Source organism: Frankia sp. AgB32 (genome assembly GCF_023243045.1).
Taxonomy (GTDB): Bacteria; Actinomycetota; Actinomycetes; order Frankiales; family Frankiaceae; genus Frankia.
The window spans coordinates 1-53647 of the sequence record NZ_JALKFX010000041.1; the positions used below are offsets into that span (position 1 = coordinate 1).

General features: G+C 71.2%; 63 protein-coding genes (1 of these 63 cut by a window edge). 33 read left to right on the top strand and 30 right to left on the bottom strand.

Features of this window, described 5'->3' with window-relative positions; genetic code table 11:
• Positions 1-166 precede the first annotated feature (166 nt).
• Both MXD60_RS14375 and MXD60_RS14380 read left to right on the top strand, forming a co-directional pair.
• A complete protein-coding gene (locus MXD60_RS14375; protein WP_248819622.1) occupies positions 167-1315 on the top strand; it encodes an MGDG synthase family glycosyltransferase in 1149 nt (382 codons plus the stop codon).
• Between the two features lie 198 nt (positions 1316-1513).
• Positions 1514-2611, top strand: a complete 1098-nt coding sequence (locus MXD60_RS14380) for a DMT family transporter (protein WP_248819564.1) — start codon at positions 1514-1516, stop codon at positions 2609-2611.
• A 280-nt stretch (positions 2612-2891) separates the two neighbouring features.
• On the opposite strand, the gene MXD60_RS14385 is transcribed toward MXD60_RS14380, so the two are convergent.
• Positions 2892-3677 (bottom strand): NUDIX hydrolase, encoded by a 786-nt coding sequence (locus MXD60_RS14385; RefSeq protein WP_248819565.1) that lies wholly within the window; start codon positions 3675-3677, stop codon positions 2892-2894.
• A gap of 79 nt (positions 3678-3756) precedes the next feature.
• Between MXD60_RS14385 and MXD60_RS14390 the strand changes: the two genes are divergently transcribed.
• Both MXD60_RS14390 and MXD60_RS14395 read left to right on the top strand, forming a co-directional pair.
• Positions 3757-4803, top strand: a complete 1047-nt coding sequence (locus MXD60_RS14390) for an SPFH domain-containing protein (protein ID WP_248819566.1) — start codon at positions 3757-3759, stop codon at positions 4801-4803.
• Entirely contained in the window at positions 4800-5786 is a 987-nt protein-coding gene (locus tag MXD60_RS14395; RefSeq protein ID WP_248819567.1) for a hypothetical protein, read from the top strand. The genes MXD60_RS14390 and MXD60_RS14395 overlap by 4 nt, the downstream gene beginning before the upstream one ends.
• A 176-nt stretch (positions 5787-5962) precedes the next feature.
• Here the strand turns inward: MXD60_RS14395 and MXD60_RS14400 are convergent, their stop codons facing one another.
• The 5 genes from MXD60_RS14400 to MXD60_RS14420 all read right to left on the bottom strand — a co-directional run bounded on the left by MXD60_RS14400 (position 5963) and on the right by MXD60_RS14420 (position 10325).
• Positions 5963-6121: a hypothetical protein gene (locus MXD60_RS14400; RefSeq protein ID WP_248819568.1), complete on the bottom strand. Its 159-nt coding sequence runs from the start codon at positions 6119-6121 to the stop codon at positions 5963-5965.
• Between the two features lie 851 nt (positions 6122-6972).
• The gene (locus tag MXD60_RS14405) at positions 6973-7215 is read right to left on the bottom strand and encodes a DUF397 domain-containing protein (protein WP_248819569.1); all 243 of its coding nucleotides are present in this window, start codon (positions 7213-7215) and stop codon (positions 6973-6975) included.
• Positions 7212-8072 (bottom strand): helix-turn-helix domain-containing protein, encoded by an 861-nt coding sequence (locus MXD60_RS14410; RefSeq protein WP_248819570.1) that lies wholly within the window; start codon positions 8070-8072, stop codon positions 7212-7214. The genes MXD60_RS14405 and MXD60_RS14410 overlap by 4 nt, the downstream gene beginning before the upstream one ends.
• Positions 8073-8918: 846 nt before the next feature.
• A complete protein-coding gene (locus MXD60_RS14415) occupies positions 8919-10070 on the bottom strand; it encodes an SPFH domain-containing protein (protein ID WP_248819571.1) in 1152 nt (383 codons plus the stop codon).
• Positions 10071-10085: 15 nt separating this feature from the next.
• Positions 10086-10325 carry an NfeD C-terminal domain-containing protein gene (locus MXD60_RS14420; protein ID WP_248819572.1) on the bottom strand — a complete coding sequence of 80 codons (240 nt, stop codon included), beginning with the start codon at positions 10323-10325 and terminating at the stop codon, positions 10086-10088.
• Positions 10326-10528: 203 nt separating this feature from the next.
• Between MXD60_RS14420 and MXD60_RS14425 the strand changes: the two genes are divergently transcribed.
• Together MXD60_RS14425 and MXD60_RS14430 are read left to right on the top strand one after the other, a co-directional pair.
• Positions 10529-11053, top strand: a complete 525-nt coding sequence (locus MXD60_RS14425) for a cupin domain-containing protein (RefSeq protein ID WP_248819573.1) — start codon at positions 10529-10531, stop codon at positions 11051-11053.
• Positions 11054-11351: 298 nt separating this feature from the next.
• Positions 11352-12221 carry a putative protein N(5)-glutamine methyltransferase gene (locus tag MXD60_RS14430; protein WP_248819574.1) on the top strand — a complete coding sequence of 290 codons (870 nt, stop codon included), beginning with the start codon at positions 11352-11354 and terminating at the stop codon, positions 12219-12221.
• A 50-nt stretch (positions 12222-12271) separates the two neighbouring features.
• Here MXD60_RS14430 and MXD60_RS14435 read toward each other — a convergent pair whose 3' ends face one another.
• From MXD60_RS14435 to MXD60_RS14445, 3 genes are all read right to left on the bottom strand, one after another.
• Positions 12272-13495 (bottom strand): FAD-dependent monooxygenase, encoded by a 1224-nt coding sequence (locus MXD60_RS14435; protein WP_248819575.1) that lies wholly within the window; start codon positions 13493-13495, stop codon positions 12272-12274.
• A gap of 123 nt (positions 13496-13618) precedes the next feature.
• Entirely contained in the window at positions 13619-14629 is a 1011-nt protein-coding gene (locus MXD60_RS14440) for a tyrosinase family protein (protein WP_248819576.1), read from the bottom strand.
• 1 nt (position 14630) lies between these two features.
• Positions 14631-15065 (bottom strand): hypothetical protein, encoded by a 435-nt coding sequence (locus MXD60_RS14445; protein WP_248819577.1) that lies wholly within the window; start codon positions 15063-15065, stop codon positions 14631-14633.
• Between the two features lie 214 nt (positions 15066-15279).
• On the opposite strand from MXD60_RS14445, the gene MXD60_RS14450 reads away from it, so the two are divergent.
• Positions 15280-15663: a DUF427 domain-containing protein gene (locus tag MXD60_RS14450; protein WP_248819578.1), complete on the top strand. Its 384-nt coding sequence runs from the start codon at positions 15280-15282 to the stop codon at positions 15661-15663.
• A 33-nt stretch (positions 15664-15696) separates the two neighbouring features.
• On the opposite strand, the gene pip is transcribed toward MXD60_RS14450, so the two are convergent.
• From pip to MXD60_RS14465, 3 genes are all read right to left on the bottom strand, one after another.
• A complete protein-coding gene (gene pip, locus MXD60_RS14455; protein WP_308222479.1) occupies positions 15697-16656 on the bottom strand; it encodes a prolyl aminopeptidase in 960 nt (319 codons plus the stop codon).
• A 49-nt stretch (positions 16657-16705) separates the two neighbouring features.
• Positions 16706-17464: an SDR family NAD(P)-dependent oxidoreductase gene (locus tag MXD60_RS14460; RefSeq protein ID WP_248819579.1), complete on the bottom strand. Its 759-nt coding sequence runs from the start codon at positions 17462-17464 to the stop codon at positions 16706-16708.
• A 77-nt stretch (positions 17465-17541) separates the two neighbouring features.
• Positions 17542-18138: a TetR/AcrR family transcriptional regulator gene (locus tag MXD60_RS14465; RefSeq protein WP_248819580.1), complete on the bottom strand. Its 597-nt coding sequence runs from the start codon at positions 18136-18138 to the stop codon at positions 17542-17544.
• A gap of 25 nt (positions 18139-18163) precedes the next feature.
• Here MXD60_RS14465 and MXD60_RS14470 point away from each other — a divergent pair, with 25 nt between their 5' ends.
• Positions 18164-19120 (top strand): NADP-dependent oxidoreductase, encoded by a 957-nt coding sequence (locus MXD60_RS14470; RefSeq protein WP_248819581.1) that lies wholly within the window; start codon positions 18164-18166, stop codon positions 19118-19120.
• A gap of 49 nt (positions 19121-19169) precedes the next feature.
• On the opposite strand, the gene MXD60_RS14475 is transcribed toward MXD60_RS14470, so the two are convergent.
• Positions 19170-19595, bottom strand: coding sequence for a PPOX class F420-dependent oxidoreductase (locus tag MXD60_RS14475; protein ID WP_248819582.1), 426 nt, complete (start codon positions 19593-19595; stop codon positions 19170-19172).
• A 22-nt stretch (positions 19596-19617) separates the two neighbouring features.
• Positions 19618-20373: an NADP-dependent oxidoreductase gene (locus MXD60_RS14480; protein WP_248819583.1), complete on the bottom strand. Its 756-nt coding sequence runs from the start codon at positions 20371-20373 to the stop codon at positions 19618-19620.
• Positions 20374-20575: 202 nt separating this feature from the next.
• On the opposite strand from MXD60_RS14480, the gene MXD60_RS14485 reads away from it, so the two are divergent.
• Complete coding sequence (locus tag MXD60_RS14485) at positions 20576-21571, top strand: GlxA family transcriptional regulator (RefSeq protein ID WP_248819584.1); 996 nt, start codon at positions 20576-20578, stop codon at positions 21569-21571.
• Here MXD60_RS14485 and MXD60_RS28800 read toward each other — a convergent pair.
• Both MXD60_RS28800 and MXD60_RS14490 read right to left on the bottom strand, forming a co-directional pair.
• Positions 21547-21681: a hypothetical protein gene (locus tag MXD60_RS28800; RefSeq protein WP_283098363.1), complete on the bottom strand. Its 135-nt coding sequence runs from the start codon at positions 21679-21681 to the stop codon at positions 21547-21549. The two genes, MXD60_RS14485 and MXD60_RS28800, sit on opposite strands and share 25 nt — an antisense overlap.
• A 34-nt stretch (positions 21682-21715) precedes the next feature.
• The gene (locus MXD60_RS14490) at positions 21716-22363 is read right to left on the bottom strand and encodes a dihydrofolate reductase family protein (RefSeq protein WP_248819585.1); all 648 of its coding nucleotides are present in this window, start codon (positions 22361-22363) and stop codon (positions 21716-21718) included.
• 321 nt (positions 22364-22684) lie between these two features.
• On the opposite strand from MXD60_RS14490, the gene MXD60_RS14495 reads away from it, so the two are divergent.
• Together MXD60_RS14495 and MXD60_RS14500 are read left to right on the top strand one after the other, a co-directional pair.
• A complete protein-coding gene (locus tag MXD60_RS14495; RefSeq protein ID WP_248819586.1) occupies positions 22685-23125 on the top strand; it encodes a hypothetical protein in 441 nt (146 codons plus the stop codon).
• Positions 23122-24345: a radical SAM/SPASM domain-containing protein gene (locus MXD60_RS14500; RefSeq protein WP_248819587.1), complete on the top strand. Its 1224-nt coding sequence runs from the start codon at positions 23122-23124 to the stop codon at positions 24343-24345. Before MXD60_RS14495 ends, MXD60_RS14500 begins: the two co-directional genes overlap by 4 nt.
• Positions 24346-24371: 26 nt before the next feature.
• On the opposite strand, the gene MXD60_RS14505 is transcribed toward MXD60_RS14500, so the two are convergent.
• Positions 24372-24818 (bottom strand): hypothetical protein, encoded by a 447-nt coding sequence (locus MXD60_RS14505; protein ID WP_248819588.1) that lies wholly within the window; start codon positions 24816-24818, stop codon positions 24372-24374.
• Positions 24819-25135: 317 nt separating this feature from the next.
• Between MXD60_RS14505 and MXD60_RS14510 the strand changes: the two genes are divergently transcribed.
• Both MXD60_RS14510 and MXD60_RS14515 read left to right on the top strand, forming a co-directional pair.
• Positions 25136-25534 (top strand): VOC family protein, encoded by a 399-nt coding sequence (locus MXD60_RS14510; RefSeq protein WP_248819589.1) that lies wholly within the window; start codon positions 25136-25138, stop codon positions 25532-25534.
• Positions 25535-25581: 47 nt separating this feature from the next.
• Positions 25582-25881, top strand: coding sequence for a YciI family protein (locus MXD60_RS14515; protein ID WP_248819590.1), 300 nt, complete (start codon positions 25582-25584; stop codon positions 25879-25881).
• Here the strand turns inward: MXD60_RS14515 and MXD60_RS14520 are convergent, their stop codons facing one another.
• Entirely contained in the window at positions 25882-26301 is a 420-nt protein-coding gene (locus MXD60_RS14520; RefSeq protein ID WP_248819591.1) for a nuclear transport factor 2 family protein, read from the bottom strand.
• Between the two features lie 85 nt (positions 26302-26386).
• Between MXD60_RS14520 and MXD60_RS14525 the strand changes: the two genes are divergently transcribed.
• Entirely contained in the window at positions 26387-26989 is a 603-nt protein-coding gene (locus MXD60_RS14525) for a TetR/AcrR family transcriptional regulator (RefSeq protein ID WP_248819592.1), read from the top strand.
• Here the strand turns inward: MXD60_RS14525 and MXD60_RS14530 are convergent.
• Positions 26950-27471, bottom strand: a complete 522-nt coding sequence (locus tag MXD60_RS14530; protein WP_248819593.1) for a winged helix-turn-helix transcriptional regulator — start codon at positions 27469-27471, stop codon at positions 26950-26952. The two genes, MXD60_RS14525 and MXD60_RS14530, sit on opposite strands and share 40 nt — an antisense overlap.
• 92 nt (positions 27472-27563) lie before the next feature.
• On the opposite strand from MXD60_RS14530, the gene MXD60_RS14535 reads away from it, so the two are divergent.
• Both MXD60_RS14535 and MXD60_RS14540 read left to right on the top strand, forming a co-directional pair.
• Positions 27564-28223, top strand: a complete 660-nt coding sequence (locus MXD60_RS14535) for a DUF899 domain-containing protein (protein WP_248819594.1) — start codon at positions 27564-27566, stop codon at positions 28221-28223.
• A 23-nt stretch (positions 28224-28246) separates the two neighbouring features.
• A complete protein-coding gene (locus tag MXD60_RS14540; protein ID WP_248819595.1) occupies positions 28247-28834 on the top strand; it encodes a DJ-1/PfpI family protein in 588 nt (195 codons plus the stop codon).
• 57 nt (positions 28835-28891) lie between these two features.
• Here MXD60_RS14540 and MXD60_RS14545 read toward each other — a convergent pair whose 3' ends face one another.
• Together MXD60_RS14545 and MXD60_RS14550 are read right to left on the bottom strand one after the other, a co-directional pair.
• Positions 28892-30034 carry a TFIIB-type zinc ribbon-containing protein gene (locus MXD60_RS14545; protein ID WP_248819596.1) on the bottom strand — a complete coding sequence of 381 codons (1143 nt, stop codon included), beginning with the start codon at positions 30032-30034 and terminating at the stop codon, positions 28892-28894.
• A 27-nt stretch (positions 30035-30061) separates the two neighbouring features.
• On the bottom strand, positions 30062-31276 hold the full coding sequence (locus MXD60_RS14550) for an SPFH domain-containing protein (protein ID WP_248819597.1): 1215 nt from the start codon (positions 31274-31276) through the stop codon (positions 30062-30064).
• Positions 31277-31432: 156 nt separating this feature from the next.
• Here MXD60_RS14550 and MXD60_RS14555 point away from each other — a divergent pair, with 156 nt between their 5' ends.
• From MXD60_RS14555 to MXD60_RS14565, 3 genes are all read left to right on the top strand, one after another.
• Positions 31433-31810 carry a MerR family transcriptional regulator gene (locus MXD60_RS14555; protein WP_248819598.1) on the top strand — a complete coding sequence of 126 codons (378 nt, stop codon included), beginning with the start codon at positions 31433-31435 and terminating at the stop codon, positions 31808-31810.
• 2 nt (positions 31811-31812) lie between these two features.
• Positions 31813-32766 (top strand): aldo/keto reductase, encoded by a 954-nt coding sequence (locus MXD60_RS14560; RefSeq protein ID WP_248819599.1) that lies wholly within the window; start codon positions 31813-31815, stop codon positions 32764-32766.
• A 234-nt stretch (positions 32767-33000) separates the two neighbouring features.
• Positions 33001-33183 carry a DUF4143 domain-containing protein gene (locus tag MXD60_RS14565; RefSeq protein WP_248819600.1) on the top strand — a complete coding sequence of 61 codons (183 nt, stop codon included), beginning with the start codon at positions 33001-33003 and terminating at the stop codon, positions 33181-33183.
• Here MXD60_RS14565 and MXD60_RS14570 read toward each other — a convergent pair.
• Positions 33129-33890: a TetR/AcrR family transcriptional regulator C-terminal domain-containing protein gene (locus tag MXD60_RS14570; RefSeq protein WP_248819601.1), complete on the bottom strand. Its 762-nt coding sequence runs from the start codon at positions 33888-33890 to the stop codon at positions 33129-33131. The two genes, MXD60_RS14565 and MXD60_RS14570, sit on opposite strands and share 55 nt — an antisense overlap.
• A 123-nt stretch (positions 33891-34013) precedes the next feature.
• Between MXD60_RS14570 and MXD60_RS14575 the strand changes: the two genes are divergently transcribed.
• Positions 34014-34628 carry a nitroreductase family protein gene (locus MXD60_RS14575; RefSeq protein ID WP_248819602.1) on the top strand — a complete coding sequence of 205 codons (615 nt, stop codon included), beginning with the start codon at positions 34014-34016 and terminating at the stop codon, positions 34626-34628.
• 101 nt (positions 34629-34729) lie between these two features.
• Positions 34730-35104: an SdpI family protein gene (locus MXD60_RS14580; RefSeq protein WP_248819603.1), complete on the top strand. Its 375-nt coding sequence runs from the start codon at positions 34730-34732 to the stop codon at positions 35102-35104.
• Between the two features lie 38 nt (positions 35105-35142).
• Here MXD60_RS14580 and MXD60_RS14585 read toward each other — a convergent pair whose 3' ends face one another.
• Complete coding sequence (locus tag MXD60_RS14585; protein WP_248819604.1) at positions 35143-35805, bottom strand: NADPH-dependent F420 reductase; 663 nt, start codon at positions 35803-35805, stop codon at positions 35143-35145.
• 93 nt (positions 35806-35898) lie between these two features.
• On the opposite strand from MXD60_RS14585, the gene MXD60_RS14590 reads away from it, so the two are divergent.
• Positions 35899-36300, top strand: a complete 402-nt coding sequence (locus MXD60_RS14590) for a winged helix-turn-helix transcriptional regulator (protein WP_248819605.1) — start codon at positions 35899-35901, stop codon at positions 36298-36300.
• Positions 36301-36344: 44 nt separating this feature from the next.
• On the opposite strand, the gene MXD60_RS14595 is transcribed toward MXD60_RS14590, so the two are convergent.
• Complete coding sequence (locus MXD60_RS14595) at positions 36345-37457, bottom strand: alpha/beta hydrolase family protein (protein WP_248819606.1); 1113 nt, start codon at positions 37455-37457, stop codon at positions 36345-36347.
• Positions 37458-37860: 403 nt separating this feature from the next.
• Between MXD60_RS14595 and MXD60_RS30330 the strand changes: the two genes are divergently transcribed.
• The gene (locus MXD60_RS30330) at positions 37861-38481 is read left to right on the top strand and encodes a cupin domain-containing protein (RefSeq protein WP_248819607.1); all 621 of its coding nucleotides are present in this window, start codon (positions 37861-37863) and stop codon (positions 38479-38481) included.
• Entirely contained in the window at positions 38457-38537 is an 81-nt protein-coding gene (locus tag MXD60_RS30335; RefSeq protein ID WP_248819624.1) for a hypothetical protein, read from the top strand. The genes MXD60_RS30330 and MXD60_RS30335 overlap by 25 nt, the downstream gene beginning before the upstream one ends.
• On the opposite strand, the gene MXD60_RS14610 is transcribed toward MXD60_RS30335, so the two are convergent.
• Positions 38527-39654 carry a glycoside hydrolase family 53 protein gene (locus tag MXD60_RS14610; RefSeq protein WP_248819608.1) on the bottom strand — a complete coding sequence of 376 codons (1128 nt, stop codon included), beginning with the start codon at positions 39652-39654 and terminating at the stop codon, positions 38527-38529. The two genes, MXD60_RS30335 and MXD60_RS14610, sit on opposite strands and share 11 nt — an antisense overlap.
• A 751-nt stretch (positions 39655-40405) precedes the next feature.
• On the opposite strand from MXD60_RS14610, the gene MXD60_RS14615 reads away from it, so the two are divergent.
• Both MXD60_RS14615 and MXD60_RS14625 read left to right on the top strand, forming a co-directional pair.
• Positions 40406-42106 (top strand): glycosyltransferase family 2 protein, encoded by a 1701-nt coding sequence (locus tag MXD60_RS14615; RefSeq protein WP_248819609.1) that lies wholly within the window; start codon positions 40406-40408, stop codon positions 42104-42106.
• A 225-nt stretch (positions 42107-42331) separates the two neighbouring features.
• A complete protein-coding gene (locus MXD60_RS14625; RefSeq protein ID WP_283098380.1) occupies positions 42332-43144 on the top strand; it encodes an alpha/beta fold hydrolase in 813 nt (270 codons plus the stop codon).
• 247 nt (positions 43145-43391) lie between these two features.
• Here MXD60_RS14625 and MXD60_RS14630 read toward each other — a convergent pair whose 3' ends face one another.
• Entirely contained in the window at positions 43392-44033 is a 642-nt protein-coding gene (locus MXD60_RS14630; RefSeq protein WP_283098366.1) for a TetR/AcrR family transcriptional regulator, read from the bottom strand.
• A gap of 374 nt (positions 44034-44407) precedes the next feature.
• On the opposite strand from MXD60_RS14630, the gene MXD60_RS14635 reads away from it, so the two are divergent.
• Positions 44408-44575 (top strand): hypothetical protein, encoded by a 168-nt coding sequence (locus tag MXD60_RS14635; protein ID WP_248819611.1) that lies wholly within the window; start codon positions 44408-44410, stop codon positions 44573-44575.
• Here the strand turns inward: MXD60_RS14635 and MXD60_RS14640 are convergent.
• The gene (locus MXD60_RS14640) at positions 44538-45335 is read right to left on the bottom strand and encodes a phytanoyl-CoA dioxygenase family protein (RefSeq protein WP_248819626.1); all 798 of its coding nucleotides are present in this window, start codon (positions 45333-45335) and stop codon (positions 44538-44540) included. The two genes, MXD60_RS14635 and MXD60_RS14640, sit on opposite strands and share 38 nt — an antisense overlap.
• A gap of 92 nt (positions 45336-45427) precedes the next feature.
• The gene (locus tag MXD60_RS14645; protein ID WP_248819612.1) at positions 45428-46267 is read right to left on the bottom strand and encodes a hypothetical protein; all 840 of its coding nucleotides are present in this window, start codon (positions 46265-46267) and stop codon (positions 45428-45430) included.
• Positions 46268-46619: 352 nt separating this feature from the next.
• On the opposite strand from MXD60_RS14645, the gene MXD60_RS14650 reads away from it, so the two are divergent.
• Both MXD60_RS14650 and MXD60_RS14655 read left to right on the top strand, forming a co-directional pair.
• Positions 46620-47141: a dienelactone hydrolase family protein gene (locus tag MXD60_RS14650; RefSeq protein ID WP_248819613.1), complete on the top strand. Its 522-nt coding sequence runs from the start codon at positions 46620-46622 to the stop codon at positions 47139-47141.
• 18 nt (positions 47142-47159) lie between these two features.
• Positions 47160-47576 carry a PPOX class F420-dependent oxidoreductase gene (locus tag MXD60_RS14655; RefSeq protein ID WP_248819614.1) on the top strand — a complete coding sequence of 139 codons (417 nt, stop codon included), beginning with the start codon at positions 47160-47162 and terminating at the stop codon, positions 47574-47576.
• 55 nt (positions 47577-47631) lie between these two features.
• On the opposite strand, the gene MXD60_RS14660 is transcribed toward MXD60_RS14655, so the two are convergent.
• Positions 47632-48348 (bottom strand): TetR/AcrR family transcriptional regulator, encoded by a 717-nt coding sequence (locus tag MXD60_RS14660; RefSeq protein WP_248819615.1) that lies wholly within the window; start codon positions 48346-48348, stop codon positions 47632-47634.
• Between the two features lie 147 nt (positions 48349-48495).
• Between MXD60_RS14660 and MXD60_RS14665 the strand changes: the two genes are divergently transcribed.
• From MXD60_RS14665 to MXD60_RS14675, 3 genes are all read left to right on the top strand, one after another.
• Entirely contained in the window at positions 48496-49482 is a 987-nt protein-coding gene (locus MXD60_RS14665) for a quinone oxidoreductase family protein (protein WP_248819616.1), read from the top strand.
• 187 nt (positions 49483-49669) lie between these two features.
• A complete protein-coding gene (locus tag MXD60_RS14670) occupies positions 49670-51973 on the top strand; it encodes a DUF6777 domain-containing protein (protein WP_248819617.1) in 2304 nt (767 codons plus the stop codon).
• 15 nt (positions 51974-51988) lie between these two features.
• The gene (locus MXD60_RS14675; protein WP_248819618.1) at positions 51989-52228 is read left to right on the top strand and encodes an SbtR family transcriptional regulator; all 240 of its coding nucleotides are present in this window, start codon (positions 51989-51991) and stop codon (positions 52226-52228) included.
• Here MXD60_RS14675 and MXD60_RS14680 read toward each other — a convergent pair.
• The gene (locus tag MXD60_RS14680) at positions 52221-53183 is read right to left on the bottom strand and encodes an AraC family transcriptional regulator (RefSeq protein WP_248819619.1); all 963 of its coding nucleotides are present in this window, start codon (positions 53181-53183) and stop codon (positions 52221-52223) included. The genes MXD60_RS14675 and MXD60_RS14680 overlap by 8 nt on opposite strands.
• A 136-nt stretch (positions 53184-53319) precedes the next feature.
• On the opposite strand from MXD60_RS14680, the gene MXD60_RS14685 reads away from it, so the two are divergent.
• On the top strand, positions 53320-53647 hold the 5' portion of the coding sequence (locus MXD60_RS14685) for an SDR family NAD(P)-dependent oxidoreductase (protein WP_248819620.1). The gene runs 473 nt beyond the window's last position; 328 of the gene's 801 nt are visible here — the first part of the coding sequence; it begins with the start codon at positions 53320-53322; the stop codon falls past the right edge of the window.

Here is a 53647-nt window from a genome sequence, read left to right on the forward strand (position 1 = left end):
CCCCGGGGGGGGGCGGCCGGCCGGGGGGGCCCAGCCCCCCCGGGGGGGGGGCCCCCCCTGGGCCGGCCCCCCCGCGGGGGGGGGGGGCGCCGTCAGCACCGGGAACGTCAGCACCGGGAACGTCAGCACCGGGAACGTCAGCACCGGGAACACCGGCGGCGCGGAGATCGGCGGCGGCGTCGCCGACGTGGGGCCGGCGGCGCGGACGCCCGCCCGGCGCAGGTCCGCGCTGCTGCTGTCCGGCTCGCTCGGCATGGGCCACGATGTGATGGCCGAGGCCTGCGCCACGTCGCTCACGCAGCGCGGTTTCGCCGCCCGCACCGGCGACAGCCTGCGCATGCTCGGCGGTCGCAACGGCGCCCGCGGGGAGAAGGTCTTCCGCGGCATGCTCGCGGTGCCTGGCCTCTACGACGCGGTGCACTTCTCCCAGATGCGCACCGGCGGTCCGCTGGCCCGGCTGATCGAGCGGACGTCGAGCCGCTACGTCGTCCCGGCGCTGCGCGAGGAACTCGCCACCCAGCCGACCGACCTGGTCATCTCGATCTTCGCGACCGGGGCGGCGGCGACCAGCCGGGTCAAGCCCGAGTTCCCCGGCCTGGTCACCGCGGTCTTCTCCACCGACTGCTGCGTGCACCGGCTGTGGGTGCACGACAACACCGACCTGTACCTGGTCACCTCCCAGACCGCCGCCCGCTACGTGCGGCGGTTCGCGCCGAACGCGCTGGTGTCCGTGGTGCCCACGCCGGTGCGCGAGCCGTTCTACGACCCGCCGACGCAGGAGGAGGCGCGCGCGTCGCTGGGCATCCCCGCCGACGCTCCGTGTGTCCTGCTGATGTCCGGCTCCTGGGGGCTCGGGCCACTGGTCGAGAGCGCGGCGACGCTGGCGGGCGCCGGCATCTACGTACTCGCCGTCGCCGGCCGCAACGAGCAGCTCGCGGCGAAGCTGACCGCCCTGTCCGAGCGGCAGCACAAGGTCGTCCCGTTCGGCTTCACCGACCGCATCCCGGCGTTGATGGCCGCCAGCGACCTGGTCGTCACCTCCTCCGGTGACACCTGCAGCGAGGCCCGGGTGATCGGCCGGGACCTGCTGCTCCTCGACGTGGTGCCCGGACACGGCCGGGACAACCTGCAGAAGGAGCTCGAGCGCGGGCACGCCGAGGTCACGAACACCGACCCCGCGTCGCTGACCCGCTCCGCCCTGGCCTGCCTCGACCGGGTCAAGCCGCCGTCGAGCCGGGTGGCGGTCGGCCCGCAGGCCTGGGAGCAGGCCTTCGGTGCCGCGCTGGCGCAGATCGGGTTCGGCGCCCACTGGTGAGCCACTGCCTCACCCGGCCGGTATCCGCCCGGTCCGGGATGCTTCCCGCCCATGCTGGTGTTGACTCGGACGTGCGAGGACGAACCGCTCCGGGACGATCCGTCACCGAAACCGAACAACGCAGGGACAGGTCGACGCTGGCATGAACGAGACGACGGGGGCGCGCGTGGCGACCTGGCCGCGCGGGCCGGCGCGCGCATGAGCAAGGCGCTGCTGGTCGGCCTGCCCACCGCGGTGGTGTCGGCAGGCCTGTACGGGATCGCACCGCTGGTGCAGGCGCGGGCGGCCCGCCAGGAGGAGCAGAGCTCGGGCCTCGGCCTCGGGCTGCTGGCGCATCTGGTCCTGCGCCCGCTCTGGCTGCTCGGCCTCGGCGTGGAGGCCGCGTCGTTCCTGCTGGAGGTGTACGCGCTGTCGGTCGCCCCGGTCGCGCTGGTCGCCCCGGTGATGGCGCTTGACATGATCGTCTTTACCTTGCTGGCGCAGCGGGTGCTCGGCGAGCGGATCAGTCGGACCGGCTGGCTGGGCGTCGCCTCGATGGTCACCGGCGTCGGACTGCTCGCCCTCGCCTTCGCCCGCCGTGCGAAGGTCGGCACGTCGGCGAGTACCGACGTGCTGCTCGCGTTCCTCGTGCTCGGCCTGGTGTTCGCGTTGTTCTGCGCGTTCCTGGCGAACCTCGCCGCGAGTCGGGGGACGGTCCTCGGGGCCGCGGTCGGGTTCGGTGCGGCTGCCGGCGTCTGCTACGCGATCGCGACGCTTGCGACCCGGCAGATCGGTCTGGCGGTCGACGAGCGGCGCAACGGCCACTCCACCCTCCTGGACCTGCTGACGACACCGACACCCTACGTCCTGGTGCTTTTTTCGGTGCTGGCCCTCGGCCTGCAGCAGCGGGGCCTGCAGGGCCGGGCGGCGGTGATCGCCTTTCCGGTGACCAGCGGGGTGTCCGCGTTCCTGCCGGTGACGCTGGGCCTGACGCTGTTCGACGAGCCGGCGCCGGACGGTCCCCAGCGGGTGGCGTTCATCGTCGCGATGGTGATGGTCGCCGCGGGCATCGCTGCCCTAGGCCGGGACCGGGGGGCCGCCAACCGCTCCGTCGACGAACTCGAGGGCGCCACCGCGCAGCATCGCTCCCAGTCGGGCACGGAGTCCCAGCCAGCCACCGATTCCCAGCCGGGGTTGGATTCGGCGGGAAGGCCGCAGGCGGCGGGGGAGCCGACCGGGACTGACAGCGTCGGGGATGTCGTGGCTCGGGTGGACGCGTCGCAGTGGGCCACGCACACCTTGGACCGCAAGCGCTGAGAGCCGAGCCCTGCGGGCCGGAGCGCGCCGCGCCGGGTGGGACACGATCTGTGTCTCCTTTGTAGGGGCACATCGGGAGCACGGCCCAACAGGACAGACATGAAGGCCGGCAGGGAAGCGAAGGTCGGTCTCAACTCGGACGATCCGGTGCGAGCGGCTACTTCCGATTACGGAGACGGCGGATCCCAAACTGATAGTGATGTGCCGTGTGCTTTAGGTGAGATAGTTGACGAGGCCGGCCGCCCGGGTTCACCCCCCGATCGCCCGGGCGCCCGGCCGCCTAACCTCTCCCCTCGCCCGTCGGCGGCCGACCCGGCCGCAGCATCGCCGGATGCAGGACCCCGGCGTCGCCCCGACGGTAGAGCTCGGCGGGGCGCCCCCCGTCCCGGGTCGTGAAGCGTCCGGTCGGAACGAGGAAGCCCGCCGTCCTGGTGACCTTGCGGTGGAAGTTGCGCGGGTCGAGCCCGCCGCCCCAGACCAGTTCGTAGATCCGCCGTAGCTCGGCGACGGTGAACTCGGGTTCGCAGAACGCGGTCGCGACCGCGCTGTACTCGATCTTCGAGCGGGCCCGTTCCAGGCCGTCCGCGAGGATCGCCGCGTGGTCGAAGGCGAGGCCCGGCGGGTCGCCGGCGGCGGCCACCGGCGCCCAGCGGCTGGCCGCCGCGTCCGTCCCGGCGACCGGCGAGTGCGACTGGGGAACCAGAGCCAGGAAGGCCACCGTGACGACGCGTCCGCGGGGGTCGCGGCCGGGGGTGCCGTAGGTCGCGAGCTGTTCGAGATGCGTCGGGGGCTGGCGCACGCCGGTCTCCTCGGCGAGTTCCCGCACGGCCGCGTCGGCGAGGTCCTCGCCGGGGCGGACGAATCCGCCTGGCAGCGCCCAGCGGTTGCGGTACGGCGCGATCCCGCGGCGCACGAGCAGCACGTGCAGATCGTCGTGGCGGACCGTCAGCAGCACGAGGTCGACGCTGACCGCGACCCGGACGACATCGGTCGGCAGTGCGTCGGGAGTGTCCTCGCCCGGTGGTTCGGCGGGATCCCGGCAGTCGGTCGAGTGCGGCGATGGCATGCGTCGCACCGTATCTCGTCACCTTGACGAGAAGTGGGAGGCCGAGTTATCGTCATCTCGACGATAATGGGAGGAAGTCATGGCGGACATCAGCCGCAAGCCGTTCCTGTGCCACCTGCGGGGCCGGCCCACGGCCTACATCCGGCACCAGCGGGGCACCGAGGTCGCTCACGAGGGCGTCGGCCTGGTCTTCTGGTACCGGCCGCGGACCGCGGTCATCAGCGAGGTGCCCGTCGACGACCGCGAGCTCGCGGTGCTCTTCCACGCCCGGACGTCGGACTTCCAGGACGTCGTCGTCCAGGCCACCGTCACCTACCGGATCGCGGACCCACCGCTGGCGGCGGCGCGGCTCGACTTCGGTATCGACCCGGAGCTCGGCACCTGGCGGGAGAAGCCGCTCGACCAGCTCGCCGGCATGATCACCGAGACGGCTCAGCAGTACGCGTCGGACCTGCTCGCCCGTACCCCGCTGACCACCGCGCTCGCCGAGGGCGTGCCGGTCATCCGGCAGCGGGTGACCGACGGCCTGCGCTCGGACGCGCGCCTCGGCCAGACGGGCATCGCCGTGGTCGGGGTGCGGGTCGCCGGCGTGCGTCCGGCGCCCGACGTGGAGAAGGCGTTGTGCACGCCGACCCGTGAGCAGATCCAGACCGAGGCCGACCGGGCGACCTACGGCCGGCGCGCGCTCGCTGTCGAGCAGGAGCGGCGCATCGCCGAGAACGAGCTGCAAAGCAAGATCGAACTTGCTGCCCGCGCGGAGCGCCTGGTCACCCAGGAAGGCGCCAACGAGCAGCGCCGGATGACCGAGCAGGCCGCCGCCGCGCGCATCACTGCCGAGGCCGAGGCACAGCGGGCGCAGACGGCCGCCCGGGCGCAGGCCGAGCGGGTCCGGGTGGAGGCGGCGGCGCGGGCCGAGGCCGTCCGGCTCGTCGGCCAGGCCGAGGCCGACGCGGAGGCCGCCCGGGTCGCCGCCGTCACCGGCCTGGACACCTCGGCGATGGTCGCCCTCGCCGTGCGGGACCTCGCCGGCCACCTGCCGGCGATCGGTGCCCTCACCATCACCCCGGACATGATCACCGAGACGCTCGCCCGGCTCGTCCACGGCGCCGCGGACGGCCCGCGGTGAGCCTCGCTCCGCGTGCGGTGCTCGTGCACCGGCGCACCGAGTACGCCGAGCTCCTCGCCCGGCACGGCACCCGCGGCCAGGCCGAGTTCTTCCTGCGTACCCGCGGGCGGGAGCTGGCCCAGGTGCAGGCCGCCCACGACGGCGCCGAGGCGGCCCGGCTCGCGGTCGCCGCGGCGATCCCGCCGCACTGGCGGCGCGGCGAGGTGGAGCGGTCGGACCTGGACCGGTTCCTGTTCGCGCCGGATGACGTGGTGCTCTGCGTCGGGCAGGACGGCCTCGTGGCGAACGTGGCGAAGTACCTCGACGGGCAGCCCGTTCTCGGGATCAACGCCGATCAGGCCCGCAATCCCGGCGTGCTCGTCCGGCATCAGCCCGGCGAGACGGGGGTGCTGCTGCGCGCGCTGGAGACGTCCACCGAGGTGACGGCGTCGGTCACGGCCGGCAGGGGCGCCGCCGGGAGGGTTCCCGAGCCGCCGGCGGCTCGGGAACTGGCAGGAGCCCGGGAGCTCACGATGGTCGAGGCGGCGTCCGACGACGGGCAGCGGCTGGTGGCCCTCAACGAGGTTTTCATCGGCGACGCCGGGCACCAGACCGCCCGCTACGTCCTGCGCGTCCCGTCGGCCGCCGCCGGCGGCGCCGGGCCCGCGGTCGAGCGGCAGGCGTCGTCCGGCCTGCTGGTGGGCACCGGTACCGGCGCGACGGGCTGGTGCCGGTCGGTCTGGGCGCAGCGGCGCAGCGAAGTCGCGCTGCCCGCGCCGACCGCCGGCGCGCTGGCCTGGTTCGTCCGCGAGGCATGGCCCTCGCCCGCCACGGGCACTCTGTGCACGGAGGGCCTGCTGGCCGGAGAGCAGCGGATCGAGATCGCGATCGAAGCGGACCGCATGGTCGTCTTCGGCGATGGCATCGAGACGGACGCGATCGAGCTCTCCTGGGGGCAGCGGCTCACCGTCGGCGTGGCCGACCGGCGCCTGCACCTGGTGTGAGGCCGCTGGCCGCGACGCCGGACCGGCTGTCGCGGCCGTGGTCGGCTGCAGTCAGCTGCGGCGGCGAGCCCGGCGCAGGGGGCGACCGCCGGCCTGACGTCCCGGGCGGCGCACGGCGCCACCGGCGGACGGCCCGGCTGGAGGGCGGCGCCGCCCCCCGGGCCGTGGGCGGTTGATCATGCGACGAAGCGCTCGATGGCCTTGCGGATCCGTAGATTCGCCTGGGCAAAACTGATCTTCCCGTCCACGTACGCCGACAGCGCGGCGCGCCGGACGCGCTCCACACGCTGATCTTCGTTCGGGGTGTTGAGCAGGTTGGTCGTGGTGATGGCCACGGCTCTCACCTCCCGGTAGCAGGAGAACAGGACGGGTACAGCGCGGATGACCGTTACGGGTGGACCGATACCCGGGACGCCGCAGGCCGCCGTCGTCGCCAGACCCAGCGGATCGAGCGGCGGGGCCCGGCTGCGGGAGATCCGCGGCGGGGGCCCGGCACACCGTCATCCGGCGCGGGCGGCGAGGGCGGCTAGGGACAGTCGACCCGGGCGGCCGCGATGCGGCCGGCCCGGTGCTCGCCTGCCGGCACCCGGCGCCAGGCCGGGACGTGGGCGCGGGAGGTGCACCCGAGCGGGTGGCCACGACCGGACACCCGTCCCGGCGGGGCCGAGCGGGCCGGGACCTGGCGGCGCCGTGCACGGGTAGTCGCACCGTCAGAAGCGATCACAACGACTGCCCTCCTCCGCGGTGGCGCGGGCAGTCACTGCCCGCGCTGATCCGTCCAGTGGGTGAAGCCTGTCCAGTGCGTGAAGCCCAAACAGTGCGTGAAGCCCGTCCAGTAGGTGAAGGTGGCCTGCGCGCGCTCGCGCGGCCGGGCGGAACCCGGGATGACCGGAGCGCCAGCCCACCGAGACGGCGAGCCGGCACGAACGTCGTATCCCGAGGAAGCCGCGACCACAACGGCACTAACGCCGGAACAACGAGGACCGACTGAACATCTACAAGAGTGCGTGACCGGAAGGCGTTGCGCAAGAGCCAATCGGCAGGGGACCGGCTGGCCTTGGCCGCGCGGTTCCGGGACCGTTGGCCCGGTCGCCAGCGGAACTGCTGCCATGATCGGATCGTCCCCTCGGCGACCGGCCGCGGCGCGGGGACGCGGCCGGGCCGGCAGGACGAGCGCCGCCGTCGGTCAGTGCACGCGGACCCGCTCCCGGTCGAACTCGCCGTCCCGCGCCCCGGCCAGGAAGGCGTCCCACTCGTCCGCGGTGAAGGCGAGGACGGGTCCGGTCGGGTTCTTCGAGTCACGTACCGCGATGCCAGCGCCCAGCGGGGCGACCTCCACGCACATGCCGCCGGCCCCGTTGCTGTAGCTGCTCCGACGCCAGGCCAGCTCGGCGGGATCGCGCGGATCGGGCTTCGCAAATCTGGTCATTTTAATTCCTTCGCCACTGAAAGTATCATCTGAACGGACTCTTCTGGTCGCAGTGCGGCGGCCAGAAGATGGTCCATCTTCAACTTATAGCGGCGGACTTCTGCGACACGCTCTATATAGAGGCTGCCGGCTGCTTCTTCTATATAGACCACTTCGTGGTCTTCGGAGTCCGGGAAGCCGAGTATCGAGAAGGCGCTGCCGAGTCCGGCATGAGCGCCCACGCTGAACGGAATCACCTGAATGGTCACGTTCGGGAGTTCGGACCGCTTGGCGATGAGTTCGAGCTGGTCGCGCATGACCGCCCGGCCACCGATCTCACGGCGCAGCACGGCCTCGTCGAGGATCGCCCACAACCGGGGATGATCGGGCGCGGTGAGGCGCCGTTGGCGATCCATGCGCAGGGCGATCTTGCGCTCCACCTCGTCCTCGCTGACCTCCGGGTCGTCGGCGCGGATGACGTGGCGCGCGTAGTCGCTGGTCTGCAGCAGCCCGTGGACGAGCTGCGACTCGTAGACCTGGATCGACGCGGCGTCGCCCTCCAGGCCGATGTAGATCTCGAACCAGGTCGGGACGACGTCGTGGTACGAGTGCCACCAGCCGTGCCGGCGCGACTCGCGGGCGAGGGCCATCAGCGCGTCACGTTGCTCACCTTCGGTGACTCCGTAGAGATCGAGCAGGTCGGACACGTCGCGGGTACGCACCGGCACCCGGCCGTTCTCCATCCGGCTGACCTTGGAGACCGAGCATCGCAGCAGCTGGCAGACGTTCTCCACCGAGACCCCGGCGGTCTCGCGCAGTCGCCGGAGTTCGGCGCCCAACCGCCGCCGCCGCACAGTCGGACCGCCGCTCGTCGCCATCGTTCGTCCTTCGGTTGGTTCGGAGTGATGGATGCATCCTGCCACTGGATCGCCACTCCTTATCCACACTGCGACGCTCTGGGTAGCGAGACTCTTACAGAAGCTGTTGCAGGCGAGGTGGTCGGGGGCAATGGAGCGCGTCAAGGTCTACCTTGAGTGGCGAACCGATGTCTATGAGTGAGAGTTTGGGGTGCGGGCTGTCTACGAGGAGTAGCCGATGGCGAAGATGCGGAGTCTCCGGCGAAGGTCGGACATCCGGCATGTACCGGCGCCTACCACTCGCCCCGGCCCCCCGTCCCGCGTGCCCGGACGAGCAACCACCGGCAGTCGTCCAGCCGGCGCCTCCCTCTCAACCGGCGGGCGACGCGGACACCGGTCCGCCGGCCTCGGGCGGCCGGATTCTGATCCCCGCCCGGGGCCGGCCTCCGCGACGACGCGACCCGCGACAGTCGCCTCCCTGGGCGTCCCGCGCCGGGGCGAGACCCGCGCGGGGCCGCCCGGCCCGGCGCGGCACGGTCGCCGGACCGGCTGATCCCGAAACTGCCGAAAGGCATGACAACAATGACTGAAAGGCGTGACAATGACGACTCGCCGATATCAGGTCTATGACGGCGACGGCGAACTGGTCGGCACTTTCCTGGAATGGGAGGACGCGCACTCCTGGGCGCATCTTCGCGCCCTGGAACCAGCGACCCGCCCACCCGTGCAGATCGAGGACCGCGCCGATCGGAGAACCTGGACGATAGAAGGGGTCCGCTGCCGTCTGACGGTGTGGCGTCGTCGGGTCGAATACGGATACTGCGGCCGCGTGGAGGCCCAACCGGTCGCCGCTGCCCGCCGGCCGGCTCACAGCTCCCGGCCGGACTCCGGAATCCTCACCGGCGCCCGGTCGTCGCCCCGGCCGTCCTGAATCGGCGTCGGCGGCTGGTGCACCCCGGCGCGCAGCGCCTCGAAGATGGCGACGCCCTGGCCGACGAGGCCGGTGGCGATCTCCCCGATACCGTCCGCGCCGTTGAGTACCGTGACGTTCGCGCCGGCCAGCCCGGACGCCGCCTGCCGGACGATCTCCGGCAGCTGGTCGATGAGCAGCCGGTCGAGCGCGACCCGGTTGTGGGACGCGGCCGCCTCCGCCTGGATGCGCATCTTCTCCGCCTCGGCCAGCGCCAGAATGCGGATCTGCTCCGCCTCGGCCTCCGCCGGCCTGACCACCTCGGTGATCAGTTGCTGCTGACGCAGCTCGGCTTCCCGCTCGGCCAGTTCCGTGCGGGCGGTGATCACCGCGTGCTGCGCCTGCGCCTCCGCCAGCGGTCCGGCCTGTCCGGCCTCCGCCTGTGCGCGTTCGATCTCGGCCCGGTACTGCGCCCGCACGACGGCGGTCTCGCGGGCGTACTCGGCCTGGGCCCGCTGCGAGCTCTGCTCGGCCTCGGCAGCGGCCTGGTTCGCCGCGGCCTGGGCGATCTGCGCCTGCTGCTGGATCGCCGCGTTGTGGGGCGCGGCGATCGCCGCGATGTAGCCGAGCTTGCCGTCGTCGATCGACTGGATCTGCAGCGCGTCGATGGTCAGCCCGATCCGGGCCATCTCCTCCTTCGACCCGTCGAGCACCTCGGTCGCCAGCTTCTGCCGATCCCGGATGATTTGTTCGACGGTCATCGACCCGATGATCGAGCGCAGGTGGCCGGAGAAGATGCGCCCGGTGAGCACCGCCATCTGACCCTGGTCCGACAGGAAGCGCTGGCCCGCGTTGACGATGCTCGCAGGGTCGTTACCGACCTTGAACGCGATGACGGCCCGCACGTGCAGAGCGATGCCCTGGTAGGTCACGCAGGTCTCCTCGACCTCGGCCTCCCGCATCGCCAGGGTCAGGAACCGGGCCCGGCGGAAGAACGGCAGGATGAAGGCGCCATGACCGGTGACGACCCGGAAGGGCTGCCCGCTGCGGCTCTTGCTGCCCGAGATCAGCATGGCCTCGTCGGGAGCGGGAACTCGGTAACCAAACACGCCGCATACCTTTCGTCAGAAATCGCCGCCGAAGATGGCGGCCGGGTCCAGCCACGGCACGACCTCGACCGTCCGAGGTTCACGTGAGCCGATGACCAGGACGGACGTGCCCCGCGGCAGTGGCGTGTCGGACCGGGCCAGGAACGTCTCGATCCCGCCGCGGATCCGCACGGCCACCTCGCCCGGCCCGCATTCGCCCCGGGTGGCGACCACGAGGTTTCCGACCAGGCCGACGACGGATGGATCGCCCACCATGAGCACCTCCTGTCCCGTGGCGCGGGCGTGGCGGGCCGGGGCGGAGCGTTTTCCGTCAGGCGAGATGAGGGTACAAGTCGGCGTGTATCTGGAACAGCGGGTCGGAGCTGTCCGATTTCGGACCGCCGTACGCCCTGGCCGCTTCGGCGAGGCGTTTCGGCCGGTACTTGTTTCCGGTGCCGGCGGTGGCTGATCCTGGGCGGATGACAGCGCGCTTTCGGCCGGACGAGAACCCGTCCGACCACGTGGCCACCGTCCAGGTCACCGAGACCCGTGTTCCCGACCCGCAGCTCCCTGTCGACGGGGAGCAGGACTTCGCCACCTGGCCGGCGTCGCCCGCACCGATCGATCTGGCCGCCGCGCTCAACCGGTTCGAGGAGCTGTGGAGCCCCCGGATAGCCGCCCGGGTGAACGACTACGACGTCCGCCTGGCGAAGGTCCGCGGCGAGCACGTCTGGCACAGCCACGCCGACACCGACGAGTTCTTCCTGGTCCTCGCCGGCGCGCTGCACATCGCGCTGCGCGACGGCCCCGCCGGCCGGGAACGGGTCGTCGTGCTCGACCAGGGGCAGATCTTCGTCGTGCCGCGCGGCGTCGAGCACCGTCCCGCGTCGCCCGCGGGCGCGTCGATCCTGCTGTTCGAGCCGAGCGGGACGCTGACCGTCGGCGACCGGCACGATGCGGTACCCGATCATGTGGATGTCACGACGGGACATCCACTGCGCTGACCGGGTAAGGGCTGACCGGGTAAGGGCTGACCGGGTAAGGGAGGACGGCCGCTGGTACGGTGTGCGCGACCGGACACGATCCGAACCGAGGAGGTGGGACCGATTTCCGCGGTATCAGAGTGGGCGTCGCCCACCCGCAGCCGGCTGGGGTCTGCCTCGGCCTGGTGAGCGGGAAGGCGCCCTTCGGTGTCCCGAAAGGCAACCCTCCGTGTCGTCATCAGGCTTCGTGCCGTCCTCAGGCGCCGTGCCGCCTACCGGCGCCGTGCCAACATCCGTCGTCTCCCCGTCATCTGCCTCGGTGCCCCCCATCATCTCCGTGCCGCCGGCCGGTTCGGCCGAGTCCCCGTTCGCCCGCGTCGTGGGCCGGCTGCGCTCGGCGGGCTGCGTCTTCGCGGAGGACGAGGCCCGGCTGCTGCTCGACGCCGCGCACACTCCCGCCGAGCTCGCCGCGATGGTCGAACAGCGGGCGGCCGGGCAGCCTCTTGAACACATCCTCGGCTGGGCCGAGTTCCACGGGCTGCGGATCGCGGTCGACGTCGGGGTGTTCGTGCCCCGGCGACGCACCGAGCTCCTGGTCCGGCTGGCGCTGGACCATCTTCGGGTCGGCGCCGGGGCGGTGGTGGTCGACCTGTGCTGCGGCTCGGGGGCGGTGGCGGCCGCGGTGCTCGCCGCCGGGCCGGCGGCCGGCGCGCCGGCCGCCGAGGTGCATGCTGCCGACGTCGAACCGCGAGCGGTGCGCTGCGCCCGGCGCAACCTCGCCGGGGTCGGCGGGGTCGGCGGGCAGGTGTACGAGGGCGACCTGTACGCGGCACTCCCGGCGCGGCTGCGCGGACGGGTCGACGTCCTGATCGCGAACGCCCCGTACGTGCCGACCGGCGCGATCGACCTCATGCCGCCGGAGGCCCGCGACCACGAGCCCAGGCTGGCCCTCGACGGCGGCCCGGACGGGCTGGCGGTGCTTCGCCGGGTGGTGGCCGGGGCGCCCGACTGGCTCGCGCCGGGCGGCTGCCTCCTGCTGGAGACCAGCCGGCGGCAGGCCGCGCTCCTGCTCGACGCGCTCGCCCGGGCCGGCCTCACCGGCCGGCTCACCGCTTCCGACGAGCTGGATGCCAGCGTGCTCGTCGCTGCGGCGCCCAGCGACCGCGGTGGCCGACGCGAGCCGGCGTGACCCGGGCTGACCCGGGCTGACTCGAGCTGGGGCGGCGGTGCCGAGCAGGGTCAGCCCGGGGTGGTCGCCCCGGCGGACCGGGTCGCGCGGGGCGGCAGGGGCACGGGGATCGGGAGGTTGCCGGCGGTGAGCCGGCTGCCGAGCCAGCCGGCGGCCACCGCCGCCGGCCACAGCCGGCTGGCGGCGTTGCGGGCCCGGATCCCCGCCCAGGTCGCCGGGATGAGCAGGTGGGAGGCCTGTTCGGCGCCGCGCTGGCGGGGTTCGGCGAGCCGGCGGTGGCGGGCCTCGTAGCGGCGCAGCGCCGCGCGGTGGTCCGTCGGCGTCGCGGCCAGTTCCTCGGCCAGGGCGAACGCGCCCGCCATCGCCAGCGACGAGCCGTCGCCGAACAGGGACACGCAGGACGCGGCGTCGCCGAGCAGGGTGATCCGGCCCGTCGACCAGGTCGGCATGCTGACCCGGCTGACCGCGTCGAAGTAGAGGTCCTCGGCGGCGTACGCCCGCGCGAGCAGCTCCGGCGTCCGCCATGAACCCCGGCCGAACGCGGCGGCGAGCAGCAGCCGGTGCTGCTCGATGTCGCGGTGGTCGAAGTCCGCGAGCCGTGGGCGGCGGAAGGCGAAGAACGCGCTCGGCCCGTCGGCCGACGGCTGCAGCGCGACCGCCCGCCCCGGCGTGTTGTGCATGACCACCTCGCCGGGGCGGTTGGTCGGCCCGTCGAACGGCACCGTCGCGGCGTAGAGGCCGAGGTGACGCAGGTAGGTCTGTTCCGGTCCGAAGGCGATGCGGCGAACCGCCGAGTGCAGGCCGTCGGCGCCGACGACCAGGTTGAACCGGCGGGGCCGGCCGTGCTCGAAGGTCACGTCGACGCCGTGCTCGTCCTGGGCGAGTGCGGAGATCGAGTCGCCGAAGACGAACTCGGCGTGGTCCGCGCTCGCCGCCTGCAGAATCGAGGCGAGCGCGGCGCGGGACAGCTCCACATCGCGACCGCCGGTCGACCGGGCCAGCGCCCGCAGGTTGATCCGGGCGACGCTGCGGCCACCGCCGTCGACGAACCGCATCTCGGCGACGTTCGTGCCGGCGGCCCGCAGCCGCGCCAGCACTCCCATCCGCTCGGCCACCTGAAGAGCCTGACCCCGCACGTCCACCGGACTGCCGGTGGTTCGTTGCCACAGGCCACGCTCGACCACGGTCGGCCGGAACCCGTGCCACGCCAACCAGTACGCGAGCGTCATCCCGGCGATGCCGGCGCCCGAGACCAGCACCGTCCGGTTGCCCATGCGTCCTCCGCGGTTCGCTCCGGGTCGGGAAAATCAGCCTACGGCCCGATATGACAGCCGACAAAAGCCCGACCCCGCGGTGTGACGAACGTCAGCGGACCGACAAAGTTCGGCGCATCTGTGTCAGGGCAACACGTCGTAGCTGTTGACGGCGGTGGAGTCGAGCACCCCGCGGGGCGTATCCGGTTTGTCCGCGGGAGCGAACGGAGAGACCAGCGGGTCGTCGATCCGGTGGCCGAGCAGGCTGTCCGGCGCGGTCATGTCCGGCGCGTAGCGGCGGCCGTTGCGCCGCATCCAGCCCTCCCAGATCCGGTCGACGTTGCAGTGGTGGACGAAGAAGACCGGGTCGTTCGGGGACGATGCCGGCGCCATGTCCCCGCCGACCCACAGGTGCACCTGGTTGTGCAGGCCGGGCCCGACGAAACCCTCCAGCCGGTTGCGCAGACCGTGGGACGACACGTCGAACGGGTCCCGGTCGTAGTCGGTGACGCTGGGGTCGGCCTTCGGGTCGAAGCAGGACGCCACATCGGCGGTGCGCGGCAGCCGCGGCGAGCCGAACGGCGCGCTCTGGCCGAAGCGCCGGACGAGGCCGCGCTCGGTGACCTGACGCAGCGCGCCGCTGGAGTTCGCCGCGATCCGCACGCGGAAACTCGTCGGATCGGCGGCCCTGAACGCGAACGCCCCGCCGCGCACGGGAGCGCCCTGGCCGCCGAACCCGTCCGGGGTGTTGCGCCACAGCGGCGAGGCCGCCGGGTTCGCGACGCCACCGGGCCCGGCCGGCGAACCGTCCGCCGCCCAGTTCCAGTACGGCAGGCCGAAGGCCGGATCGTCGAGGACGCGTTGCAGGTGCGCCTCCAGCCAGCGCAGCAGCACCCGGTGCCAGGGCAGGAACACCGGCCCGCGGTGCGCGGCGTTGCGCACCCCCGCGTCGCCGCCCGGCGGCACGGCGGTGTTCATCGCGAGGACGTGCCAGATGACGAACAGGTCGTAGGTGTACACCGGCCTGCTCGGTCCGGGGATGCCGAAACTGCCCGTGGTCAGCGAGCTCGGCTCGTGCTTGAGCAGCCGGACGCCGTGGATGTAGGCGGCCCGGGCCGCATCGTCGCGCAGGATGTCACGGCGGACGACGGCCATCTCAACGTCCCCCGTCGGGCTCGGAGTGGTCGTGGGCGGTGTGGTCGTGGGCGGTGTGGTCGTGATGGGCGTGGTCGTGGGTGTCGTGGTCGGTGTCGGGGCCGGCCTCGTCGTCGTGGCCGGTGGTCGGCGGGGGGAACTCGTCGGGGAAGGTGTGGACGAGTACCCGGACCAGGTCGACCAGTGAGGGAAGCTGGTAGGCGGGCAGGCCGTGGCAGTGCGCCGAGCCGTCGTTGGACAGGCCGATGTGCACGTCCAGCGGGCGGCCGTCGACGGTGATCTCGTAGCTGGTGGCGATGACGATGCGATGGCCGTCGACGTCGGCCTCGCGGACGCTGCGGGCCGGGCCCGGGTGACCGTGTTCGGGCCGTGGCAGGCCCGCGAGGTAGGTGGCGAGGAACGCCGGCTGGGCGGCGTCAGAGGTGTCCGGTGCCATCGAGATCCCCCATGGTTCGTCGACGTCGGGCAGGTCGATACTCCGGGCGGATCATCTACGTAAAGTGATCGCTGCGCAGCTAGATGTCGTCTACACGTCGCTGTGGGTGCTGTCCTGGATGCCCGGTCGCGGCGGCGGGCTTGACCGGCTTCGCCAGGTGGACAACCGTTGACGGCGACCCGCGCACCGGACGCGGGCGGGCAGGAGGCGCGCGATGTCCCGACAGGTGCTCGAACCGGGCGTTGACCATCCGATCACGATCGAACCGACCCGCGGCCACGTCGTCGTCCGGATCGCCGGGCACGTCGTCGCCGACAGCCAGGATGCCCTGACGCTGCGGGAGGCGAGCTACCCGCCGGTGTACTACCTGCCCGTCACCGACGTCGACTCGGGCGTGCTGCGCCCGAGCGCGACGTCGACGTACTGCCCGTACAAGGGCGAGGCGAGCTACCACAGCGTCGAGGCGCCGGACGGAACGCGCCTTGACGACGTCATCTGGTTCTACGAGCAGCCGTACCCGGCGGTCGCCGACATCGCCGGCCACGTCGCCTTTTACGCCAACCGCGCCGAGATCACCGTCACCGACGCCGGGGCCTGACAACCCACCGGCTGACGGAGCCGGGGCGCTGCGTCAGCGGAGCGGTTCCGCGTGCCGGTCGAGAGTCATACGCAGGTGGCGGCCGAGAGTGGCGCTGCCGGTGTGACCGGAGTCGTGCACTCCGATGAGTTCGGCGCCGGGCCATGCCCGGGCCAGCTCCCAGGCCACCTGGTACGGGCTGCCCAGGTCACCGCGGCCATGGATCAACGTGCCCGGGATGCCGGCGAGCCGGTGCGCCTCGTGCAGGAGGATGCCTTCCTCGAGCCAGGCGCCATGGGTGAAGTAGTGCGAGCAGATCCGGCTCAGCGCGAGCCGTGCCCGCGCCGGCCGGTCACCGTACGCACCAGGCCGACCGGCGGACTCGAGCGAGATCACCGCGTCCTCCCACGCGCACCACGCGTCGGCGGCTCTGGTGCGCACGTCTGGGTCCGGGTCGTTGAGCAGGCGCGCGTAGCCGACGACGAGATCACCGTCCTGATCGGCCAGTGGCAGCGCGTCGCGAAACCGTGCCCACTCCGCCGGGAAGTAGCGCGCGACGCCCCGGTACAACCAGTCGATGTCGGCGCGGCGGGTCATGGTGACCCCGGCCAGCACGATCCCGGTCACCCTGGCCGGATGGCGCTGCGCGTAGGCGAGGGCGAGCGTCGAGCCCCAGGAAGCGCCGTAGAGCAGCCACGCGTTGACGCCGAGGTGCCGGCGCAGCAGCTCCAGGTCCGCCAACAGGTGCCTGGTGGTGTTGTGGGTGAGCACGGTGTTGTGGTCGCCGGCATGCGGGGTGCTATGACCACAGCCGCGCTGGTCGACGAGGATGACGCGGTAGCGAGCCGGATCGAACCAGCGCCGGGCCCCCGGCGAGCAGCCCGACCCGGGGCCGCCGTGTACGACGAGCGCCGGGCGGCCGGTGGGACTGCCGCAGGTCTCCCAGTAGACGAGGTTGCCGTCGCCGACATCGAGCAGGCCCGAGTCGTACGGCTCGACCGGCGGATACTGAATGACAACACACTCCCAATAAAATCCGTGGCCAGATGGGTCGGGGCCCGGGTCAGAGGTTCTGGCCGCCGGAGAGTTCGATGCGGGTGCCGTTGGCCCAGCCGAGGCCGTCGGCGAGGATCAGCGGCACGGCGGCGCCGATGTCGTCGGGCTCGCCGGCGCGACCCAGCGCGATCGCGGCGGCGACGGCCCGGTTGGCCTGCTCGTTGTCGCGGACGGCTCCGCCGCCGAAGTCGGTGGCGATCGCCCCGGGCACCAGCGTGTTCACCCTGATTCCGCGGGCACCGAGCTCCTTGGCCTGATAGCGGGTCAGCACCTCGACCGCGCCCTTCGCCGAGGCGTAGGCGGCGAACCCTGGGTTGGTGAAACGGGCGAGCCCGGAGGAGACGTTCAGGATCCGTCCGCCGTCGGCGAGCAGCGGCAGCAGCGTCTGCGTCAGGAAGAACGGTGCCTTGACGTGGACACGGATCAGCTCGTCGAACTGCTCCTCGGTCGTGTCGGCGAACGGCGCGTGCACGCCGATGCCGGCGTTGTTGACGAGGTAGTCGAGACGTTCGGCGTCGAACTCGGCGAGCACGGCGCGCACCTGCGCCGCGAAGGCGGGGAAGCCCGCGCTGTCGCCGACGTCGAGCTGGCGGGCCGCCGCCGGCACACCCAGCTCCGTGAGTTCCTTGACCAGGCTGTCGGCCTCGTCGGCGTTGCTCCGGTAGGTGCCGATGACCCCGACGCCGGCCTGGGCGAGGTGGATGGCCATGCTACGGCCAAGACCTCGGCTCGCGCCGGTGATCAGAGCGATGCGGGTGTCGGGCATGCGTTCCTCCGTGAGTGGTCGGGCGGTCCCCGGCGGACCGGACCCGGCGATGCTCTACCCAGCAGCAGACCGTTGGCTCACGGGCGGCGCGGCGCCTCGGGTCGCAGGCCGTCGAGGACGACGTTGAGGAGCTGGTCGCGGCGCTCGGCGAGGGGGCCGCGTTCGGTCACGGCCGCGACGGCGGTCGCCAGCGCGAAGACGTCGATTCCCGCGACATCCTTCCGGATGCGGCCGTCGGCCTGGGCGCTCGCCAGCAGGCGGCCGCCTGCTGCGTGCAGCGCCGTGCAGGAGGCGGACAACGCCGACTCGGGGTCGTGCAGCCTCGCCACCAGCGAGCCGGACAGGCCCTGGTACACACCGGCGCCGGCGGCGAGTTCCCGCAGCCACGCGCCCAGTGCCGCCGCCGGCGGGAGGTCGGCGGCGAGCTCGTCGGCGCGTTCGGCTAGCCGGTCGAAACCCTGCCGCAGCAGGGCTTCCAGCAGCGCGTCGCGGGTCGGGAAGTGGCGGTAGAGCGTGCCGAGGCCGACGCCGGCCCGGCGGGCGACGTCGCGCAGGGACGCCTGCACGCCCTGCTCGGTCAGCACGACCCGCGCGGTGGCGAGGATGTGGTCGTGGTTGCGGCGGGCGTCGGCTGTGGGACCTCGGAGCGCTGCTCCGCACGCTATCCGCCCCACCGCAGCCCCGTGAGGACACCAGACCATGCAGGCCATCCGTGTTCACCGCACCGGTCCACCCAGTGAGCTCAGGCTGGAGGAGGTCGAGCGCCCCGAGCCGGGGCCCGGCGAGGTCCTCATCCGGGTGAGCGCCGCCGGCATCAACCCGCCGGACCTCTACGCGCGGACCGGCATGGGCAACATTCCCGCGGAGCTGCGCCCGCCGATCCCGCTGCCGTTCGTTCCGGGTACGGACGTGTCCGGGTTCGTGGCCGGTCTCGGCCCGGGCGTCACCGAGTGGGCCGCGGGAGACGAGGTCCTCGGCCTGCTCCGCTTCCCGTCCGGGATCGGCACCGCCGCGACCTACGCCGAGTACGTGATCGCGCCCGTCGGTGATCTCGCCCGCAAGCCCGCCGCGATCGACCACCTCCACGCCGCCGCGATCCCGATGGCCGGGCTCACTGCCTGGCAGTACCTGACCGAGATCGCACCCGTCGAGGCCGGCAGCACGGTGCTGGTCAACGGCGCCGCCGGCGGTGTCGGGCACTTCCTCGTCCAGCTCGCCCGCCGGGCCGGCGCCCGGGTCATCGCGGTCGCCTCCACCCGGCACGAGGCGTTTCTGCGCGACCTCGGCGCCGACGAGTACATCGACTACACGACGACCAGGGTGGCCGACGCCGCGAAGGACGTCGACCACCTGTTCGACACCGTCGGTGGGCCGGACGGCCATCTCCTCGCCCCGGCGGTCCGGGACGGTGGCGTGATCAGCCCGGTGTTCTTCGGCGACTACCACGACGACGAGCTCGCCCGCCGCGAGGTGCGGGTCATCGGCGGCCAGGTGCGCTCGCACGGCGGTCACCTGGGCGAGCTGGCCGAACTGGTCGGCGCGGGCGCCCTGCGGGTCGCCGTGGACGAGGCCTTTCCGCTGGCCGAGGCATGGAAGGCGCACGAGCGGGCCGAACGCGGCCACATCCAGGGCAAGCTCGTCCTGCGCGTCGGCTGAGAACCGGGCGGAGTCGCGCTCGTGCGCCGGGTGTCGCCGGAGCGGGTGGTCAGTGCTTCGACGGTGCCCAGGGGCCGACGCCGGTGATGCGCTCGATCCGGTAGCGGATGGTGAACCCGGGGCCTTTCGGCGCGGGAAACTCGGCGTCCGGGGCGATGTAGACCTTGGCCAGGCGGTTGAGCAGGTCCCAGGTGTCGTCGCCGGGCTCGACGGTCGCCCGGGTGTGCAGCACCGCGTACGGGTTGAGGAAGACGCCGGGCTTGCGCGGGGCGTCGAAGGACAGCACGGCCCGCGGGTCCCGCTCGACGTTGCGGACCTTCGCGTACCGGGACATGTGCCCGCTGACCAGATCGTCGCCGTCCAGCCCGATCCAGATCACGCTGACCTGCGGGCTACCGTCGGCGTTGATCGTGCTCAGATGGGCCAGCGGGCCGGCTTCGACGAGCTCGGTGAGTTCACGGGGCAGGCCGGACATGAGGATGTCCCTCCACGGATGGTCAGACAGTAAGAACGATCTTGCCGGTGGCCCGGCCGGTGTCCCCCAGATCATGGCCCTTCGCCGCCTGCTCCAGCGGGAAGGTGGACTCGATGACCGGGCGGAGCCGCCCGCCGCGGGCCAGGTCCGCGACGGCGAGCATGCCGGTCTGGTCGGCCTCGACGAGCATCATCCGGTGGCGGACGCCGAGGGCGGCGGCCTGCTCGGGCAGCGCGACGGTGTTGATACCGACCAGCGACACGACCAGCCCGCTGGCGCGCAGCGTGCGCAGCGACCGGGCGGCGTACTCGCCGCCGACGGTGTCGAGGACGACGTCGATGTCGCCGGTCTCCCGATCGAAGTCCTGCGTGCGGTAGTCGATGAGCTCGTCGGCGCCGAGCTGGCGGAGCAGGTCGTGCTTCGGCGCGCTGGCGGTGCCGATGACGTGCGCCCCCAGCGACCGGGCGATCTGGACGGCGAAGTGCCCGACCCCGCCCGCCGCCGCGTGGACGAGCACCCGCTGGCCGGGCCGGACCCGGGCGGTGTCGACGAGGGCCTGGTAGGCCGTCAGCGCGGCCAGTGGGATCGCGCCGGCCTGGACATGGTCGAGCTCCGCCGGCTTGCGCACGAGCGCCCGCGCCGGCGCGAGGACGTACTCGGCGCAGGCGCCGTGGCCGTGCGGGTAGGGCAGCATGCCGAAGACCTCGTCGCCGACCTCGTGCAGCGTCACGCCGTAGCCGACGGCCTCCACCACGCCGGACACGTCCCAGCCGAGCACCCGCGGCAGCCGCTCGCCGAGGAAACCCGGGATGGCCCGGTGCTTCCAGTCGGTCGGTCGATCTCCACCATCCTGAGCACGTCGGAACCGCCCAGCTGGTCCTGGCTGACCGCGCGCATCGTGGTTGTCATGGCGTCAAGCCTGCCGTCACGGTCGGCATCCGGACAGTGGCCCGAGGGCCGATGTGCGCAAGAATCGGGCCATGCGTCGCATCGCCGTGCTCGCCGTGGACGGAGTGGTCCCGTTCGAACTCGGCATTCCCGCGAAGCTCTTCGGTGCCGCGACCGACCTGGCCGGCCAGCCGCTGTACGAGGTCGTCGCCTGCTCGGTGGACGGCGCGCCGGTGACGACGGCCGCCGACTTCAGCGTCGCCGTCGGCCAGGACGCGGCGGCGCTCGCGACGGCCGACACGGTCATCGTGCCGCCCGCCGTGGACATGCCGAAGATCACCAGCCGCGACCTGCTGCCGCCCGGCCTCGCGGACGCGATCGACCGGATCCCGCCGGGCGCCCGGATCGTCTCGCTCTGCCTGGGCTCCTATGTCCTGGCCAGTGCCGGCCTGCTCGACGGGCTGGCCGCCACGACGCACTGGCACGAGGCCGCGGACTTCCAGCGTGCGTTCCCCGCGGTCGAGCTGCGCCCGGATGTGCTGTTCGTCGACACCGGCCGGATTCTCACCTCCGCGGGCGCCGCCGCCGCGGTCGACCTCTGCCTGCACCTGATCCGCCTCGACCACGGCAGCGGCGTCGCCAACCGGGTCGCCCGGGCCTGCGTGGTGCCGCCCTGGCGGGACGGCGGGCAGGCCCAGTACGTCGAGCGTCCCGTGCCGACGCCGTCCGACGCCGGGACGGCGCCGGCCCGCGAGTGGGCGCTCGGACGGCTGGACCAGCCCCTGCGGCTGGACGAGCTCGCCGCCCACGCCGGCATGAGCCGGCGGACGTTCACCCGCCGCTTCCGCGCCGAGGTCGGCCTGAGCCCCGGTGAGTGGCTCACCCGCGAGCGCGTCGACCTCGCCCGTCACCTGCTGGAACACACCGACCTGCCGGTCGAGCGCATCGCCGGGCGCTGCGGTTTCGGCACCGCTGCCGCGCTGCGTCAGCAGCTGCGCGACGCCGTCGCCGTGTCCCCGAGCAGCTACCGGCGCACCTTCCGCGGCGGGCTCCCGCACTCGGGTCAGGGGGCCGGCGCGGCGAAGTAGTGGCCCTCAGCAAGGTCCTCGTGGTGGTCGAGCGAGCTGTGCACGGTCGGTGGGAGCCGGACGACGGCGGAGCCGATGTGGCCGGATGCCCCGGTGACGAACACGCGCATGGAAGGATCGCCGGACCGGCCGACCGGAGTGCGGCTACGGCCGGCTGAAGGTCACGTGCGTGACGCCCCGCGGGGTCGTCACCGGCTCGACCGTGAAGCGCTTCTCCAGGCCCTCCAGATCGTCCCAGAGCCGCACCCCACGGCCGAGGATGATCGGCACGACGACGACGTGCAGGTGGTCGATCAGGTCCGCGACGAGGAACTCGCGAACGGTCGTCGGGCCGCCGCCGATGCGCACGTCCAGCCCGCCGGCGGCCTCCCGGGCCTGGCGCAGTGCCTCGGCCGGCGTGGCGTCGAGGAAGTGGAAGGTCGTCCCGCCCGCCATCTCCAGCGACGGGCGGGGATGGTGGGTGAGCACGAACACCGGGGTGTGAAATGGCGGGTCGTCACCCCACCAGCCCTGCCATTCCTCGTGGTCCTCCCACGGACCGCGGTGCGGACTGAACTTGTTGCGGCCCATGATCTCGGCGCCGATGCCCGGCTCCCAGGCGCTGGCCAATGCCTCGTCCACCCCGGCCCCGCCACCAGCCTCGCCGTGCATGGACCGGAACGTCCTCGTCTGGAAGAACCATTCGTGGAGCCGCGTTTCGGCGTGCCCGAAGGGCTGCTCGAGGCTCTGCCCCTCCCCGGTGGCGAACCCGTCCAGGGAAAGGGAGAAGTTGTGGACCCGCACCCGCGACACGCCACTGACCTCCGGGTTTCCGTGATCCGCGGACGGTCCCGCGGGCCGCGGCCGAGTCTAGGTGACCGGCCGCACGCGTTCGTCGGCGGCGCGACGGGCCGAGACCGAGAGACGAACACCCGGGACGGCGGTCCGCTCTGGTAGCCCGCCGACGGCGGTCGACGGGCCCCCAGGCCGCAAAGTTCACGTTCATTTTGTTCAGCTGCATCCGAATTCTCGTACTATCCGTGCTGAGCGGCCAGGAAATGTCGCCTGAGGCGTTTCCCAAAAAGAATCGTCTGGTGCGGCGGCAGCAACGTGCGGGCGTGAGAGGCGGCGGCGGTGCGGGACGACGAGCGATCCACCGAGGGGTTGCCGCGCGGGCCGGCCCGGGACGAGCAGATGCGTCCCGAACGGGCCGAGGCCATCGCGAAGCGACTGGAGCGGGAGGAAGCCGAAGCGGCCGGCACCGCGCCGTCGCGGGACCTGCCACCAACCGTCTCCACCGGCCCCGCCTGGGCCGACCACAACGACGACCCGCCACCGGCGCCGGCGTACGGCGCGCCGCCGCCCTGGGTGACCGGCCCCGTCCCGCCTGACCGGGACGGGGCCGCCCCAGCTCCCTGGGCGAACCTGCCCGCGCCGCCGGCGCCTGTCTACGGCGCACCGCCACCACCGCCGCGCCGCCCCGAGCTGGCCCCGCCGCCGCACCGGCCCGATCCGACCCCGCCGGCGCGGCGCAGCGGCCTGCGGGGTTGGCTGCGCGGGCTGCTGCGGCGGTGACGGGCGCGCGCCGGACATACGTGGTCTGGGAACTGACGCTCGCCTGCAACCTGGCGTGCGGGCACTGCGGCTCGCGCGCCGGCGAACGCCGCCCGGCCGAGCTGACCACGGCCGAGGCGCTGGACCTGGTCGCCCAGCTGCACCGGGCCGGCGTCGACGAGGTGACGCTCATCGGCGGCGAGGCGTTCCTGCGCCGGGACTGGCTGACGATCGCCGCCGAGATCACCCGCCTCGGCATGACCTGCACCATGACGACCGGCGGCTACCGGATGAGCGCGGCGGCGGCCCGTGGCCTGCGCGCCGCCGGCGTCGAGCGGTGCTCGGTGTCGGTGGACGGGACGGCCGCGACGCACGACCGCCTGCGCGGCCGCGCCGGCTCCTGGCGCTCCTGCTTCACCACGATGGAACGCCTGCGCGCGGCCGGCGTGACCGTCACCTGCAACACCCAGCTCAACCGGCTGACCGCGCCGGAGCTGCCGGCGCTCTACCTGGACCTGCGCGCCGCCGGCATCGCCGCCTGGCAGTGGCAGCTCACGGTCCCGATGGGTAACGCCGCCGACCACGCCGAGATCCTGCTGCAGCCCGTCGAGCTGCTCGACGTGTTCCCGATGCTCGCCCGGGTCGCGCGCCGCGCCGCGGCGGACGGCGTCCGCGTCCACGCCGGGAACAACCTCGGGTACTACGGCCCGTACGAGCGGCTGCTCCGCTCGCCGGAGGGGGCCGCGTTCTGGTCGGGCTGCCAGGCCGGGCTGTCCACCCTCGGCATCGAGTCCGACGGCACGATCAAGGGCTGCCCGTCGCTGCCCACCCGCGACTACGCGGCGGGTGACATCCGCGAGCACTCGCTCGCCGACCTGCTCCGGGACGCCCCCGAACTGGCCCTCAACACCGCCGCGGGCACGGCGGCGGCGACGGACACGCTGTGGGGGTTCTGCCGGACCTGCGACTACGCCGACGTGTGCCGCGGCGGCTGCACCTGGACGGCGCACACCGTCTTCGGCCGGTCCGGCAACAACCCCTACTGCCACCACCGGGCGCTCGCGCACCAGCGGTCCGGCCGGCGCGAGCGGCTCGTGCAGGTCGCCGCAGCCCCCGGCGAGCCGTTCGACCACGGCCGCTTCGATCTCATCCTGGAGGACCTCGCCGACCCCTGGCCGGCGACCGTGCGCCCGCGGCTCACCGCCGCGGCCATGCACTGGCCGCCGACCTGGGTTGACTGAGCGGGGAACGGTCGGAGCGGGGACGGTCAGAGCGCCGGCAGGGTGACCGAGCCGTCGATGACCTCGTGCGTGCCGAGGTCGACCGCGTGCGCGCTCATGACCTGGTCGATGCCCTGGTCGGGCGACTTGCCCATGGCCCGCAGGCCGGTGGCGGTCGCCGGCACGTCCTGGTCGAAGAACACCGTGCCGTTGTCCGCGAGGGTGACGTGCCAGACGTGCGTGGCCGGCGTCGTGATCTCGAACTCCTCGCCCGCGACGGGGCCGGGGCCGTCGTCGTCGTGCTGCGACTTCAACGTCCACGGGCTGCCGAGCGAGCCGACACCGACGGCCTTGACCGCCGGGCCGCCCGGCCGGCCGCCGCCACCACCGTCGCCGCCGCCGTGGCTGGCGAACGCGGCCGGTGCCGACAGCAGGCTCACGCCCAGCGCCAGCGTCGCGGTGAGAACGGTGATCGAGGATGCCTTCAGTTTCACGGCCATCTCCTTTTCTGGACCTTTTCCCGGTGCCGCGGAAAGGCGTCCGGGTGGACACCAGGAGATAGCCGAGGGGGTTACAGCCGGCCATGGCGGCGAGGTGTAACCCAGGGCCCTATTACTCGGAATGCCCGCTAGTCGAGAATTTCCGTTCTGCAACATCCTTCGGCTGTCCGGTGGCCCGGAAAGCCTGCTCGGTGCCGGCGGTGCGGCCGCGATCGAGGGAGATCGATGTTAGGGTTGAGTTATGGCACAGCGTGTCTGCTGCCAGCCCGATGTGGCAGGCAGGTGCCGACGAGAGAGCCGATGGAGGGCGCATGGCTGTCGAGCTGAACCACACGATTGTCGCCGCCCGGGACCGCCGCGAGTCCGCCGAGTTCCTGGCGCACGTCCTGGGCCTCGAGGTCGGCACCCCGTGGGGTCCTTTCCTGCCCGTCGTCGTCAGTAACGGCGTCACCCTGGACTTCGCCGACGGCTGGCCGGGGGAGATCGCCTCGCAGCATTATGCCTTCCTGATCTCGGAAGAGGAGTTCGACGCCGCCTTCGCGCGGATCGAGGCGGCCGGGATCACGTACTGGGCCGATCCGCACGGCCAGCAGAAGAACGAGATCAACCATCACTGGGGTGGCCGCGGTCTGTACTTCAAGGATCCGGCCGGGCACGGTATGGAAATCATCACCCGCCCGTACGGCAGTCAGCCGCCGACGGATTCCTGACGTCAACGGGCAGCGGGCCGCCGCCCTGATCGGCTAGGGTCACGCCTATGGCGAGCCTGTTTGTCCTGGACCTCACCTACACCGCGGACGTGGCCGAGATCGACCGGCACATGGACGCTCATCGCGCGTTCCTCTGCGGCCACTACGACGCCGGTCGGTTCCTGGCGTCGGGCCGCAAGGAGCCCCGGACCGGTGGCGTCATCCTCGCGACCGGCGACCGGGCGGAGATCGAGAAGGCCATCGAGGCCGACCCGTTCCAGGTCCACGGGCTAGTCACCTACACCGTCACCGAGTTCCTGCCCACCTCGACCGGTCCGGAGCTGGCGGCGCTGCGCCACGAGCTCTGATCAGGACGGCGCCGACGCGTCCACCCGGGCCGCGGCCAACGCGAGGGGATTGAAGTAGTCCCGCCAGGAGATGATCCGGCCGGCGCGGACCCGGAAGACGGCGATGACGTTCTGCAGGTAGGGCGCGCCGGTCGTCGTGACGGTGCCGTGCCCCTCGTATTCGACGATGACGACCTCGGGGTCGACGGTCTCGTGCATGACGACGTCGACGAACTCGTTCCACCGAATCGGCGCCTTGGCGGCCGACGCGAGATAAGCGCGGATCTCCGCGTGCCCGCGTAGCCGGGCCGGCACGCCGGCCGGTCGATAGGGCCATTCGATGTATCCGTCGGACGCCATGAGCGCCAGCAGAGTTTCGGCGTCGAGGTCCCGCCCTGCCCGCAGGATCTGCTCGACGACCTCGCGTGCGGGTGCGGCCACAGCGTCCTCTTTCGTTGAACGATCGTTGATTGAACGAATGTAGAACGAAAATGATGGCTCGGTCAACGGTCGTAGAATCAACCCGGTGACGGACTCGAACCCGCCCGCCGCGCCCCGCCGGACGACCCGGGCAGACCAGCGCCGCCAGACCGAGAGCCGCATCCTGGCCGCGGCTCGGGAGCTGTTCGCCGACCTTGGCTACGACCGCACCACCATCCGCGCGGTCGCCGCCCGTGCCGGTGTGGATGCCGGGTTGGTCATGCACTACTTCCACTCGAAGGACGAGCTGTTCGCTCAGGCGGCGAAGCTCGCCGACGACGACCTGCCGGTCGCCGGCAGCTCGCCGGCGGAGGTCGCCGACGGCCTGCTGGCCTCGCTCGCCCGCCGGTTGGACGCCGAGCCGGTCGCGTCGCTCGCGGTGCTGCGCTCGATCCTCACCCATGCCGAGGCCGCCGAGGGCTTCCGGGCCGCGGGTCGCCAGCGGGTGGACCAGATCAGCGTGGCGATCCCAGCCAGCGACGCCGAGCTCCGGGCGGGCCTGATCAGCGCGATCATCTCCGGCGTGGTCGCGGAACGCTATCTGCTGCGCACGAGCCTGCTGGCGCAGGCGTCCCCGGAGGAGATCATCGATCTGCTCCGGCCTTGTTTTCAGGCGCTGGTCGGCCCGCTGTCGCCGACCGAGAGCTGATCTTCGGGCTCGTCGGCCGGCGCCGGGCCGGTCTTGGCGCCGGGCCCGGGCAGCACGTCGACGTCGGTGGCCGACATCGGGCCGCCGCAGGCCGAGCAGCGCGGCTCGACGTGGCTGATCTCGCCGCAGGCGTGGTGCCGGTAGAGCACCGGCGGCCCGGCCTCGCCGGCCGTCCACCGGTCCCCCCAGCGGACCATGAACAGCAGCAGGTCGCACAGCTCCGTCCCCTTCTGGGTCAGGGTGTACTCGTACCGCGCGGGCCGGCTCGCGTACTCCCGCCGCGCCAGGACCTCGGCTTCCACCAGCCAGCGCAGCCGCTCGGCCAGGACCTTGCGGGAGATGCCGAGGCTGGCCTGGAGCTGGTCGAACCGCCGGATGCCGACGTAGACGTTGCGCAGGATCAGCGGGGACCACGGCTCGCCGATGACGTCCCAGGTCCGGGCGATCGAGCAGGCCATGTCACCAAAACGCGTCCGCTGCACGGGGCCACTCTAGACGAGATGGGTTCCCTGAAGGAACTCGCTACGCTAGCCTGGGGCCTGTCGATGAGTCTCCTCAAGGAACGGATCAGGTCATGAACCGTCCTCCCGTCGTATCCCCCGAAGAGTGGCAGGCCGCCCGCGACGAGCTGCTTACCCAGGAGAAGGAGCTCACGCACGCCCTGGACGCACTGGCCGCCCGGCGGCGACGGCTGCCGATGGTCCAGGTGACGAAGGACTACCGCTTCACCGCCCCGGACGGCGCTGGTGTCGGCCTGGCCGACCTGTTCGACGGTCACCGCCAGCTTGTGATCTACCACCACATGCTGGAACCTGGCCAGAACCACATCTGCGTCGGCTGCTCGACCTTCACCGACAATCTCGCCGACCAGTCCCAGCCCCACCTGAATGCCCGGGACACCCGGCTGATCCTCGTCTCCCGCGCCCCGCAGCCGGAGATCGAGGCGGTGCGCCGCCGGATGGGCTGGACTGTGCCCTGGTACTCGTCGTTCGGCAGCGACTTCAACGACGACATGGGCCTGGGTGGCGGCTTCGGCCTCAGCATCCTGCTCCGGGATGGCGCCGACGTCTTTCGTACCTACTTCGCCAGCGGCCGCGGCGTCGACCGCCTCCGTCTCGACTTCAACCTGCTCGACCTGACCCCCTACGGCCGCCAGGAAAGGTGGGAGGATTCTCCCGCCGGCTGGCCGCAGGACCCGACCATGAGCTGGCTGCGCCACCACGACGAGTACTGAGGGTCAGGCCGGAGGAGGACTGCGTGAAATCCATCGGGATTCTGCTGTTCGACGATTTCGAGGAACTGGACGCGGTCGGGCCGTGGGAGGTGCTGGCCTTCTGGACGCGCCAGTTCCCCGACGACGGCTGGCAGGTCACCACGTTCTCCCGGGACGGCGCGCCGGTCACCGCCGCGAAGGGGCTCGTCCTTCATCCCGCGCACTCGTACGAGTCGGTTCCCCCGCTCGACGTGCTGATCTACCCGGGCGGGCAGGGCACCCGCGCCCACCTGGTCGACGACGCCCAGCTCGACTGGGTGCGCCGGCAGCGCGCGCAGGTGCCGCTCATGACCAGCGTCTGCACCGGCTCGCTGGTGTACGCCCGCGCCGGGCTGCTGGCGGGGCGACCGGCGACGACGCACTGGGCCTCACTCGACCTGCTGCACAAGCTCGACCCGACGCTCACGGTCCGCCCCGACGACCGTTTCGTCGACGACGGCGACATCGTCACCGCCGCGGGCGTCAGCGCGGGCATCGACATGGCCCTGCACCTCGTCGCCCGCCTGCGGAACGTCGAGCGGGCCAGAAGGGTCCGGCGCGGCATCCAGTACGACCCGCAGCCGCCGGTCTGATCCGGTGGGCGGCCCCGGGCCGCCGCTCGGCGCCGAGCAGCCGGCCGCGCCAGGGCGTCAGGTGGATGCCGCGCTGTGCTGCGCTGAACCACCGCGGTGCGCGGCCACGAAGTAGGCGATGACCGCGATCACGATCAGCGTGACCAGCACCGTGAGAGCGATCTTCACCTTGCTCCACGGCCGCTCGCCGTGCACCTCGCCGGTCCGGCCGTTGACCAGGACCTGCCAGGTCTTCCCGGCGTAGACGTAAGAGGCGATCCACACCGGCAGCAGCATCAGCTTGAAGGTGACGTCGTTGTGCCGGGTGTCGACCGACTGCACCCGCTGCTCGTCGCCGCCGATGTCGCGCCGGCAGTCCTCGGCGATGACCGGCGCCATCCGGTTGCGCGCCTCGTCGAACCCGTTCTCCGGCTCCACGTCGTACCGCAGCGCGAAATGGCCGGCGAGGAACTCCGGCTGGAACGGCGCCGCCCGCTCCAGCGGCCAGGGCGCGAGATCGTCGAGCTTGTCGGTCGGCAGCACGCCGCTGCCCGGCACCAGCACGTCGTCGAACGTGCGCTCGACCGTGCCGTGCGCCGGGTACCAGCGGGTGTGCTGCACCTGCCGGGTCTGCTGCCTGCCGTCGCTGTCGGTGTAGGTCTCGGTGGTGTAGTAGTGCTCGCCGCGCTGGCCGGCGTACTGCGAGACCGTCCGTGAGTCGTACGTCCAGTGCGGCAGGTACGTGCTTTTCATCGACTCGGTGTCGCTGACCTTCTTCAGCGCCGACGGCGCGAACCACCGCGACGACGTCCAGGACCGCACCGCGGTGCGCACGGCGCCGCGGTCGAGTTCGAAGGGCAGCACGCCCTCGGGCACGATCTGCCCCGACGCCGCCGGGTCGATCACCAGCGGCGCCCCGCAGAACTGGCAGACGCTCGCGGTCTCGTCCGTCTCGGTCCGCGCCGCGCAGCGCTGGCAGACGAAGACGTAGGCACCGATGCTGCCGACGGGCTTGCGGGGCAGCGACGGCAGGTCCGCGTACGCGATCTCGCGGATCTGCCGGCCGGTCGCGGCGATCTCCTGGCGGAACCCGCAGTACGGGCACTGCAGGACGGACTGGCCGGGGGCGAACTCCAGCCGGGCGCCGCAGCCGCCGCACGGATAGGTCGTCGCGGCGACCGGAGCCTGACCCGGCGCACCCTGGGCGTGCTGATCAGTCATGGTTTGTCCCTGCGCGCTCGTCGCTGGTCAGCTCTGCGGCGGCAGTGGCGGCGGGACGTTGGCGAGCAGTGGCACGACCTCCGCCACCTGGCCCGCCGGCGTCCACTGCGCCATGCCGGTCTTCCACACCAGCGTGTCCTGGCGCACCTCACCGGCGGCGACCCGCTGCGCGAGCTGGTTGCGGTCGAACGGGCCCAGCTGCTGGCCGTTCGCGCCGACGTACCACTGCTCGGCCGTCGGTAGCGGCGGCGGCCCAGCCGCTCCAGCCGGCCCCGACGGTGCCTGCTGGCCCTGGTACGGCTGCTGGCCCTGGTACGGCTGCTGGCCCTGGTACGGCTGCTGGCCGGCCATCCCGCCGGCGGCGCGCTGGCCGAGCGCCATGCCGAGGCCGATGCCCAGACCCTCGCCGGCCCCGCCCTGGTTGCGGGCGGCCTCCTCGATGGCCTGCGCGGTCTGGAACCGCGTGTAGTCGTCGAGGTTGCCGACGATGCCCATCTGGCTGCGCCGGTCGATCGCCTCCTCGACCTCGGGCGGCAGCGAGATGTTCTCGATGATGAACTTCGGGATCGCGATGCCGACCGACGCGAGTTCCTTGGTCAGCGCTGCGGCGAGCGTCTCGCCGATGACGTCCTGCTGGGTGGCAAGGTCCAGCACGGGCACCCGGGCCGTGGCGAGCGCGTTCCCGAGCCGCCCGACGATGACCTGCCGCAGATACCCGGCGACCTCCTCGGTGCGGAACTGCGGGTCGGTGCCGGCCAGCTCGCGCAGCAGCGCCGTCGGGTCGACCACCCGGATCGCGAACGCGCCGAACGCGCGCAGCCGGACCATCCCGAACTCCGGGTCCCGGACGATGACCGGGTTCTGCGTGCCCCACTTCAGGTCGGTGAACTGCCGGGTGTTGACGAAGTACACCTCGGCGCGGAACGGCGAGTCGAAGCCGTACTTCCAGCCCTTGAGCTTCGACAGGATCGGCATGTTCTGCGTCTGCAGCGTGTACATGCCGGGGGAGTAGGCGTCGGCGACCTGGCCCTCGTTGACGAACACGGCCGCCTGGGACTCGCGGACGGTGAGCCGCGCGCCCATCTTGATCTCGTTGTCGTAGCGCGGGAAGCGCCACACGATCGTGTCGCGGCTGTCATCGGTCCATTCGATGATGTCGATGAACTCGCCACGGATCCGGTCCATGATTCCCACGACTGCCGCCGCCTCCACCCCGTCCGGAAGCCGCGGAGCGGCGTCCACCGTACGGCGGCACCTTACCGCCCGGATCGCGAGGTCCGCCCCGCTCGTCGGCCTAGCGTGCCAACGTCCGGCCGACCGCCTCAGCACCGTGACCGGGCTGACGGGTACGTAGGAAGCGCTTGCGTTGGAGTTCACTCCAACGCCTAGGGTCGGCTGGTGACGACGTGGACGACGCGTGAGGTCGCCGTGAAGGCCGGCATCACCGAGCACACCCTTCGCTGGTACGAGCGCATTGGCCTGCTCGAGCGGATCGAACGCGGCGCCGATGGGCGCCGGCGGTTCGGCGAGCGTGACGTCGAATGGATTCTGCTGCTCGTCCGTCTGCGGTCGACCGGTATGTCGGTGCGCGACATGCAGCGTTACGCGGTGCTCGTCCGGTCCGGCGCGGGCGAGGCCGAGCGGCTCGCCCTGCTTGAGGAACACCGACAGGTGGTGCGGGCCGCGCTCGTCGCGCAGCAGGAGTGTCTTGAGTTGTTGGACAACAAGATTTGCAGCTATCGCCGGATGACCCGTCCGGCACAGGAGGAGCGGTAAGCATGCGCGAGGTGACCATCGGCGGGCTGACCGTCTCAGCCCAGGGCCTGGGCTGCATGGGAATGAGCGAATGGTACGGCGCCGCCGACTGGGACGAATCGATCGCGACGATCCATCGCGCGATCGACCTGGGCGTGACGTTTCTCGACACCGCCGACGTCTACGGGGCCGGCCACAACGAGGTGTTGGTGGGTCGGGCGATCCACGATCGTCGCGACCAGGTGCAGCTGGCCACCAAGTTCGGCATCGACCGCTCGGGCGGCGACGGGGCGCGGGTGATTCGCGGCGAGCGGGCATATGTGAAGCGCGCCTGCGAGGCCTCGCTACTGCGGCTCGGCGTGGACGTCATCGACCTTTACTACCTGCATCGGCCGCCGCAGACCACGCAGATAGAGGAGACGGTCGGGGCGATGGCCGAGCTGGTCGCCGAGGGCAAGGTGCGCCACCTTGGCCTGTCCGAGGTCGACGGCGCGCTGCTGCGGCGCGCGAACGCCGTGCACCGGATCTCGGCGGTGCAGAGCGAGTACTCCCTGTGGACCCGGGATCCAGAAACGGACGTTCTTGACGCCCTGCGGGAACTGGATGTCGCCCTGGTGGCCTACTCGCCGCTCGGACGCGGTTTCCTCACCGCGACGGTCGGCGCCGCCTCGCTCGGCGAGAACGATTTCCGCCGCGGCAATCCGCGGTTCGCGGGTGATGCGGGCGCGGCGAACAAGGCGATCACGGCGAGGGTCACCGAGGTGGCCGTCCGCAGGAACGTCGCTCCCGCGCAGGTGGCGCTCGCCTGGGTGCACGGGCAGGCCGCTCGCCTCGGTATCGCGGTGGTCCCGATTCCCGGCACGAAGCGTCGCCGGTGGCTGGAGCAGAACGCCGCCGCGCCCGCCATCACCCTGGACGGCGACGACCTGGCGGCGCTCGACGCCCTCGGCGCCCAGGTGGTCGGCGCCCGCTACTGACCTCGTCATTCTCACCCCGGCGGCTACGAGAAGTACTTCGTCGAGGTCGCGACCAGATGGCGACGACCGGCGGCGCGCCCAGCCGAGGACCGCGATGCGGCGGGCCGTGTCGATCATCGACCTCATCCTCCCGGCTCAGCGCGAGATCCTGGTTTCCGACCCGGCCGTTCTGACCCGTCTGCCCGGGCCGGTGACCACGAAGTGGACCTGATCGTGCAACACCAGGATGGCCGGGTGCTCGCCATCGAGGTCAAGCTGGCCGACCGTGTCGAGGACGCCGATGTCAGACACCTCCAGTGGCTTCGCCGTCGCGTCGGCGATGACCTGATCGATGCTGTCGTTCTCTACGCCGGCGAGCGTGCCTACCGCCGACGCGACGACGTCGCCGTCGTCCCGCTGGCGCTGCTCGGCCCGTGACTGCTGGGTCTGTCCTGGACGGAACTGGGCGCTCCCGCACCCGCTCCCGCACCCGCGGCGGTGGTCGCCGCGGCGCGCAGGCCGTCGAGGAGAAGGTCGAGTTCGTGGGTGAAATCGAGCCGGCAGCCCAGGCTGATGAGCGCCGGCAGGGCCCGGTGCAGACTCGGCAGGGCGTCGGCGGTGACCGCTCTGGTGAACCAGTCGTTGATCGACTCGGAGTGCTCTTGCGGTGAACCGGGGTCGGTGGCGTCGACCAGGACGGAGCCGAAGACGAGGCCGAGCAGGCCTCGGTACCGGCGTACGGCGTCCTGCTCGGTGAGGCCGGCGTCCAGGAGCGCGCCGAGCATCGCGTCAATCACCCGCAACGACCCCAGCGACCTGGGGTTGGCCTGTTCGGTCGCGAGGGCGCGGACGACGACGGGGTGCGCGCCGAGCGCCTCATAGGCGGCGGTGGTCAGCAGCCGGATTCGCTCGTCCCACGGCAGGCTCGGATCCGGCAGCGCGATGGACTCGAAGACCCGGCTCGCCAGCCCGTCGAGGATGTCTCCCTTGCTAGCCACGTGGTTGTACAGCGACATCGCCTCGACGCCGAGTCGGGCGGCGAGGCGGCGCATGGACAGGCCCCCGAGCCCGTCGATCTCCGCGATGTCGATCGCGGCGTCGAGGATTCGGTCCCGCGAGAGTCCCTCGCCTCGTAGCGGCCCCACCAGCCCCAGCCTCCGCCCTGCCTCCGGTCCTCTCTAACTCTAGGCCACGGCGCGAGAGGCGAACTTACGGCGTATGCTTACGCCGTAAGTTTACGGTGTAAGTCGGAGGGAGAAGCGAGCCTGATGGACATTGACATGCTGCTGACCACGACCCGCTCGGTGCGCCGCAAACTGGACCTCGAACGGCCGGTGGAACCCGAAGTCGTCACGGAATGCCTGCGGATCGCGGTGCAGGCGCCCGCGGCCGGGGCGTTGGTGTCGAACATGCGCTGGCTGGTCATCCGCGACCAGGCGACGCGCTCGGCCGTGGCCGAGCACGTTCGGGAACCGGCGCGCGCCGCCCTGGCCCGGTTCGGGCATCTGGTCAGTCCGGGCACCCTGGCCTCGGGGCGGCATCTGCTCGACGTTCTCGACCGCGTACCGGTGTTCGTCCTCGCGACCATGATCGGCCGTCCGGCCGGTCCGGGGGCCGAAGCCAACGCCTTCTACGGCTCGATGTATCCGGCGATCTGGAGCTTTCAGCTGGCGCTGCGCAGCCGCGGACTCGGCACCACCATCACCGGCTGGCACCTCGACGGCCATGCGGACGCCGTCGCCGCGCTGCTCGGCATTCCCGATGACGTCACCCAGGTGGCCCTGCTGCCGGTCGCCCAGCTGACCAGCACCGATTTCCGCCCGGCGGCGCGACCGCCCGTGGAAAGCATCACCTACCACGAGCGTTGGGGCGCGACACGGTGAAGTCGGCATGCCGCTGGCGACGCTGGTAACGTCGGATTTCAGCTCAGGCTTGGCGCCGGCGCGCGGAACTTCAGCGCGAACTCCGCGAAGGAATGCTGCTGATGAAAGAAGCGGTGCTCGGGAGTCTGATCATATTCGGTGTGATGGCGGCCATGGCGGTTTTGTTTCTCGTCCTGGCCCGCAAAATGGCTGCCGGCACGCTCAGGCCGAACGCGTTTGTCGGCATCCGGACTCCAGCGACGTTGCGGAGCGCTGATGCCTGGTACGCAGGCCACCTGGCCGCCGCCCCGCAGATGGTGTACTCCTCGCGCGCCTTCGGAGTGACAGCAGTGGGCGCGCTCGTCAACGCGGTGATGGACGGCCCGAAGTGGGTGGTCGGCGTCTTGATGATCGCCAACTCGCTGCTGGTTCTCCCCCTCATGGTATGGGCCGCCGTGGTCGCGGGACGGGCTGCCGGGCCGCGTGTGAGACGTTAGATGATGTTGTCATGATGCGGCCCCACCGGCGGTCATCGTCAGGTGGTTACCTGACCCGCCGGGACGTGGGGGACGGCGGAGGCCGGATCGACGCCCGCGAACGCCAGCCCGATGACGAAGCCCGCGACCTCCTCGAGTTGGCGCGCGCGGGCGAGCGGCCCCAGGACGGCCGGCACGCCGCCGAGGCTGCGGATGAGTTCGCTGGTGACGCGCAGCGCCGCCGCCTCGTCGCCGCAGATCGCCACCGTGGGCGCCGGGCCGTCGTGGCCGTCGCCGGCCGGACGGGCAGTCCACTGGTCGGCGGCGAAGAGATGCAGCGCCTTCACGACATGCGCGCCGGGTGCCAGGGCGGCGATCCGCTCGGCCGCGGAACTGCCCGGCTCGGTGAGCAGGACGCCAACGCCGTGCTCGACCGCGTTGGACGGGTCGATCAGCGGCGTGCCGGCGAGGCTGCCGTCCGCCGCGCCGGCGTCGCGCAGGATGTCCTCGACGCCGGCCCACAGCACGGCGAGCAGTACGGCGTCGCGTCCGGTGACGGCCTCGCGCGGGGTGGCCGCCCGCGTCGGCCCGCCGAGCTTTTCGGCAAGCGCGTCGGCCCTGGCCCGCGACCGGCCGCTGACCACCAGCTCGTGCCCGGCCTGGACCCACACTCGCCCCAGGCCCTCCGCGAGGGTGCCCGTTCCCAGTATCCCGATGCGCATGGTGTCTCCTCGTTCGCGCGGACCGCTTCGCCGGCAACGCTATGGAAGCCGTTGCGCACCAGTCGGTGCGCGCGAAGCTGCGACGATGGCGGGGTGAGCGAGGGTGGGCGTGACTGTGAGGAGCTGGTCGCCTGTGAGGAGCTGGTCGCCGACTGCCGCCTGCGGGCGGCGACCGACCTGTTCGCCCACACCTGGGACCCGGTCGTGCTCGTCGCCCTTCGACCGGGCCCCCGTCGGCGCCGCGAACTGCGGGTCGCGATCGGTGGCCTGAGCGACAAGGCCCTCACCGAGGCGCTGCACCGGCTCGGCGCCCAGGGACTGGTGTCCCGCCACGCCGTCGCGCAGGCTCCGCCGCGGGTCGACTACGCCCTGACCCCGCTCGGGCAGAGCCTGGTGGACGGCCCGATACGGGCGCTGGGCGACTGGATCACCGACCACGGTGACGAACTCCTGGCCGCCCAGGACGCGCCGGCGAAGCGGTCCGGAACATCGTGAGATGGAGGTGGGGGTGGGGTGGGGGTGGGGTATGGGGTGGACTGTCAGCGCAGGGTCAGGAACCAGCGGGCCGTGGCGGCGGTGCCGAGCAGTTCGGAACCTTCGTGGACGAAGCCGCTGTAGTCGCGGTTGACGCCCATGTCCACGAGTGGCACCTGAACTCCCCGAGCCGCGAACTCGTCCCGGCAGGCCGTGGAGTTGGCGTTGGCGGCCTGCTCGTCGCCGGGGCTGAGCTCCAGGCGGACGGGGGCGGTCGGAGTCCAGTCCGAACAGACGCTGTCCAGCTCCGCCAGCGCGGTCGCGAATGCGCCAGTGGGATGGGCCAGCAGGGCGAGGCCCCGCGGTGTGAGCAGCCTGGTCAGCGAGTCGGGGGTGTCGTTGAGAGCATCGAGACCCGGGTGTGTGCCGTCGAACAGATCGGCGATGTTGACGTAGGGGGGCTGGAAGACTTCGCCCGGCGTGTCGTAGAGGTGATGGAGTCGGTTGAACGCGACCAGCAGGTAGGCCATGTAGACGGTGGAGAACTTGGGATTCAGCTCTCCCCCGAGAGCGGCCGGGATCTCGGAGTTCTGAAAGTCATAGGCACCGCTGATCGGCGCGAGGGCGCCCAGGCGGAACCAGGGGTCGGCGCCGTCGGTGAGGGCTCGACCCAGCCCCAGCGCCGCTGACGCGCCCTGCGAAAAGCCGGTGGCCAGCACCTCGCGTCGCAACTGGATGCCGCGGCCGGCCAAAAACGTGCGGGCGGCCCGCAACAGGTCGAGGGAAGCGGTGGTTTCCGACGGGACATCCATCCACGGGTGCGGCCCCGGTCCCACACCGAGGCCGAGGTAGTCGGGGGCCACCGCGGCGAAACCGGCGGACGCGAAGGTCACCGGCGGGGCCGTGAGAAATCCGTCGGACGACGTCGAGGGAGCATCGCCCTTGAATATCTCCGTGCCGTGCGCGAAGGAGACCGTCTCCAGTAGTCGTTGGTCACTGCGGGGGACGGCGAGCAGACCACTCGCCGTGGTCGGAGTTCCGGCGGGGTCGACGGTCCGGTACACCAACTGGTAGGTGCTGACCCCGTACCGGTCGGTGCCGGCATCGAAGCTTTCCTTGCGGAGGAAGCTGTCGACATCGGCCCGATCGGCCAGGGTCGCGAGAGGTTTCCACGACACGACGCTCCCGCGCCATCCGACGCCATGTCCGGATTCGCCACCGCGCTCCGGTGCGCCGGGGTGGTCACGCCGGTCAGCGGCGGCCGCTGGGTCCACGCAGATCACGGCCGCCACCGCAATGGCAGTTGCCACTGCGGACAATGCCAGGATTCCGGCCCGGAGGCGGCTCGGCCAGCGAAAGTCAGGAGGTTCTCGGTTGGATTTCACAGTTCCTGAAGTTAGGAGCTTCCGGCGTTCTGCAACCTCCTGCCTTCCGGTGTGTTCGGTGGGGGGTTGGCCAATCCCGCCCGGTGGGGTTCTCCCTACTTTCGCCTGGCCGGCCGACGCTGGCCGGGCGCGAGGAATGGCGAACCCTGGCCGCCGCGCTGCTGTGAGGAACTGAGGCTCGTGGGAGAGTTGGGTTATGACATTCGATGCCGAGCCGTCGGACGGGTGGCCGCCGGCCGGACCGCAGCCCGTCCGGGGTTTCGCCCGAGGGCCCCACGAAGGCCGTCGCATCGACCTGCCGGACTGGTCGATGCTCGTCAAGGTCGCGGCCGGCGACACCCTCGGCCGACTCACCGTGCTGGAAGGACGGATGGGCCCGCGCCAGCCCGGACCGCTCCCGCATGTTCACGACGGCCACGATGAAACGTTCGTGCTGGTCGAGGGTCGGCTGCGGTTCCGCGTCGGGGATGGCTTCCACACCGCCGTCGCTGGCGAGACGGTGTTTGCCAGCCGTCGGCTGGCCCATGGTTTCGGCAACCCCTTCGACGAACCGGCGCGCTACGTCGCGATCCTCACCCCCAGCGGCTACGAGGACTACTTCGTCGAGGTCGCGGACCATGTCGCCAGGACCGGCGCCCTGCCCGACCGGCTCCTGACGCAGGAACTGATGGCGCGCCACCGGACGGTCCTCGCGCCACCGCTGCCCGACCCCGACGCGCCCGGCGGACCGTCCTCGCCACCCGCCGACTCTGCCGGGACGGCATCGTCCAGCGGACGGTCTACGCGACCGTCCTGGCGCAGGTCGACTACCGGCTGACTCCGCTCGGCGACAGCCTGGCCGGCGCGGTGCTGGCGCTTGGCGCTACGGTCTGAACGCGTCGAGGCTGGGGAGCGCTTTGCCCTGCCGGTCGAACATGGCCAGGTTCGCGGCCGGCGGCGGTTCGCCGGGCTTCGGGGCGACCGTGAGCCAGCCGGGTTCCCACACGAGGAATCCCAGGCCGCGGTGATCGGGTACATCGTGCAGGATCTGGCGAAGTCGCGCAAAGAACTGTTCCTGACCGGCAGGTGTCGCGGGCAGGGATTTTCCGTCCGGTAGCTGGCCCGCGGTGGTCACCCAGTCGCCGGGCTTCGTTCCGGTCACGGTCCACGGGTAGGCGGTCTCTGTTATCAGCACCTTTCGGTGGTACCGCGCAGCCAGCATGTCGAGATTCGAGCGCAGGTTCGCGAGTGAACCGTTCCAGTACGGATAGTAGGTCAGACCGATGATGTCGAATGACGTGACGCCGGCGTGTATCAGACTGTCGAAGAAATAACGTGATCGTCCGACGTCTCCGCCGCTGTCGATGTGGAGGACGATCCGTGGCGCTCGACCCGGCATGCCCTCATGGGCGCCCTCGATGGCACTGTTCACCAGCGCGGCGAGTCTTGACCATTCCTCGGGTGTGCCCTGCTGGACCGAGCCGAGCGGCCAGAGGAAACCATTGGTGATCTCGTTCCCGATCTGGATCATGTCGATCGGGGTGCCCTGCGCGGCAAGCTTCGCGACCAGGTCGCGAGTGTAGGCACGGATCGTGCTCCGCATCGCCGCCAGATCGAGCCCGCGCCAGGCCGCCGGCGGTTCCTGCTCGTGTGGGTCCGCCCAGAAATCCGAGTAGTGCGGCACGAGCAGGATCTTCAGGCCAGCGTCCCTGGCCCGTCGGGCCAGCGTCAGAACCGACCGTTCGTCGCTGTAGCCGGCCGGCGGATTCACCCAGACCCGCAGCCGCACGTAGTTCCCCCCATGGGCGGCGAGAATGCGTTCGACGGGAAGCTGCCGTCCGCCGTCGGACAGGACGGTCCCCGCTGCCTCCTCCTGGGGCGCGAACGAGATGTCCGCACCTCGGACCCCGAGGACGTCGGTTGCGCTCCCCGGACGCCACAGGACGGCCAGGAACAGCGCGGCCACCAGCACTACAGCGATCGCCGCGCTCGCCAGGTGGGTCACGCGCACGGCCCCTGCTCCCTGTCGGTGTTCACGTCGGTTCCCGGCCGGACGCCCAGCGCGCCACCGACCCGGTCCGCCCACCGACCCGCAGAGTATCCGGCCTGCCGGTCGGGCCGGCCCGGCCCGTGCCGCACTGCGAAAGGTAAAGCGCGCTTCCCTAACATCATGATCGTTACCCGGAGGCGTGAGCTGTATGCGGACGGTTAATTCTGCATGATGCTTGAGTCGTCTGGCGACTGCACTCCGCGCGAATGTTGTAAACCCGCGGTGGATGCCCTAGCGTGATCGTTCGTCCGAATTGGGTTTGCCCACACTCTGGTGTTCGGACGGTCACAAGGGGGAGTGGCATGTGCAGCGCGCTGACGAAGCCGGTTGTCCGTTCATCCCGGCGGTCGCTGTCGATGTGACGCCTGGCGTTCGCTGAGAACCTGGCATTCGCCGAGAACGCGGTCCGCTGGCGCCGTGAGGCGGCCCTCGCGAGGAGGGCATGGCCCGGCGATCGACCGGACCCGATCTTGATCTTTCTGTGCGCCTGGCCGTGTTCGGCGGTGATCAGTAACCAGTTGACACCCGTCGTGCGGCAGCTCGGGCGCGGACCCGTGGGGGACTGGTGCAAGGCTCGCTGCGTGGCAAGACACTGACGGATCGTCCGGTAACCGGGCCGCTGACGGTCCCGTTGCAGTATCGCGCCCCGGCACCGGGCCACTCTCGGGAGCTCGCGCTCGGATCCGAGATCCGGGTCGAGGCGGCGCCCGCGATGAGCCGTCGGCAGCGATGGCAGTACCTGCTGATCGTGACCGGCTGGCTTGCCGCTGTCGTCTTCTTCTGGCAGTGGTGGCTGCGGCCCGGCAACGTGGACTCCCTGCCGCTTTTCGTGCTGAGCTCGCTGTCCCTCTTCTACGTCGGAACGTTTCTGTCCACGATGTACATGCTCTTCGTGGGGAACATGCGTCGGCCTGTTCCCGTGCCGGTGTGGTGGGCCGAACAGGCGGCGCCGATCGGGCGGGTCGCCGTGCTCAGCCTGACGGTTCCCGGCTCGGAGTCGCTCGAGATCGTCCGCCGTCAGCTCGTCGCGATGAGCCGTATCGAGTATCCCCACGACAGTTGGATACTGGTCGACAAGGTGCCGTCGCCGGAGATCGACGAGCTCGCCCGCTCGGTGGGCGTGCGATATTTTTGCCGGCACGACCAGGATCGCTGGGGAAAGTCCGGCGTGGCCGCCTGGAACCAGAGGTTCCCACCCTTCCAGCGCAAGACCAAGGCGGGGAACGTCAACAGCTGGCTCGACGCCTACGGGCACAACTACACGCACTTCACTCAGCTCGACATCGACCATGTTCCGAACCCCGACTACCTGGATCGGGTCCTCGGCTACTTCGCCGACTCGAAGGTGAAGTGGGTACAGGCGCCGAGCGTGTACGGCAACTTCGAGCACTGGACCGCCCGAGGCGCCGCCGAACAGGAACTGGGCCTGCAGGGACCGCTCCAGATGGGCTTCTACGGCTTCTCCCGGACACCCTTCATCATCGGCAGCCACTGCACCTACGACACGGCGGCGATCCGGGAGATCGGGGGATTCCAGCCGACCCGGGCGGAGGATCATCTCGACACCGTCTGTCTCGCGGCCCGCGGATATGAGGGAGTCTTCGTCCCTGACGTCCTGGCGGTGGGCGACGGGCCCGAGACGTTCGAGACCTACCTGGCGCAGCAGTTCGCCTGGGCATATTCGATGATCGAGGTGCTGCTGCGCCACACGCCGCGTCTGCTCCGGAACTACCGGCCGCGCCAGGCGGCCCAGTTCCTCTTCGCGCAGACCTGGTACACCTTCTGGTCGCTGTCGATGCTGATCCTCTTCGCCCTGCCGCTGGGCGCGCTGACGCTGGACTGGCGCGTCTCGCGGGTTCACTTCCCGGACTTCCTCGCCCACAGCCTTCCGCTGACCGTCGTCGCCGCGCTGATCTGGCTGTGGAGCCGCCCCTGGCATCTGCCGGCCGGCGTGCATCTGACCTGGCGCGGAGTAGTACTGCATGCCGCACGCTGGGTGGTCGTCCTCTCCGCTCTCGTCCAGGTCGTGTTCCGGATCAAGAAGCCGTACATGATCACGAAGAAGGGGGTGGACGGGGAGGGCGCCGCACTGTCCCTGCGACTGGTGACTCCCTACCTCGCCATGGTGGTGCTGCCCCTCGTGGCCTGCTGGTATCACCTGGTCGTCTACGGCTCAGGCCGCACGGCGGGCTATCTCCTGTTCGCCCTGCAGGACTCGTTGGTGTTCCTCCTCGTCCTGATCCTGATCCTGCGGCAGGAGATCATTGATGCTGCGGGCAACGAGCCGCAGCTGGCCGCCCGGCTGCGTCGGCAGGCACGGCCGTTGACGACGACGGGCCTGCTCGCCGTCGCGCTCGTGGCCACGGCGGGAGCCTGCTGGGTACCGCTGTGGACGGCAACGGCCTCGCTGTGAGGAACGGTCAGATCGCCGCAGTGGGCCGGTGCCGTGGCGTCCCGCCCTGGTGGCGTTGTCGTCGGGCGGGTCAGCATGCGGAATGGTGATCGTTTATTCGTTGCAGGAGGCGGATCAGCTCGGCGCGTTCGGCCGGGGCGAGCGGGGCGAGCAGGGCGTCCTGGGCGTCGTCCACGAGCTGGTCCAATCCACTTCCTGCACGTCCGCTGCCCACGGCCGGACGCGCTGGCACTGGTGCTGACGCACGGCTGGCCCGGATCGATCGTGGAGTTCCTTGAGGTCATCGGGCCGCTCTCGGCGGACTTCCATGTGGTCGTCCCGTCGATTCCGGGCTGGGGCTTCTCCGGTCCGACGCATGAGCGCGGCTGGGACGTCGACCGGGTGGCCCGGGCCTGGGCCGAGCTGATGCGTCGACTGGGGTACCAGCGGTACGGCGCCCACGGCGGTGACTGGGGGTCGTCGGTGTCCCGGGCGCTGTCCGAGCACGATGTCGAACACGTCATCGGAGTTCACCTCAACTACCTTCCGACCCCGCCGATGCCCGGCGACCCGGACCGTACGGACCTCACCCCCGGGGACCAGGAACGGTACGACCAGACCGCGGCCTATCTGCGCAACCAGCCGGGGGTACGGACCATCAACGGCACCCGGCCGCAGACTCCGGCGTACGGCATCACCGACTCGCCTGTCGGCCTGCTCGCCTGGCTGCTCGACCCGATGACGATGTGGGCGGCCCAGGACTTCCCGATCAGCGCTGACCGGGTGCTCACGAACGTGACGCTGTTCTGGCTGACCGGCACCGGTGGCACGGCGCCGCGCCTGCACCGGGAAACCGGCCGTCCGCCGGCGTGGCGAACGGTCCAGCCGGTCGGAATCCTTGTTCTGCCCGAGGACATCAACCGCCCGATCCGGCCGTACGCCGAGCAGCGAATGTCGATAGCCCGGTGGACGGAGGCCGACCGCGGCGGCCACTTCGCGGCTCTCGAGGTGCCCGACCTGCTTGCCGAAGACATCCAGGCGTTCTTCCGGAGCCTGTGACCAGCCCCTTCCGTATCGAGCACCAGCCAGCAGGCACCGGCCGGGCCTCCAGCCCGGCCAGGTGCGCCGCGGAACCGTCGGATCTTGGTGCGCCGCGGAACCGTCGGATCTTGGTGCGCCGCGGAACCGTCGGATCTTGGTGCGCCGCGGAACCGTCGGATCTTGGTGCGCCGCGGAACCGCCGGATCTTGGTGCGCCGCGGAACCGTCGGATCTTGGTGCGCCGCGGAACCGTCGGATCTTGGTGGTCACGGATCCGATGGGGGGCGCAGTCCTTGCAGGAGGCGGTGAACGTGACTGCGGGCCTGTGCGGGGTCCAGGGCGAGGTGGCCTACGAGCAGCAGTCGGTACCAGAAGGGGCCGAAGACGAGGTCGACGGCGTGGTCGAGGTCGAGGTCGGCGGCCAGCTCCCCACGCTCGATCCCATGCGCGAGCAGGGCTGCGACGACGTCACGCCGACTCTGTACCCAGGTGCGGAAGGGTTCCTGGAAGGCGGGATCCAGCTGGGCTTCGGCCATCAGTCCGCGCAGGGCCCTGCCGCGTAGCGGATAGTCCGCCACGCGGTACAGCTCCGCGATGAACTCGGTGAGGTCGCCCGCGACGGTGCCCGTGTCCGGCCGCGGCATGCGGCCGGCGACGATCTTTCCGGAGGCCTCCGTCACCAGGGTGGCCTTGGACGGCCACCACCGGTAGATCGTGCTCTTGGCGACCCCGGACCGGGTCGCGATGCCCTCTAAGCTCACCGCGCCGTAGCCGACCTGCTCAAGGATGTCGACCGCAGCCCGCAGGACGTCGTCATGTGCGTCCTGACTCCGGATCCGGCCCCCGGACCGAGGCGCGCGCCCGGGCGCTCTCGGGCGGCGGGTCTGGTCATCGCCGCACGGTATCAATCTGCTAACCCTGAAATCGAAACGCTACGGTTCGTTTCGATTTAGGGGAGTGAGCTCATGAGCACGATCATCGTGTCCCACGGCTACGGTTCGAACGGCGACAGTGTCTGGTTCCCCTACCTGCGGGCCGCGCTCGAGGCCCGGGGCCACCGGGTCGACATCCCGGCTCTGCCCGACACCGGTGCTCCGCGCCTGGAACCCTGGCGCACGACGTCGACAACGACGGTGCGTTCGCCGGCGCGGTCCTGGTCTCCACCGCCTCCCACGAGGTCGGCTACGACGCGCTCGCCAAGTTCTTCGCCGAACCCTTCGACTGGCCCCGCATCCGCCGGGCGGCCAGGCAGTTCCGCGTACTTGCCGCCGTCGACGACCCGGTGAACATCCCCGACCCGATCGAGCACGTGAAGGACCTCGTCGTCGGCTTGGGAGCGACCGCCGTCGTCACCCCCACCGGCGCCCACTTCGGCGCGACGTCCGACGACCACATCGACCTGCCCGCGGCGCTCAGCCTGGTGCTGGATTGTCTGCCGCGGGGGCACTGACATCGCGAACTCCCGGGAGAGCGCGCCGGACCGCGAGTTCGACGGGGGAGTAGGAACCGTCGGCGCGGTCCAGGTTCAGGAGGCCGGTCGGGTCCAGCGGCGGCTGGGCGAGGAAGCGCGGGACGGAGCCGTGATGCCGCTGCGCGCCGTGGATGAGAAACGGGTGACAGAGGTACACGTCGCCGGCCTGGCCGGTGGCGAGGGCCACCGGGCGGTCGGGGCTGTCGAGCTTCCCGGCCGCGTCCATCTCCCGGCACAGGTCCAGTCCGTTGCGGCCCCGTTCTCCCGCGGGTGCGAGGAACGGCGGGACGTCGAGGTGCGATCCGACCTTGATGCGGGTCGGCGCATCGTCGGGGCCGACGTCGGAGAACAGGAAGAGCATGAGGAGTGCGCGGTCGCGGGACCGCAGGTTCAGCCAGAACCACGTCTCGCCGGGCGGCAGGTAGGCGCCGTCACGGATGGGGAAGGTGCCGAGGCCGGTCCGCGGCCGCCACCGGCCTGCCCCGACAAGCTGGTCGTAGGCGCCGCACAGCCGGGGTGTGTTGGCGGCCTGCCGGAACGGCGTCTCCCCGCTTCCGTCGAGGCGGATGACGGGTCGCGTCCAGCCCGCCGGGTCGTCCGGGTCGAGGCCGATCATGCGCCAGAGAATCGAACGGCACTCGTCGGCCAGCGCCCCGGGGAACGCTTCGCGGAGTGCGACGAAGCCCTCGTCGACGAACCGGGCGACCTCGTCGTCGGTCAGAGTGGACACCGCAGTCATCACCTCGGTGTCCGATCTTCGCCGGCGCCCGCCGATCACTCAAGGGATTTTCGCCGCGACGAGGCGGCCGAGTCGCGATTCGGTGCCGAAAATCAGAGCGTCGAGTAGCGGAACACCGTAGTGGGGATAATCAGGAGGCTGAGCGTCGCCCTGGTGACGATGAAGCCGCCGTGCGTGCCCCACAGCGACAACACCTCGATCTGCCGGTAGTCCGCCGGGCTGGCGGTCAGCACCACCATGACGTGGTGCAGGTTCTGACCCACGTGCTCCATCATGATGACGTCGCCGGCGTGAATGTTGTTCGCCAGCGCGGCGGCAGCGCAGTTGACGGTCACGGTTCCACCGTGGGTCAGCAGGTTGTACACGGCGGCGTTGGGGTCCGCGGCGCCATACGCCTGGGTCAGCTGGGCGATGGTGACGAGACCGCCCTCGGCGGCGGCGACCAGCACCGCCTCCCAGCAGTTGATGGTCGCGTCGATGCTGATGGGATTCGCGAGTGGCGCCGCGCCGCCGATCCAGGCGGTGAAGTCCGCGCTGCGACCCTCTTTCCACGTGTAGGCGCCGCGCCGGCTCTGCATGCGCGCCAGCAGGATGGCTCTCCGCGCCGGCGCCCCCACCGGGCCCAGCGCCGCTGGTGGGGGTGGTGCCGTGTCTGCCAGGCCCGCCGCGTGCTCCTGGTTGCTGATCTCGGCCCGGACCAGGGCGGGAGTGATACGTGGGTGCACCGCGTACGCAGCGTTGATCGCCGCGATGGAGGCGGCGACGAGGGCCGCGGCCGGGCCAGCCGGATAGCGGAGCTGTATTTCCTCCAGAAAGATACGGGTGTGTTCTCGGTCGAGGAGTTGCCGGGGCGTCGACATGACCGGTACAAGGCGGCGGAGAGGCTGTTGATAAACGAGAACAATCTCGACGTCGTCGGCGATGACGGGCATGCGGTCCTGCTTTCTCGCGTGCGGTTCTCAGGTGCTCGAGGAGCAGGGAATCCACGGCGGTCCGGAAGCGGACGTCGTCGGAGACCGCGCGGATTCACCGCCGCACAGCGCCGGCCGAGCCCCCGACTCGTCGGAGTCCGCCGGCATGCTCCAGGTCGGGCGGACGCGATGAACCTACTACTGAATATCCACACGCGGTGGCTGAACGCATAAAGCGCCGACCGCCGGTCAGCCTGGTCCGAAGCGGCGGCGGCCGCTCAGGCTGAGGTCGGCCGCGCCGCGGCGGCGAGTCGCCGGGCCGTGCGGTGCGTTCCGGTCAGGCCTCCGGAGCCCAGTCCCAGGGGTCGCCGATGTGCGGGCGGCCACCTCGCTGCTCGCGGACCGATATGGGGTCGAGGAGGCCGCGGTGGTCGGCTTCGGCGTCGGCGGGCACCTGGCCTGTCTGGCCGCGACCGCGCTGCCGATCACCCGTGCGGCCATCGTGTACGGCGACTGGCTGCCGAGCACCGATATTCCGCTCAGCCAGCCGGAACCCACCCTGGAGCTCACCCCGGGAATCCGCGGAGAACTGATCTTCCTGGTCGGAGGCGATGATTTCCTTATCGGCTCCGACCAGGCCGAGAGGATATCCGCGGCCCTGCGTGCGTCGGACGTCCGGCACGAGGTCGTCGTCTGTCCAGGAGTTGGGCACGCGTTTTTCTGGCGCGGCACCCGGCGTTCGACCGGGACGCCCGGGACGACGCCACAAAGAGAATTCTCGCGCTGCTCGCCCGGTAGCGGACATCGGCCCGACCACCGGGGGCGTCGCGGTGGGGATGCTCGCGGAGTGCCTCGGCTGCTCTGCGCTGACCGTATTGACTTCAAGTCGGCTTGAGGTTCTAGGGTCAACATCATGGTCTTCACCAACGCTGAGATTCGGTTCCTGGCCCGCCAGGAGCGGGGCCACTTGTCGACCATCGGTCCGGATGGTTCGCCCCAGGTGAAGCCGCTCGGCTTCACCTGGAACGACGCCCTGGAAACGATCGACATCACGGGGTTCGGCATGGCCGGCAGCGCGAAGTACCGCAATGTTCAGGCCACTCCGCGCGTCGCGTTCGTGGTCGACGAGGTCACCGCGCCGACGGCGCAGGGCGCCCACTTCCTGGAGATCCGTGGCATCGCCGAGACGGCCACCCACGTGCCTGCCGACCCGCACTTCGATCCCGAGCTCATCCGGATCCGCCCGGTGCGCGTGATCGCCTACAACGTCGATCCCGAGCAGCCCGGCCTGCATGCCCGCAACGTCACCGGCCAGCCCGCCGGGACGTGACGCCGAGCGTCCTTCGTCGAAGGATGTTGACTCCCGGAACTGTTTCGACGGCGACCTAACGTTCCTTGTCGTTGGTCGCTGCGGGCTGTTTCCGCGCCGTCGCCGGGGGTGCGGTGATCAGCGCGCTGGCGAGGGCGCGGAGTGCTGCCGCGAGTCGATGGCCCTCGCCGGCTTCGAGCAGGCGCAGGATCGGGTCGCTGTGCAGGGAACCGAGCAGGACGTGCGCGAGGAGATCTGCGTCGAGGTCTGTCCGCTCCTCGTTGATCAGCATGCTGATGTGGGCGTGCCAGACGTCATAGACCGGCCGAGACTCGTCCGGCCGCGGAACCCGGCCGGGTCCGCCGGCCGGTTCCGTCTCGACCTCGCAGTGCGTCTCGACCTCGCAGTGCGTCTCGACCTCGGTGCGCTCGGCGCTCGGCAGGGCGGCGCCGAGGGCGGCGACCAGCCCCTTGTTCCGGCTGACGAGGTCGACCATCGCGTCCAGAAAGGCGTACAGGCGCTCGTGCGCCGCTGCTCCGGGGCCGAGCGGCGGCGGCCCGCTGATGACTGCTTCGTTGAGCGCGTAGGCCCGCTCCCGCATCAGGGCCATCAGCAGATGCCCCCGGGAACCGAACCGGTGGAAGACGGTGCCCTTGCCGACGCCCGCCGCCCGGGCGATCTGCTCCATGGTGATCTTGTCCGGTCGGTGCCGGGCCAGCAGATCCTCCGCCGCGGCCAGGATCGCCCGGCGGTTGCGCGCGGCGTCGGCGCGTTCCGGCCGCGGGTGGCTCATCGCGTCCTCCCCGGCCTCATCCGTCCCCTGCGTGCACGTTAGCCCATCGGTCTGCCGGCGCCCGAGATGGACAACTGGACCGACGGTCCAGTACGGTCGCTGTAACTTGACCGTCGCTCCAGTTAGTTGTGTCGTCGGGAGGCGTCCATGCGTCGTGTCCGCTACTACACCTATGGCGATCCGGAGGTCCTGACCGTCGAGGACGCCGACATCCCCGAGCCGGGGCCTGGACAGGTGCTCGTGCGGGCGACCGCCATCGGCGCCAACTTCGTCGACACCAGGCTGCGTCGCGGCCCGGCGAGTGGGCCGATCTTCGCCCGGCCACTGCCGGGGAAACTCACCGGCGACGTGGTGGGCACGGTCGAGGCCGTCGGTCCCGGCGTGGCCGCCGAGACGCCCGCAGGCCTGCTCGGTCGGCGGGTGGCGACCCTGTCCGAGGACGCGTTCGCCGAGTACGTGGTGGCCGACGTCGACTGGCTCGCCGAGGTTCCGGAGGCTCTCGACGAGGGGGCCGCGAGCATGCTGCCGGTGGGCGGCGCCACCGCGCTCGGTGCGCTGCGCGCGGGACGGCTGGTGCCGGGTGAGACGGTGCTCGTCCATGCCGCCGCCGGTGGCATCGGCCACCTCGCGGTGCAGCTCGCGAAGGTGCTGGGCGCGGGCCGGGTGATCGCCACCGCCGCCGGCCCCGCGAAGCTCGCCTTCGCCCTCGACCACGGTGCCGACGTCGCCATCGACTACTCCGAGGACGACTGGCCCGACCAGGTGCGCAGGGCCGCGCCCGGCGGGGTCGACGTCATCCTCGACTCGATCGGCGGACAGACGCTGCTGCGTGGCCTCGACCTGCAGGCGCCGTGGGGCCGCACGGTCCTGTACGGAGTCGCCTCCGGTGACTTCAGTGCGATTCCGGTGACCAGTCTGTTCACGCTTCGCTCCGTCGTCGGGTTCTCCCTGCTCGCCTGGCGGGCGGCGGACGCCGAGGCGGCCCGGCGCGACGTGGCGGACCTCACCGAGCATTTCGCCGCCGGCCGGCTGCGCACGACGGTGCACGCGCGCCTTCCCCTCGACGACCCGGCCGCCGCGCACCGCATGTTCGAGGACCGCGCCCACCTCGGCCGCATCCTGCTACTTCCATAGCCGACGGGTGGGTTGCGGGCGACCGCATGCTTTCCCATCTCCGCGAACCAACCCTCCGCGTCGAGTACTCCACGAAAACTGTCTCTTCTGGCGGTCTGTCAAAATTCCCGGTGATCCTGGCGCCGACCAGCCCGCGAAAACCGTCCCCGTGATTGAACGGGGGTGGGCGCATGGGAGCATTGTTCGCGTGGAGCACGTCGGGGGCGAATCGGTTTCGAGCTACGATTTTCTTATCAGCTTTGACCGGGAGGTCGAAGCCTGGGCGCACTGGATCGCCTGGCAGATCGAGGACACCATGCCTGTCAACGGGCAGGCGGCGCGGTGCTTCTTCGAGGGCTGGGACGTCGTCCCAGGTGCGAGCACGATCGGTGCCATCGACGAGGCCCTGCGCCAGTCGACCCGGGTGGTGCTCGTCCTCTCGCCCAGCGCGATGTCGCCCGACGCGGGCAGCGGCGGCGCCTGGCAGGCGGCCTTGTCCAACCGGACCGAGGACGGTCTGCCCGCTGTCGTGCCGGTCAGGGTCATCGACGGCAGGCCCCGCGGAGTGCTTCAGAACCTGCGCTACGTCGACCTGGTCGGGTTGAGCGAGGCTGACGCGATCGTCGCTCTGCGGTCCGGACTGGGCCACGCGGTGAGCGGCACGCGGCCGAAGTCGTCGGAGTCACCGCCCTTTCCTGGCCGGCCGGGGTTTCCCGGCGGGCCGGTCGCCGAGGGCGCGGCGAGCAACGACAGTCGTGCTCCGTCTCCGATGACGCCGGGCGGGATGGACCGGTCGGACGGCACGGTCCAGGCAGATGTGATCTCCGCTGCGGACACGGCCGGAGCCACCCGCCGGGCGGGCCCGGCCGACCGACCGCGACGCCGGAGGTGGCTACCTCCCGCCGCGGCCGTCCTCGTGGTGATCGTCGTCGCGACTGCGATCACCTACGTCCTGGAACACCGTGTCGGCAGTGTGGCCGTCGGGGGAACGCTCAACGTCGCCCTGGCACCAACCCGGACACCCGGTCCGAATCCGTTCATGCCGGCGGTTGGAGATGATGTTTCGGGGGTGAAGCCGCCTACTGCGCACGGGAGTCGGGTGGCGAATACCCCGGGGCTGTTCGGCGGAACCCGCGACAACGCCCGTTGTGACTCGTCGACGATGAAGACCTTTCTCCATAAGCATCCGGATCTTCTCGCGGCCTGGTCCGCTGTTCTCGGTATCAAGCCGGCTGGCCTTGACGATTACGTGCGAGGGCTGACTCCGGTCACGCTCCGAGCCGACACCGCCGTCACCAACCATGGTTTCAAAAACGGTCGGGCCACCACCGTCCCGGCAATCCTGCAGGCCGGCACCGCCGTCCTGGTCGACGCCCACGGCACGCCCGTCGTCAAGTGTTTCTGCGGCAACCCGCTGACGCCGCCGGTCCGTTACTCCACCGCCGAGTACACCGGACCGAGGTGGTCCGGCTTCACCGAGAACAACGTGGTCAGCGTTCAGCCGGTGGCTGCCCCCGTCCGCGAGTTCGTGCTGGTCGACACGCAGACCGGAAAGCCGTTCCAGCGAACGGTCGGAACCTCCGGAACTCAGGACCAGGACTACGCAGGGAAGGCCGGCGGCTGCGGCGGCGCGGGCACCAGCCCCGAGGGCGGGGGTCTCCAGCTCGTCGTGCTCTCCGGTGAACTGTCCTGTGCGGAGGCCCAGCGAGTGCTGGCCGCGTATCACGCGACTCCGCCGCAGGAGCAACAGGGATCGGGTCGTTATGCGACAGTCGACGGCTGGCAGTGCAATGTCCACAGTATTGCAGCGATCGAACAGGACGGCCGCGTGGATTTCTGTCAGCGCGGCAATGTAACCTTCGACACGGAGCGTGCGCTGACCGTATCGGCCGTATCGACCGGGCCGCTCACTCACCAATGGACCGGTGCGAGGCTCGCCGAAGCCCTGCTCCCCAGCGAGTTCTATTTCCCGGGAGTGTATTCTGGCGGCCCGTCCGGGCCGCTGTCCAGCGGGAACTCGGGTAGCACCATCGGTGCCCCGGCCGGCCCATCGACTGGCGGTGCCAAGATTGATTGCCAGTCGCTGACGCCGCAGGGAAACTCGGCGTTCTCGGCGTCGCCGAACAGCTTTCCAGGCGAAAACGCGAATGCCTACGTGGCGTATGTTTCCGACGCCGTCGGCTTCGCGACCGAGATAATGCAGTTCGCAACCGAAGCCGACGCTTCGAAACTCCTGGCGGCAGTTCGGGACGGGGTGCAGCGGTGCGCCGGCACCGAGAGCCGGGCCGCCAGGCCCGACGAGATATCCTTGGCCGCTGTGGACGGCTACCCGGCCGTAAGTTACCGGATCTATTCAGACGCAACGCAACGGGTTCTGTTTGTGGCCGACGGGGTGGATATCGTCTGTGTCACGGTGTTCCTTGGGGCCGACAACGTGGCGGAGCCCGCCAAGCCGACGCTGCCGGCCGCGGCGGACGCGATCATGGCTGGAATCGCTACCCTCGGCGGCTGATGGAGATCGCGGCCTGTGGGCAGGTTCGCGCGCTACGACATCGAGTCCGTGGCGGTGGCCGCCGGCGTCGACGTGTCCGCACGGTTGCGTGAGCTGCTGTCCCGCGCTCAGAAGGCGGTAACGGTCCGCGCCGATGTCGGCCACGACGCCGTGAAGGCGCTGACCGCTGTCGCTCTGACGCGACCAGGCGATGCCGCCACGCTGGATCCCGTCGTCGCCGTCAGCTGTGACGGCCTGCGCTGCGGGCTCACCTGACCTCGCCGCTGCGGGCACCCGGGGTGCCCGGGCTGTCCGGATCTTCGCTGGTCCGGTCAACGCGGCGGTACGCACCGGGGGCGAGGCCGTACTCCCGTTTGAACGCTTTGGCGAAGGCGAACTCGGACGTGTAGCCGACCTGGCACGCGACGGCGGACAGCGGTGCGTTCCGCTGCCGCAGCAGGCGGGCCGCGCTGGTCAGCCGCCACCGGGTCAGATAGGTCAGCGGTGGTTCACCGACCAGCGCGGTGAACCGGCGGGCGAACGTGGCCCGGGCGAGCCCGGCCTCGGCGGCCAACTGCGCGACCGTCCATGCTCGCGCCGGATCCTGATGGATGCGATGGAGGCTGGCACCGATCGCCGGGTCGGTCAGCGCCCGGCTCCAGCCGGTCGGATGGTCCTCCTGCCAGGCGCGCAGGATGTAGACGAGCAGGGCGTCGACCAGCGTGCTGATGATCGCCTCCGCGCCCGGCTCCTGCTCCTCGACCTCGGCGCCGAGCAGATCCACCGCGGTGTGCAGGCCGTGCCGGCGCCGGTTCGGCAGGTGCACCAGGTCGGGAAGCGTGGCCAGCAACGGATGCGGCCGGCGGGGATCGATCCGGTAGGCGCCGGAGAGCAGGACCGTTCGTGCTCCGGACGGAGAGCCGGCAAGGTGCTGGTGGCCGATCCGTCTGGTCTGCTGCCCGGGGTTCATGCGAAAGGCGACGGCCGGGCCGGCCGGGTCGTCGGCCAGGACGTGCTCACCGCCGCTGGTCAGCATCGCCACGTCGCCGGGTCGCAGTTCCAGCGGCGGCTCGTCGGCCCTCGTCAACCAGCAGGTGCCCTGCAGGACGACATGGAAGCCGAAGCCCTGGTTGCCGCCGAAGCGCAGCCCCCAGGGGGCGTGGGCCTGGGTGCGCGCGCACAGGGTCGGCCCGTTTTCCAGCACCGCGAGCACATCGGTGAGGACATCCACCCGATGATCATATCTGGTCGAGATGCATGGTGAGCTTGTTGGACATGAATTCGGCGATATCAGGCATGGTCCGTCGCGCCTGGGCGGCACTACCGTGAAGATCGAAGCAGTCCCGGACAGTAAGGATCGGAAACTCATGGATCTGCAGTTGCGTGACAAACGGGCGCTGGTTACCGGCAGCTCCAGCGGTATCGGTCGAGCCATCGCGATCGGCCTGGCCGGGGAGGGCGTCGCCGTCGTGGTGCACGGCCGGGACGGCGAACGGGCGCGGGCCACCGCCGACGTCATCGTCACGGCCGGCGGAGCTGCCGCGGTGGTGGTGGGCGACCTGTCCGACGAGGCCGCCGCGACGCGGGTCGCCGCCGAGGCCACCGCGGCCTTCGGCGGCCTGGACATCCTGGTCAACAACGCCGGCGCGGCCTACGACGCCGGCTGGACCGGGGCCACCACCGCCGACTGGAGCG

Bases quoted from the DNA above. Each gene is read 5' to 3' on its own strand.
- MXD60_RS14380 (WP_248819564.1), top strand. From the start codon at position 1,514: ATGAGCAAGGCGCTGCTGGTCGGCCTGCCCACCGCGGTGGTGTCGGCA.
- MXD60_RS14385 (WP_248819565.1), bottom strand. From the start codon at position 3,677: ATGCCATCGCCGCACTCGACCGACTGCCGGGATCCCGCCGAACCACCG.
- MXD60_RS14390 (WP_248819566.1), top strand. From the start codon at position 3,757: ATGGCGGACATCAGCCGCAAGCCGTTCCTGTGCCACCTGCGGGGCCGG.
- MXD60_RS14405 (WP_248819569.1), bottom strand. From the start codon at position 7,215: ATGACCAGATTTGCGAAGCCCGATCCGCGCGATCCCGCCGAGCTGGCC.
- MXD60_RS14410 (WP_248819570.1), bottom strand. From the start codon at position 8,072: ATGGCGACGAGCGGCGGTCCGACTGTGCGGCGGCGGCGGTTGGGCGCC.
- MXD60_RS14420 (WP_248819572.1), bottom strand. From the start codon at position 10,325: ATGGTGGGCGATCCATCCGTCGTCGGCCTGGTCGGAAACCTCGTGGTC.
- MXD60_RS14425 (WP_248819573.1), top strand. From the start codon at position 10,529: ATGACAGCGCGCTTTCGGCCGGACGAGAACCCGTCCGACCACGTGGCC.
- MXD60_RS14435 (WP_248819575.1), bottom strand. From the start codon at position 13,495: ATGGGCAACCGGACGGTGCTGGTCTCGGGCGCCGGCATCGCCGGGATG.
- MXD60_RS14440 (WP_248819576.1), bottom strand. From the start codon at position 14,629: ATGGCCGTCGTCCGCCGTGACATCCTGCGCGACGATGCGGCCCGGGCC.
- MXD60_RS14445 (WP_248819577.1), bottom strand. From the start codon at position 15,065: ATGGCACCGGACACCTCTGACGCCGCCCAGCCGGCGTTCCTCGCCACC.
- MXD60_RS14450 (WP_248819578.1), top strand. From the start codon at position 15,280: ATGTCCCGACAGGTGCTCGAACCGGGCGTTGACCATCCGATCACGATC.
- MXD60_RS14460 (WP_248819579.1), bottom strand. From the start codon at position 17,464: ATGCCCGACACCCGCATCGCTCTGATCACCGGCGCGAGCCGAGGTCTT.
- MXD60_RS14470 (WP_248819581.1), top strand. From the start codon at position 18,164: ATGCAGGCCATCCGTGTTCACCGCACCGGTCCACCCAGTGAGCTCAGG.
- MXD60_RS14475 (WP_248819582.1), bottom strand. From the start codon at position 19,595: ATGTCCGGCCTGCCCCGTGAACTCACCGAGCTCGTCGAAGCCGGCCCG.
- MXD60_RS14485 (WP_248819584.1), top strand. From the start codon at position 20,576: ATGCGTCGCATCGCCGTGCTCGCCGTGGACGGAGTGGTCCCGTTCGAA.
- MXD60_RS28800 (WP_283098363.1), bottom strand. From the start codon at position 21,681: ATGCGCGTGTTCGTCACCGGGGCATCCGGCCACATCGGCTCCGCCGTC.
- MXD60_RS14510 (WP_248819589.1), top strand. From the start codon at position 25,136: ATGGCTGTCGAGCTGAACCACACGATTGTCGCCGCCCGGGACCGCCGC.
- MXD60_RS14515 (WP_248819590.1), top strand. From the start codon at position 25,582: ATGGCGAGCCTGTTTGTCCTGGACCTCACCTACACCGCGGACGTGGCC.
- MXD60_RS14535 (WP_248819594.1), top strand. From the start codon at position 27,564: ATGAACCGTCCTCCCGTCGTATCCCCCGAAGAGTGGCAGGCCGCCCGC.
- MXD60_RS14545 (WP_248819596.1), bottom strand. From the start codon at position 30,034: ATGACTGATCAGCACGCCCAGGGTGCGCCGGGTCAGGCTCCGGTCGCC.
- MXD60_RS14560 (WP_248819599.1), top strand. From the start codon at position 31,813: ATGCGCGAGGTGACCATCGGCGGGCTGACCGTCTCAGCCCAGGGCCTG.
- MXD60_RS14575 (WP_248819602.1), top strand. From the start codon at position 34,014: ATGGACATTGACATGCTGCTGACCACGACCCGCTCGGTGCGCCGCAAA.
- MXD60_RS14580 (WP_248819603.1), top strand. From the start codon at position 34,730: ATGAAAGAAGCGGTGCTCGGGAGTCTGATCATATTCGGTGTGATGGCG.
- MXD60_RS14585 (WP_248819604.1), bottom strand. From the start codon at position 35,805: ATGCGCATCGGGATACTGGGAACGGGCACCCTCGCGGAGGGCCTGGGG.
- MXD60_RS30330 (WP_248819607.1), top strand. From the start codon at position 37,861: ATGACATTCGATGCCGAGCCGTCGGACGGGTGGCCGCCGGCCGGACCG.
- MXD60_RS14615 (WP_248819609.1), top strand. From the start codon at position 40,406: ATGAGCCGTCGGCAGCGATGGCAGTACCTGCTGATCGTGACCGGCTGG.
- MXD60_RS14640 (WP_248819626.1), bottom strand. From the start codon at position 45,335: ATGACTGCGGTGTCCACTCTGACCGACGACGAGGTCGCCCGGTTCGTC.
- MXD60_RS14645 (WP_248819612.1), bottom strand. From the start codon at position 46,267: ATGCCCGTCATCGCCGACGACGTCGAGATTGTTCTCGTTTATCAACAG.
- MXD60_RS14655 (WP_248819614.1), top strand. From the start codon at position 47,160: ATGGTCTTCACCAACGCTGAGATTCGGTTCCTGGCCCGCCAGGAGCGG.
- MXD60_RS14660 (WP_248819615.1), bottom strand. From the start codon at position 48,348: ATGAGCCACCCGCGGCCGGAACGCGCCGACGCCGCGCGCAACCGCCGG.
- MXD60_RS14665 (WP_248819616.1), top strand. From the start codon at position 48,496: ATGCGTCGTGTCCGCTACTACACCTATGGCGATCCGGAGGTCCTGACC.